This window comes from Saccharothrix algeriensis (assembly GCF_016907655.1).
GTDB classification, from domain to species: Bacteria; Actinomycetota; Actinomycetes; order Mycobacteriales; family Pseudonocardiaceae; genus Actinosynnema; species Actinosynnema algeriense.
On record NZ_JAFBCL010000001.1, the window covers coordinates 3,916,152 to 3,973,204 of the forward strand.

Genomic DNA, 57,053 nt, shown 5'->3' on the forward strand with positions numbered 1-57,053 from the left:
TGCCGGTCGTGGAGGTGCGGGGCGCGCGGGGCGGGGCCGGCGGAGCGGCGGGCACGACGCGCTGCCCTTGATGGTCGTGCGCGCCCGAAATGCTTTTGCGCCTTGTGCCGAGCCGGCTATTCGGCCGCGTACTGCGCTTCTCACGAAGCGGCGCCGCACCTCGTGCACACACCGGTCGCTTCGTGTTCTCCTCCCCGTACGGCCTGGGCGCAGCCCGATCAGATTCGCTCGGGGGTGTCAAGCACGCTTTACCGCTTGACACCCCCGAGCGAATCTGATTGCCTTCGGCAGGCCGTGCGGGGAGGGGAACACGACCGCTCTTTCTTTTCCTCCTCCTTGGGGGCCTCTCGGCCGCTCTTCTTACCTGTGTTGCGCACCGATCTGGGTGAGAATCGGTGCGGTACGGATCTGATTGGTGCGGTAGAGCATGAGGCTGAAGGGATTAAAAGAGTCCTCGCCGGACAGGCAGGCCGCCAAGGAGGAGGAAGAGCAAGAGCGGTCGTGTTCTCCCCGCATGGCCTGTCAAAGACGACCATGCTTTCTTGGGGGGTGCAAGCGAAAAGCGTGCTTGCACCCCCCAAGAAAGCATGGTAGCCCTCCGGGCAGGCCATACGGGGAGAACACGAGGGCATCGGGCTGCACGGGGCGTGCCGAAAACCCAAAAGCTGAGGGCGTGCGCCGGAGATGAGTGGTGAGGGTGGTGCATGTGGGCTATTGGTATGAGTGGGTGACAACGGGTAAAAGTTGACGGTGTGCGGTTGTGCCGGCGGTCCTATGGTGGGGGTGTGGCAGCGAAGCCGTTTGCGTCCAGTGCCGACCTCGCACCCAAGGACGAGGTGTTCGTCGAGTTGGCGGAGGGCGTCTACGCGTTCACCGCCGAAGGTGATCCGAACGTGGGCGCGGTGGAGGGGGAGGACTTCCTCGTCTGCTTCGAGGCCAGGGCCACCCCGGTCGCCGCCCGGCGCTGGTTGGGGGTGTTGCGCGAGCGCACCCGCAAACCCGTCCGGTACCTGGTGCTGAGCCACTACCACGCGGTGCGGACGTTGGGGGCCAGTGCGTTCGGCGCGGAGGAGGTCATCGCGCACGAGCAGACCAAGGTGCTCATCGCCGAGCGCGGCGAGCAGGACTGGGCCAGTGAGCACGCTCGGATGCCGCGCCTGTTCGAGGAGCCCTCCTCGATCCCCGGCCTGACGTGGCCGACGCTCACCTTCTCCGACCGGCTCACCATCCCGCTCGGCGGTGACCGGGGCGACCTCGAACTGCGCTACTGCGGGCGCGGGCACACCGCCGGTGACATCGTGGCGTGGCTGCCGCACCAGCGGATCCTGTTCGCGGGTGACCTGGTCGAGTCGCAGGCCGCGCTGTACACCGGTGACGCGTTCCACGACGAGTGGGCGACGTCCACCCTGGACGCGGTCGCCGCGCTGGGCGCGGAGGTGCTGGTGGGCGGGCGCGGGGCGGTGGCCCGGGACCGGGGCGAGGTCGACGCGGCGATCGCCCAGTCGCGGAACTTCCTGGACGAGCTGCGGCGCACCGTGGGGTCCGTGCACGTCGGCGGGGGCACGGTGGCCGAGGCGTTCGCCGCCGCGCACCGGGCGCTCGCCCCGCGCTACGGCCGGTGGCCGATCTTCGAGCACTGCCTGCCGTTCGACGTGCAGCGGTACTGGGACGAGTGCGAGGGCGTGGGGTGGCCGCGGATCTGGACCGCCGAGCGGGACCGCGAGGTGTGGGAGTCGCTGCGGTGATCCCCGTGCTCGTGGTCGGCGGCGGACCGGTCGGGATGACGGCCGCGCTGCTGCTGGCCCGCGCGGGCGTGCCGAGCGTGGTCCTGGAGGCGGCCGGGGAGCGGGTCGCCGCGGGCAGCCGGTCGATCTGCGTGCAGCACGACGTGCTGCAGGTCCTGGAGCGCGTCGGCGCGGGGCGGGCCGTGGTCGACGCGGGCGTGACCTGGTACCGGGCCCGCACGTTCGTCCGCGGCCGGGAGGTGCTGACGGTGGAGCTGCCGCGGCGGCGGGGGTTCCCGCCGTTCGTCAACACCCCGCAGACCGAGGTCGAGCGCGTCCTGGAGGCCCGCGTCCGCGCCGAACCGCTGGTCGACCTCCGCTACGGGGAGCGGGTCGTCGGCCTGCGGCAGGGCGCGACCGTCCGCGTCACGACGGAGGGCGGCGCGTACGAGGGCTCGCACTGCCTGGCGGCGGACGGCGTCAAGTCGACGGTCCGCGACCTGCTCGGCATCGGCTTCCCGGGTCACTCGTACGAGGACCTGTTCGTCATCGCGGACATCCGGGTCGACCTGGGCCACCGGGAGCCCGAGCGGCTGTTCCACTTCGACCCCGCCTGGAACCCCGGCCGCCAGGTCCTGCTGCACCCGCAGCCCGGCGGCGTGCACCGGATCGACTGGCAGGTCCCGGAGGGCTTCCGGCTGACCGACGAGCACATCCGGCGGATCACCGGCTCCCGCCCGTACGAGGTGCTCTGGCAGTCCACCTACCGCTTCCACCAGCGCCGCGCCACGCGGTTGCGGGACGGGCGCGTGCTGCTGGTCGGCGACTCCGCGCACGTGATGAGCCCGTTCGGCGCGCGCGGCCTGAACTCCGGCATCTGCGACGCCGACAACGCGGTGTGGAAGGTCGTGCTGGACCGGGCGGGCGAGGCCGGGCCGGCGCTGCTGCCGTCGTACGAGCTGGAGCGCGGCGCGGCGGCCGACGAGAACCTGCGGGTCACCGGCGAGACCATGCGCTTCCTCGTGCCCCGCACGGCCGCGGAGCGGGCGCACCGCCGCGCGGTGCTGGAGGGCGGGGACGCCGGGCTGATCGACTCGGGCCGGCTGTTCGAGCCGTTCGCCTACCGCGACTCCCCGCTGACCAGCCCCGGCTGCACGGGCGCGATGGCGCGCGACAGCGGGCGGTTCGGCCCCGGCTTCACGGTGGAGGACGGGGCCCTCGTCCGCCCGGACGGTCACCTCGCCGCCGTCGGCGCGGACCCGGGCGCGGCACTGCGCCGCGCCAAGGGCTTCACCGACGCCTGAACCGGGCCGCGGCCCGATCGGACCACAGCCCGACCGGGCCGCTTGGACCGGGCCGCGGCGCCGGTCTGCCCCCCACGCCGCCGAGCCCGTCGTCAGAGGGCGATGCCGGTCAGCACCATCGTCCGCTGCTCGGTGAAGTCCTCCATCGCCGACCGCACGCCCTCGCGCCCCGTCCCGGACCCCTTCACCCCGCCGTACGGCATCTGGTCGGCCCGGTAGGAGGGCACGTCGCCGATGATGACGCCGCCGACCTCCAGCTCGGCCGCCGCCCGGAACGCCACCGCCACGTCCCGCGTGAACACCCCGGCCTGCAGCCCGTACTCGGTGGCGTTGGCCTGCTCGAACGCCTCGTCCACCGAGTCCACCACGGACACCGCCAGCACCGGCCCGAACACCTCCTGGTGCCACAGCCGGGCCGACGCGGGCACGTCCTGCACGACGGTGGGCTCCACCGACGTCCCGGACCGCCCGCCGCCGACGTGCAGGGTCGCGCCGGCGGCCACGGCCTCGGCGACCCACTCCTCGACGCGCCGCGCGTTGTCCTCGTCGATCAGCGGCCCGACCTCCACCTCGGGGTCGTGCGGGTCGCCGGTCCGCAGCGCCCGCACCGCCGCCACCAGCCTGGGCACGAACTCGTCCGCCACGTCCCGGTGCACCAGGACCCGCTGCACCGCGATGCACGACTGCCCGGCCTGGTAGTTGCCGAACGTCGCGATCCGCGCCGCCGCCAGGTCCAGGTCGGGCCAGTCCGCGCAGACGATCGCCGCGCTGTTGGACCCCAGTTCCATCACCACGTGCTTGCGCGGCGCCGAGTCCGCCAGCGACCAGCCCACCGCCGTGGACCCGGTGAACGAGATCACCGGCAGCCGCTCGTCGGTGACCAGCGACCCCATGTCCGAGCCGCGCACCGGCAGCACGGAGAACGCGCCCTCCGGCAGGCCCGCCTCGGCCAGCAGCTCGCCCAGCAGCAGGGCGGACAGCGGCGTGGCCGACGCGGGCTTCACGACGACCGGCGCGCCGACCGCGAGCGCCGGGGCGACCTTGTGCGCCACCAGGTTGAGCGGGAAGTTGAACGGCGCGACGGCCAGCACCGGCCCGCGCGGCACCCGGCGCACCACCGCGAGCCGCCCCTCGCCGCCGGTGTCGGTGTCCAGCCGCTGCAGGTCGCCGGTGAACCGCCGGGCCTCCTCGCCCGCGAACCGGAAGGTGTTCACCGCCCGGGTGACCTCGACGTTCGCCCACTTGAGCGGTTTGCCGTTCTCGGCGGTGATGGTCTCGGCGATCTCCTCGGCGCGCTCCGCGAGCGCCCGCGACACCCGCAGCAGCGCCTCCGCCCGGACGTGCGCGGGCGTGCGGCGGAACTCGCCCGCCACCGCGGCGGCCGCGGCCACGGCGCGTTCCACCTGGTCGGGGCCCGGTACGGCGACCGAGGCCACCTCCGTGCCGTCGAACGGGTGGTAGACGGCGGTGGCCTGCGCGCCCTGCTCCGGGTGACCGGCGATCCAGCAGGGCCGCGGCTGCGGGGTAATCGCGTCCATGGGCCACAACCTAGGCCGTTCCTCGCACCCGGCGCAGGTCTGAGACCATGTCCACCGTGTCCGACAGCAGCAACCGCCCCGTCCTGGTCATCGACTTCGGCGCGCAGTACGCGCAGCTGATCGCCCGCCGCGTGCGGGAAGCGCAGGTGTACTCCGAGGTCGTGCCGCACACCGCGAGCGTGGCGGAGCTGCTGGAGAAGGACCCGGCGGCGATCGTGCTCTCCGGCGGCCCGGCCAGCGTCTACGAGCCGGGCGCGCCGCAGGTCGACCCGAAGCTGTTCGACGTCGGCGTGCCGGTGTTCGGCATCTGCTACGGCTTCCAGGCGATGGCGGGCGCCCTCGGCGGCACCGTCGAGCGCACCGGGACCCGCGAGTACGGGCGCACCGACCTGGGCGTGACCAGCAGCGGCGGCCTGCTGCACGAGGAGCTGCCCGGCACCCACCCGGTGTGGATGAGCCACGGCGACGCGGTCACCGCCGCGCCCGAGGGCTTCACGGTGACCGCGTCCAGCGACGGCGCGCCGGTGGCCGCGTTCGAGGACCCGGGGCGCCGGTTCGCGGGCGTCCAGTACCACCCGGAGGTGGGGCACTCGCCGCACGGCCAGGAGGTGCTGCGCCGCTTCCTGCACGAGATCGCCGGCATCCGCCCGCAGTGGACGACGTCGTCCATCGTGGACGAGCAGGTCGCCCGCGTCCGCGCGCAGGTCGGCGACGGCAAGGCCATCTGCGGCCTGTCCGGCGGCGTCGACTCGGCGGTGGCCGCCGCCCTGGTCCAGCGGGCCATCGGGGACCGGCTGACCTGCGTCTTCGTCGACCACGGCCTGCTGCGGGCCGGGGAGCGCGCGCAGGTGGAGCGCGACTTCGTGGCCGCGACCGGCGTCAAGCTCGTGACCGTCGACGCCCGCGACCGGTTCCTGGCGGCGCTGGCCGGCGTCACGGACCCGGAGGAGAAGCGCAAGATCATCGGCCGCGAGTTCATCCGCGTCTTCGAGCAGGCCGAGCGCGACCTGAAGGCCGAGGGCGACTACCGGTTCCTGGTGCAGGGCACCCTCTACCCGGACGTGGTCGAGTCCGGCGGCGGCGCGGGCACCGCGAACATCAAGAGCCACCACAACGTCGGCGGCCTGCCCGACGACCTCCAGTTCACCCTGGTGGAGCCGCTGCGCGCGCTGTTCAAGGACGAGGTCCGGCGGGTGGGCGCCGAGCTGGGCCTGCCGGAGACCATCGTGCAGCGCCAGCCGTTCCCCGGGCCCGGCCTGGGCATCCGGATCATCGGCGAGGTGACCGCGGAGCGCCTGGAGGTGCTGCGCAAGGCCGACGCGATCGCCCGCGAGGAGCTGACCAGCGCCGGCCTGGACCGCACGATCTGGCAGTGCCCGGTGGTGCTGCTGGCCGACGTCCGCAGCGTCGGCGTGCAGGGCGACGGCCGCACCTACGGCCACCCGGTGGTCCTGCGCCCGGTCTCCAGCGAGGACGCGATGACCGCCGACTGGACCCGCCTGCCCTACGAGGTGCTGGAGCGCATCTCCACCCGCATCACCAACGAGGTGGCGGAGGTCAACCGCGTGGTGCTGGACGTGACGAGCAAGCCGCCGGGCACCATCGAGTGGGAGTGAGCCGGCCGGGGGGACCCGGACGAGCGGAGAGGGGCCACCCCCGCGGCAGCGGGAGCGGCCCCTCTCTCGTTCCCCGGTCACGCCACCCGCGCCCGCTCCCCCGAGCGGCGCGGGCCCCCTTGCCCGCTAGTCGCGCCGGCGCGCCGACCCGACCAGGAGCCCCAGGCCGATCACCATCGCGCCCCCGGCCAGGGCCCACCGCACGTCCAGGAAGGCCGGCCACGACGCCCCGTCGGACAGCATGTAGGCGGCGGCGACCAGGGCGGCCGCCCCGAACACCAGCCCCACCACGTCGATCCCGCGCTTCTCGATCGAATCCCGGTCAGCCACGGACCAGCACCACCTTCCCGACTCCCGCGCGGATGTCCAGCCCGAGCTCCAGGCCGCCCGGTCCGTCCGCGCCCCTGTCCGTCACTTCCGCGGTCCGGTCCCGCCCGTCGAGCTCGGTGCCGAGGCACTCCAGCGAGCCGATCCCGGTGTGGCAGGTCGCCACCACGTCGGCGCCCGCGGGCACCCGCACCCGGATGGAGCCCACGCCGACCTCCACCTCCGTCCGCACCTCGCCCGCGGCGGGCAGGCCGGTCAGGTCCAGGTCCACCTCGCCCGCGTTGGTGTCGTAGCGGTCCAGCACCTGCTCGGCCGCGGTCGGCCGCGCCGTCACGTCGCCGACGTGGTCCGAGCCGTCGAACGAGCCGAAGTCCGCGGCGGTCATCGCCACCCCGACCACGCTCAGCGGCACCACCAGGGGGATCAGGCCCCGGCCCCCGCCCCGCACGGCCCCGACCAGCAGGCCGGCGGCCAGGGTGGCCACCACGAGGCCGATCACGTGCGGCGCGGTGAACCAGGCGCTGTAGGACGAGGCCACCAGCGACCCCGCCAGGACCACCAGCGCGAGCCCGAACGCCACCCCGCCGACCCGCGAGCGCCGCCGGGGCGGGCGCGGTGGCCCGACCGGCGCCGGGACCGGCGCGGGCGCGGGCAGGTCCCAGGCGAACGGCGCGGCGCCCAGCGGGTCCCACGCCGGCGGCGTCTCGCGGGTGGTCGGGGATCCGGTCGTGTGCACGGGGCTCACCTCGGGTGCGACGGGCGGACGGTTGAGCGAGCCCCGGCTGCGGTGCAGCAGGTAGACCGCGCCGACGGACAGCAGCACGCCACCCACCATGGTGAACCCGCCGTCGACGAAGAAGCCGGTCGCGGGCAGCACCGCGAGGCCCAGCACGACGGTCAGCGCCACCGGGGTCGAGCTGCGGCCCCGCCCGATCAGGGACTCGGCGGCGGAGACCTCGTCGCCCTCCTGCGCCAGCCACAGCCAGCCCAGCAGGTAGATCAGGACCCCCGCGCCGTTGCACAGCGCCATGGCCACGAACGCCACCCGGACGACCACGGGGTCGACCCGGTACCGCTCCGCGAGCCCCGCGGCGACACCGGCGATCTTGCGCCCCTGGTGCGGGCGCCGGGGCCGACTGGCCCAGAAGTCCTTCAGCGTCTCCTCGACGCCTGCTGCGCTCAGGTTCCCGCTCACGGTGTCGAGCATGGCCGCCGGGGCGCGCCCCGCGCATCGGGGACCCACCCTGAACCGGGTATCGGGTGGAACCCTGATGGAACGGCGCCCCGACCCGTGTGACGATCGGGGGGTGAGCGCGCAGGTGGACGCCGTCCCGGTCAAGCAGCCGGCCAAGCCCGTGGAACCGGTGCGCCGGCGCCGGTCCGGGCGCGTGGTCGCGGGCGTGGCGGGCGGTGTCGCCGACCACCTGGGCGTCGAGGTGTTCTGGGTGCGGGCGGTGTTCGCCGCGCTGACCGCGCTCAACGGCGTGGGCGTGGTCGCGTACGGCCTGCTGTGGCTGTTCGTGCCGCAGCGCCCCGCCGCCGAGCCGGAGCAGCCCTCCACCGACCCCCGCGAGCGCCAGCAGGCGCTGGGCCTGGTCGCCCTCGGCATCGGCGCGGCGGTGGTCAGCGGCCTGCTGTCCGGGCCGGTCAGCGGCTGGATCGTCGGGCCGCTCGCGGTGGCGCTGGTCGGCGCGGCCGTGGTGTGGCGGGAGGCGGACGAGGCGCAGCGCCGCCGCTGGCGGGACGGGGCGAGGTCGGGGTTCCTCGGCACCGGCCGGTCCGCGGTGGTCCGGGTGCTGGCGGGCGTGGCGCTGGTCGCCATCGGCATCGGCGTGCTGCTGGTCAGCAGCTACGGCATCGACCAGCTGCGGTTCGCGCTGCTCGCGGTGGTGGCCACGCTGGGCGGCGTGGCGGTGCTCACCGTGCCGCTGTGGATCAAGCTCATCACCGACCTGGGGGAGGAGCGCCGGGTCCGCATCCGGACCGAGGAGCGCGCCGAGATCGCCGCCCACCTGCACGACTCCGTGCTCCAGACGCTCGCCCTGATCCAGAAGCAGTCGGGGGACCCGCGCGAGGTCAAGCGCCTGGCGCGCAGCCAGGAGCGGCAGCTGCGGGACTGGCTGTACGGCCGCAGCGCGGAGGAGGGCGACCGGCCCGCCACCCTGTCCGCCGCGGTCGCCAAGGCGTCCGGCGAGGTGGAGGACCGGTTCGCGATCGGCGTCCAGCAGGTCGTGGTGGGCGACTGCGAGCTGGACCACAACCTGCTGGCCCTGGTGCAGGCGTCCCGCGAGGCGATGGTGAACGCGGCCAAGCACGCGGGCGTCGCCGAGATCAGCGTCTACGGCGAGGTCGAGCCCGATCGGGTGACGGTGTTCGTCCGGGACCGCGGTCGGGGCTTCGACCCGGAGCTGGTCCCGGAGGACCGGCATGGCCTGGCCGACTCCATCCGGGGGAGGATGGACCGGCACGGCGGGGAGGTCCGGCTGCGCACCGGCCCCGGCGAGGGGACCGAGGTGCAGCTGACGATGCCGCGGAAGACCTCCGGCACACCCGCGGACACAGGACGAGGGGCCACGACGTGACAGGCCAGAAGACTGCGGTGCGGGTGTTCCTGGTGGACGACCACGCGCTGTTCCGCGCCGGTGTGCGGGCGGAACTCGACTCGATCACCGACGAGGTGGACGTCGTCGGCGAGGCCGGCTCGGTCGGCGAGGCGGTCGTGGGCATCAACCACCTCAAGCCGGACGTGGTGCTGCTGGACGTGCACATGCCCGACGGCGGTGGCGCGGAGGTGCTGCGGCAGGTCCGCACGGCGCTGCCCGAGGTGGTGTTCCTGGCGCTGTCGGTGTCCGACGCCGCCGAGGACGTCATCGCGGTGATCCGGGCGGGCGCGCGCGGCTACGTCACCAAGACGATCTCCAGCCAGGAGCTGGTGCGGGCGGTGGTCCGGGTCTCCGAGGGCGACGCGGTGTTCAGCCCGCGGCTGGCCGGGTTCGTGCTCGACGCGTTCGCGGACCGCCCCGGCGCGGCCCCGATCAGCGACCCCGAGCTGGACCTGCTGACGCCGCGCGAGCGGGACGTGCTGCGGCTGCTGGCGCGCGGCTACGCGTACAAGGAGATCGCCTCGGAGCTGTTCATCTCGGTGAAGACGGTGGAGACGCACGTGTCGAGCGTGCTGCGCAAGACCCAGCTGTCCAACCGCTACGAGCTGTCCCGCTGGGCCTCGGACCGCCGCCTGGTCTGACCCCCGCCGCTCGGGCGGTTCGTCGCCGGGCGCGCGGCGGGCGGTGCGGGCGCGGGGTGTGCGCGCGCGGTCCGGCGCCGGGTCGCGCGCCCCCCGCGACGTCCACCGGCTCGACCGGCCGCTCGCCGCCACCTCGGCCGAGGTGGCGGCGGGCTCAGTTGGTGGAGACCAGCTTGGCCAGCTCGCGGTCGAAGTCGATCCACAGGTCCTCCTCGCCGGGCTGGACCACGTCGTAGGTCAGGTCCAGGAACTCGGCGACGGCCTCGGCCCGCGCGGACAGGATCGCGAACCCGGTCGGCGCGTTCAGCTCCAGCAGGACCCGCTCCGGGTCGTCGCCGGCCGGGCGGACCAGGATGTCCCCCTCGCCGGAGGGCGTCAGCAGGCCGTCGGCCAGCAGGTCGCGGGCGAAGATCCACTCGACCTTGCCCTGGCCGGTGTGGAACAGGACGGCGACCGCGTACGGGTCCTCCGGCTCGTAGTGCAGCTCGGCCTCCACGGGAGCCGGCGCGACGCCGGGGACGAGGAGGTGGAAAGTGGTCGTGGTGGTGATGCTCTCGGTGCTCATGTCCCCTTGGGTTCCCTTCCGGTGTCCGTCCCTCTCACGAGAGAAGACGCCCGAGGGGTCGATACGGGACGTCGTTCGCCTGAACACCACGCGATCGGGGGAGACCTGAGTCTCAGGTCCACCCGTTTGCCCACGCGGCTCGTCTCAACTGGACGTACCGGTGGGTAACACTGCGTTATCGCAGGTCACTTGAGCGTAGTCACCGGCTCGCGGTCGACCGGGACGATGGCCGTCGCGGGCTGCTTCCGGGTCAGCGCGACGCCCACGAGCACCACGACCATGCCCGCCACGACGCGCAGGTTCAACTCCTCGCCCAGGAACACCGCGCCGAGCAGGACCGACACCACGGGCAGCAGGTAGCCGACCGTCGTGGCGTTGGTGGGCCCCTCGTCCTCGATGAGGCGGTAGTTGATGACGAAGGCCACGCCGGTGCCGAACACCCCCAGGACGCCGACGGCGACCAGCGCCTGCCAGCTCGGGTGCACCGGCTGCAACCCGGCCACCGGCACCACCGCCGCGGTCAGGCCGGTCGCGGCGACGAGCTGGGTGGAGGACATCTGCAGCGGGGACAGGCCGCGGCCGGACACCGTCCGGCCGATGTAGGTGTAGCTGACCGCGTAGGAGGCGGCGGCGGCCAGGCAGGCCAGCGCGCCCCAGCCGGCCAGGCCGGACCTGCCCCACGGCGCGAAGATCAGCAGCGTGCCCGCGAAGCCGAGGACCAGGCCCGCGAACCGGGCGGTGTTGCGCTTGCGCTCGTGGCCCAGCACCAGGCCGATCGCCAGGGCCCACAGCGGGGTGGTGGCGTTGAGGACGCCCGCCACGCCCGAGTCCACGCTCTGCTCGCCCAGCGCGAACAGCGTGAACGGGATCAGGGTGCCGAACACCGCGGCGAACGCCAGCCGGCCCCAGGAGGCCCGGTCGCGCGGCAGCCGCTGACCGCCGGCCAGCAGCAGCACGACCAGCACGGCGGCGCCCAGGGCGGTGCGGGCCAGGGCGATCTGGACCGGGGAGAGACCGGTCAGCGCGATCTTGATCCAGAGGAAGCTGGAACCCCACAGCAGGGCGAGGACGCCCATCCTGATCAGCGTGCCCGGTCTGTTCACGAGCACATGCTGCTCTCCGCGAAGCAACAGGACAAGTGAATAGAAGTGCACGACCATTAAGTACAGCTATACGATGGCGTGATGCTGGACGTGCGTCGCATGCAGGTGCTCCGGGCCGTGGTCACCACCGGCTCCATCACCGCCGCCGCGGTGAACCTCGGCTACACCCCCTCAGCGATCAGCCAGCAGGTTGCCGCGCTGGAGAAGCAGGCCGGCCTGCCGCTGCTGGACCGCGTCGGCCGGGGCGTGCGGCCCACCGCCGCCGGCCGGCTGCTGACCGAGCACGCCGCCCGCATCACCGACCGGCTGGTCGAGGCCGAGGCGGCGCTCGCCGACCTGCGCGAGGGCCGCACCGGGCGGCTGCGGGTGCGGTACTTCGCCACCGCCGGCGCGGCCCTCGTGCCGCCCGCCGTGGCCGCGTTCAAGGCCCGGCACGCCGAGGTGCAGCTCGACCTCAAGCTGATCGAGCCGGACGACCCGATGGCGGAGCTGGCCGCGGGCCGCGCCGACGTGGCGCTGTCGGTGCTCCCGCACGGGGCCGGGGCGCCGCGCGGCGTGCGCGTCGTGCACCTGCTCGACGACCCGTACCTGGCCGTCCTGCCCCGCGGGCACGACCTGGCCCGCAAGCGCGTGCTGGACCTCGCCGACCTGGCCGACGAGCCGTGGGTCGACGCGGTGAACCCGCCGGGGCCGTGCCGGGACATCGTGCTCGACGCCTGCGCGTCGGCCGGGTTCGCGCCCAACTTCGTCCTGGAGTCCGACGACTACCCGACCGCGCAGGGCTTCGTCGCCGCCGGCCTGGGCTCGACCATCGTGCCGAAGCTGGGGCTGGGCGTCGTGCACCCCGGCGTGGTGGTGCGCAAGCTGCGGCGCCCGCAGCCGACGCGCGGGATCTGCGCGGCCATCCGCGAGGACAGCGCGGACTCGCCGCCCGTCCGGACCCTGCTGGACGCCCTCAAGGCCGCCGTCGCCTGAGCCGCGCCCGCGGCCCTAGGACTTGCTGAGCGGCTGGTCCTTGGAGATGAACAGGCCCTGGTTCTCCCACTTCAGCACGATCAGCTTGCGCTCGTGGGACTCCGAGTCGTCCTTCATGCGGTACGTGACGTCGACCTCGTACGCGTAGAGCTCGTTGATCCTCAGGTTGGTCAGCTCGACCGACTTCACCGAGCCCCACCAGCCCTTGTAGGACTCGAAGCCACCCATGCTGCTCTGCATCTCGGCGGTGAGCCTGCTGAAGCCGTCCTCCACGTTGGTGGGCATCAGCGCGAAGTAGTCCCGGATCGCCGCTTCCTGCTGCTGCTGCGTCGGCTCGGTGGTGAACTTGGCCGTCGGGGTCGTCGGCTTCTTCGTCTGCGTCACCGACGGCTCACCGCCCGCGGCCTGCTTGGCGGTCGTCGTGGTCCCGGTGCCGCCCGCCTGGTTCTGCTCGCCGCCGCCACCGCCGCCGCTGTTCGCCAGGCTGGCCAGCAGGATGCCGACGACGGCCGCGGCGACGATCGCCAGCGCCGTGAACACCGTGGACCGCTTGCTCTTGGCCGGTCCGCGCGCCGGTCTGCCCGGCGGGCGGGGCGCGGCGGCCGGGCGCGCCGGCGGGGGCTGCGCCGCGCCCGCCGGCGCGGCGGCCACGCGGGTGGCGGACGCGGCCGGCGCGGCGGCCCGGGGCGCGGGCTGCGCCGGGACGGGCGGGCCCTGCCACGACGGCGGGTGCGACGCGGGCAGCGCCACCGGGAACTCCGGGGCGCTGTGCCCGGCGGCCACGGCCGCGAGCGCCTCCCTGGCCTCCGCCATCGTCGGCCGGTCCTCCGGCTCGGCGCGCAGCAGGCGCATCAGCAGCGCGGTCAGCGGCCCCGCCTGCTTCGGCGGCGTCACCTTGCCCGACGCGACCTGGTGCAGCAGGGCGATGGTGTTCTCGTTCAGGCCGAACGGGGGCATCCCCTCGATCGCCGCGTACAGCGTGGAGCCCAGCGAGAACACGTCCGACGGCGGGCCGGGGTCGTAGCCCTTCGCGACCTCCGGCGCCAGGTAGGCGGGGGTGCCCGCGAGCATCCCCGTGGCGGTGACGGTGACGTCGCCGGTCGCGCGGGAGATGCCGAAGTCGGTGATCTTGACCGTGCCCTCGTCGCCGAGCAGCACGTTGCCCGGCTTGATGTCGCGGTGCACGATGCCGGCGTTGTGCGCGGCGGCCAGCGCCGAGGCGACCTGGGCGCCGATCGACGCCACCTCGCGGGGCGGCAGCGTGCCGCGCTCGGACAGCGCCGTGGACAGGCTCATCGACGGCAGGTACTCCATCACCAGCCACGGCTGGCCGTCGTCCTCGGCCACGTCGTAGACCGCGATCGCGTGCGGGTGCTGGAGCCGGGCCGCGATCCGGCCCTCGCGCATCGCGCGTCGCTTCGCCTCGTCGGTGTCGGCCTCGGCCAGGCCGGGCTGGAGCAGCAGCTGCTTCACCGCGACGGTGCGGTGCAGGCGCTCGTCGTGCGCCTGCCAGACGATGCCCATCGCTCCGCTGCCGATCCGCCGGCCCAGTCGGTAGCGACCGGCAACCAGGCGGCCATCGTCGGTCACAGGTGCTCCAAAGCTGCTCGGGCTACTTCAGTGGCGAACACCGTTGACATCGCCACCAGGACAGAAACGTTGCGCCACCCGATCGGGTTCGGGCTCCACCTTACGGAGTTCCCTAGCTGCCCTGTGGTGGAGGCTGCACGGGACTGACCGCCGTCGTGGTGGTCGTGGTGGCGGTGGTCTGCTTCGGCGGCGTGGTGGTGGTCGTGGTGGTCGTCGTCGTAGTCGTGGTCGTGGTGGTCGTGGTCGTCGTCGGCTGCGTCGTGACGACCGGCTCTTCGTACGTCATCTCGGGCAGTGTCGTGGTGGTGGTCACAGCGGTCGTGGTGGTGGTCGTCGTCGGGGTGGGGGACGAGCTCGAACTGCCCACCAGGGGGGCCTGGGGGTCCTTCTTGTCGAACGCGTCCAGCCACAGCCACAGCACGCCCAGCAGCACCGCGCAGCCCAGCGCGACGGCGGCGATCACCAGCGGGCGGGTGTTGTTCCCCTTCGGCGGCGCGGGCGGCGGCACCGGGGCGGTGCGGCCGGTCGTGCCCGGGTTCGGGCGCACCACGCGGGTGCGGTCGGAGTCCAGCACGGTCGTCGCGCCGGCGGGCGCCGCCGCGGCCAAGGCGGCCGGCGACCCGGCGAGGCCGGGGTCGCGCCCGCGGGCCACGGCGTTGAGCATGTCGCGGGCCTGCGCCATGGTCGGCCGGTCGGCCGGGTCGTAGTTGAGCAGCAGGAGCAGGACGTCGGTCAGCGGCCCGTCCAGCGTCGGCGGGTTGATCCGGCCCGCCGCGACGGCGTGCAGCACCCCGAGGGTGTTCTCGCTCAGCCCGAACGGCGGCTCGCCCTCGGCCGCCGCGTAGAGCGTCGACCCGAGCGAGAAGACGTCCGAGGCGGGCGTCGGGTCCTGGCCGCGCGCGATCTCCGGCGCGAGGTAGGCGGGGGTGCCCGCGATGAGGCCGGTCTTGGTGACCGTCACGTCGTCGCTGGCGCGGGAGATGCCGAAGTCGGTGATCTTGACCAGGCCGTTGTCGGCGAGCAGCACGTTGCCCGGCTTGACGTCCCGGTGCACGATGCCGGCGGTGTGGGCGGCGGCCAGCGCGGCGGCGGCCTGCGCGCCGATCCGCGCCACCTCCACCGGGTCGAGCGGGCCGTGCTCGGCCATCGTGTCGGCCAGGCTGCTGGACGGCAGGTACTCCATGACCAGGCACGGAGCGCCGTTCTCCTCCACCACGTCGTAGACGGCGATGGCGTTGGGGTGGTGCAGCTTGGCCGCGATCCGGCCCTCGCGCATGGCGCGCTGGATGGCCTCGTCCTGCTCGGTGGCGTCCAGGCTGGGCTGGAGCAGCAGCTGCTTGACGGCGACGATCCGCCCGAGGCGCTCGTCCTGGGCCCGCCAGACGACGCCCATGGCGCCGCTGCCGATCCGGTCGAGGAAGCGGTAGCGCTCGGCGATCAGCCGGCCGTCGGTGCTCACCGGACCACCTCGCTGGGGCGCTGCGTGACCGCGGCAAGGGCAGCAGGTCTCACGCTCGGGCTCCTCGTCGTGCGGATCGGTGCGCGGACAGCCTACCCCGGCGGTGACGACGGCTTTCCGACCGTCGCGGAGGTCACGCCTACTACGTTCGGACCGGGAAGGGATACCGGAAACGCGGCCGGCGGGCCACCTGTTCGGGTGAAGATCGCGGTTTTTGGCTCCGAACGGCTCAACGTACGAGCACTGCGCGGAGCGGTGTGCGGCCGAACGGGCGGAACCCGGGCGGACCCGGCCACGGAGGGGTGGCGGGGCCGGGTGGGTGCGACGGGCGGGGCCGGCGGGCGCGGGCGGCGGGACCGGCCCGGCGGGCGGGTCGGGAGCGGGACGCGCCGCGCAGGAGGCGGGGGCGGTCCGCGGGAGATCACCCGGACGGGTGGGCACGCCCGGCGGGACGGGGTGCGGGCGACCCGGCCGCGGGGCGGTGGCCCGCCGGACCGGCGCGGTCGGCGGCGCGGTCGGCGGCGCGGTGCGTGGTGAGGCCGCCGGGCGGGATCGGGCGGTCGCGGTCCGCGGTCCGGTCGGCGGACCCGTCGGCGGTCTTCCCGGTGGGCTCTTCAGCGGGCTCTCCCGGGGGCTCCTCCGGGCGCTGCTCCCGGTGTCCTCCGGGAGGCCCTTCCGGGGATCGGCCACCGGTCCTGGGGCACCGGCCTCGAAGCCGGTCCGGTCGCCGATTACGCCGGCGCGAAGAAGTCGAAGCCGCCCAGCGGCGCCAGGACGCCGCCCGGGTCGAGGAGGGGCGGCACGGACGGCAGCGCCGGGGTGCTGCTCGGCGGCGGGCTGTCCGAGGTCGGCGGCGCGACCGGCGTGCTGCTCGGCGGCGGGGCCTGGGTGGTGGGCGGCGTGGTCGTCGTGGGCGGCGCGGAGGGGGGCGCGGGCGGAGCAGGCGCGGGCGGTGCGGGCGGCGCGGTGGTGGTGCTCGGCGGCTGCTCGGTGGTCGGCGCCGGCTCGGCCGCGGGCGGCGGTGCGGGCTGCTGGGCAACCGGCGCGGGCCGCTGGGTGGCGCGCGGGCGCTGCTGCGCGGCGGTCGTCGGGCCCGCGGCGGCCGGCTCGGTCCGGTCGGCGGCCTGCTCCGGGGCCTGCTGCTGCGTCTGCTGCTGCATGGTCGTCGCCAGGTCGTAGCCGAGCGTGTTGGTGCTGCGCGCGGCCGGCCTGGTGTCGAAGCGGACCTCCGCCAGCGGGCGCTCGTCGGGCGAGGACAGCAGGTTCGTCGCGGTGAACGCGACGGTGCCGGCCAGGACCACGCCGCCGCTCGCCATGGCCACCAGCTTCGGCACCGACAGGCCGCCGCCGCGCTCCTCCTCACCCGCCCGGCCCTCGCGGCGCAGCAGCTCGGTGATGTGCAGCTCGCGGCCGGACAGGTTCGCGGCGGGGAACCGGACGGTCTCCTCGTCGGTGATCCGCGGGATCGGCTGCGTCTCGGCCTCGCGCCGGGCGATCAGGTCGGCGACGGACAGCTGGGCCGTCGAGCCATCCCGCCGACGGCGTTTGTCCTCGTTCGACACCGGTGGTCACCTTTCCCGGAGGAGTGCGTTGCGCTACTGGCCGGGAACATGGATACCGAATCGTGACCGAATCCGTAACCCCTTTGGGGGAACTTTCGCAATCAACAATCAACCTTGTGCGCGCTCGGTGAGCGCAATCGCCAAACTGGTGACTCTGTGTCAGCTGCGCTGGGCCGAAAGGACCTGCACGTCGGCGATCCGCGGCGGGCTCGCGCCGGTCAGCTCGAAGAGCTGCTCGACCCGCAGCCAGCGCCCCGACGCCTCCTGCAGCGACACCGCCGCGAACACCGCCCCGTCCGGCCGCAGGGCGGTCGACTCGATCGTGATGGCCCGCACGCCCGCCCACGCCGCGACGAACTCCCGCGCGCTCCCGCCGACCAGGTCGGGCGCCAGCAGCCGCACCGCGTCGGCGGGCTTGGCGGGCAGCAGCCGGTAGAAGTGGCGCACCACCTCCACCTGCGGCTTCGACCGGGGCGCGACCTCGCGCGGCGGCAGGGCGACCCCGGCCTCCAGCGGCGTGTCGACGGGCACGTCGGCGGCGAGCGGCCCGGGCGGCAGCGGCGCGCGCACCGGGACGCCCGCCCGGCCGCCCAGGCGGGCCGACAGCACGTCCGGCCGCAGCGCGGAGGGCCCGGTGATCCCGGCGGGCGGCTCGACGGTGCGCGGCGGCGGCCCGGCGGACCGCGTGACGGCCAGGACCGCGACCACCGCCGCGAACGCCAGCAGCGCCGCCGCGCCGGAGGCCAGGCCGACCGCCCGCGAGGACGGCTTCGCCGGCCGCGGCGCGCACTGGTGGGCCGGCTCGCGGAGCAGGTCGGCGACCGGGCCGCGCCCGGCGGGCTCGCGGCGCGGGACGCGCACCGGGGAGGGCTGCTTCCCGATCAGCTCGGCCACCGACACCGAGCCGGCCCGGCTGTGCCGCCGACCGCCCGTCGTAGACCGTTGCACTGGCGACTCCCTGCTCGTGTGTCGTCAGCGTGAACTCGTACCGCGCCCGAGCGGCGGGAAGCCAGCCCCTGCGGCGGGTTCACCCGTTCGTGGCGGTCAGCGGTCGGGCGCTGTCCGCCCACCGGGCGAGCACCCGGTGGCGAGGTCCGGGCTGTGCGTCCGCGAACGACCGCTAAGCGCCGCCGAACGGCCGCTCGGCGTTGATCAGCAGGTCACCGGTGGTGCTGAAGACCAGCTCGCGCCGCTCGGTGCTCGTCGTGCCGTCCCGCCTGGTCACGTGCAGCGTGGTGACCGCGACGCCGGTCGCCGGGTCGACGCTGACCTCGGTCACCCGGATCGCCGCCACGTCGCCGAACCGCCCGGCCAGCAGCGCCTCGGCGTCGGCCCGGAACCCGTCGGCCACCAGGGCCAGCGCGGTGCGCGTCGCGGTGACCGCCTGCTCGTAGAACCGCTCCGCGCGCGCCGCGACCAGCGCGCCGTCGACCTGCGGGGCCGCGCCGCGGGCGACCGTCGAGACGGCGGCGCCCACCGCCGGACCCGACGGCGCGTCGGCGCCCGGCGCGGCCGGTGCGGGCGGCGGCGCGGGCGGCGCGGACGGGCGGGCGCCCGCGAGGCGGGCCGCGTCGGACCGGGGCGGGCGCGCGCCGGCCGGCTCGTCGGCGCCGACCGCCGCGGCCGGGTCGGCGGGCGCCGTGGGGGCGAACCCGGTCACCACCTGCGTGGCGCCCGGGTAGCCCGGCACCCCGATCCGCTCCTCCGGGGTGTTCGCGCCGACCAGGGTGGCCGCCGCGAAGGCCAGCCCGACCAGGACGGCGGCGGAGGACAGCACGGCGAACCAGGCGGCCCGCTGCCACGTCCGCGGCGGTGTCACCGAGGCGGGCACCAGGCCGATGTCGAACTTGCGCAGCCCCATCGCGTCGGTGTCCAGCAGCGGGTCGCGGGTGCGCTGCGCCGGGATGCCACCCGGTCGCGCGCGCGGCGCCGGCGGGTGGTCGGGCGCGCCGCCCGGCGACGGCCGCACCGCCACGTCCCCGCCGTCCAGCCGGTGCCTGCCGGACCGTCCTCGTGCCCCGATGTCCATGCGCGCGCAGACCCCTCCCGCCCCTCGGCCCGGTGCGGGCCGGCCGCTGTCCACCTGTTCGGGGGCAGGGTCCCGGAGGTGGGACGACGGGGCCCTGCGCCCAGGTCAAGATAGGTGCAGGGCCCCTTGGTTGCAGCGCGGATCAGCCTTGTGACACTGCGTGACACTCGACCGTGTGGTTTCAGCCGCCGCTGTTCAACCGCTTGCGACTGCTCTGCAACGCGTTCGTGGCGGCCAGCCCGGCGCCGCCGGCGATCAGCGCGCCGATGATGTCCGGAGCGGTGTTCCCGCCCACCGTGATCAGCAGCCCGACCAGCGCGACGACCGTGGTCACGCCGGCGACCGCCCACCGGCTGCGCACGTACTGCGCGATCGGCGCGCCCGCCGCCCGCTTGGACTTGGCCGCCGAGCCGAGCATGGCGAGGTAGCCGTCGTGTGCCAGCGTGGCGAGCACGCCGAGGATTGCGATGAGGCCCGTGACGAGACCGATGACGCCCATGCGACCAGTGTGCCTGCGCGTATTCGACTTGGCCCATGGGTGATCGCCCTGATATGCCCCTGGTGTGGAGCTGTTCTGGCACGACGCCTGCCTGGGGCACGACACCGGCGCGGGGCTGTGGGAGTTGCCCGGCCGGTGGGAGTGGTTGGACGAGCCCGAGCCGCACCCGGAGAACGCCGCCCGGCTGCGCACGTTCCGGCACGCCCTGGCGCACGGCCCGGTCGCGCCGCACCTGAGCTGGTCGACCGGGCGGTTCGCCACGGACGACGAGCTGGCGCGCGTCCACTCGGCCGCATACCTTGCGCACATATACAAGGCGTGCACCGCGGGCGAGCGCGTCGCGCTGGAGGCCAACACCGTCGTCGGCCCCGGCTCGTGGGACGCGATCCGGGCCGCCGCCGGCACCGCCCTCGCCGCGTACGAGGCGGTCGCGGCCGGGCGGACCCGCCTGGCGTACGCGCTGGTCCGCCCGCCCGGCCACCACGCGCAGCGGTCCCTGGCGGACGGCTACTGCCTGGTCAACAACGCGGCCCTGGTCGCCGAGACGGCCCGCCGCGCCGGCCGCCGGGTGGCGGTCCTGGACTGGGACGTCCACCACGGCAACGGCACCCAGGACGTCTTCCGGAACGCCGAGGACGTCCTCACGGTCTCCGTGCACATGCGGCACGGCGCGTGGGGCGCGAACCACGCCCAGACCGGCGGCCCCGAGGAGAACGACCGCGCGAACCTCAACGTCGAGCTGTCCCTCGGCGCGGGCGACACCGCCTACCGCCGGGCGCTGGACGAGGTGGCCCTCCCGGCGATCCGCGCCCACGGCGCGGACTTCCTGGTCTGCGCCTCGGGCTTCGACGGCTCGGCGTTCGACCCGAACGGGCGGCACAACCTGACCGCCGCGGGCTACCGGGACATCGGGCGCCGGGTGGCGGCGCTGGACCTCCCGACCGTGCTGACCCAGGAGGGCGGCTACCTGCGCGGCTACTCGGCGCTGTGCCTGCACGCCCTGGTGGAGGGGCTGGTGGGGACCGCCGAGCTGCTCGACGACCCCCTCGCCTACCTGCCCGACGACGCGCAGCTGGTCGACCGGGACCTGGCCAGGGCCGTCACCGGCCGAGCGGCCCCCGGCCCAGCTTGAGCAGGATCATCGCCAGGTCGCGGCCCTCGGGGCCGAGCTCCCGGTAGCGGTTGAGGACGTCGATCTCCCGGTTGTGCACGATCCTGGTGCCACCGGCGGCCATCCTGGCCGCGCCGATGGTCCTGGACACCTCCACGCGGCGCTTGACCAGCCGCAGCAGCTCGGCGTCGATCAGGTCGATCTCCTGCCGCAGCGCGTCGATGTCCTCGGGGGCGGGTGCGGTGTCGGTGCTGTTCATCGAGGTGACCTCTCGGCTCTTGCGGAAGTCCCGGCCCGGAAGCGACGAAGCCCCGGAATCCGAGGACTCCGGGGCTTCGTGGGTGGCTTGCTGCGCTAGCGGTCCACGGGAGCCGGAGTCCGGATCCCGTAGAAAAACTCGAAGTCGACCGAGCGCACACCGACATCATGCCACAGCCGCGCGCCGTCGGTGGCAACCGGTAACGTGGACGGACGATGAGCGCCTTGTTCGACTTGCCGCCAAGTCCCCCCGCCCCCGGGTCCTCCCGACTGCTGGAAGACCTCAACCCGGCCCAGCGCCGCGCCGTCGAGCACGCCGGTTCGCCGCTGCTGGTCGTCGCGGGCGCGGGCTCGGGCAAGACCCGCGTGCTCACCCGCCGCATCGCCCACCTGCTGGCCGAGCGCGGGGTGCACCCGGGCGAGGTCATGGCGATCACCTTCACCAACAAGGCCGCCGCCGAGATGAAGGAGCGCGTCGCCGACCTGGTGGGCGCGCGCGCCCGCGCGATGTGGGTCTCGACGTTCCACTCGATGTGCGTCCGGGTCATGCGCCGCGAGGCGAAGACGCTGGGCCTGTCGACCAGCTTCTCCATCTACGACTCCGACGACACCCGCCGGCTGATCACCCTGGTGGCGCGCGACCTCGACCTGGACCCGAAGCGCTACCCGGCCCGCACGCTCGCGGTCCAGATCTCGAACCTGAAGAACGAGCTGGTGGACGCCGGGACCGCCAGGGACCGGGCGACCAACGACCTGGAGCGCCGGGTCGCCGAGGTCTACGAGTCCTACCAGCGCCGGCTGGTGGAGTCGAACTCGCTGGACTTCGACGACCTGATCATGCGCACGGTGGAGCTGCTCCAGGGCCACCCGGACGTGGCCGAGCACTACCGCCGCCGCTTCCGCCACGTGCTGGTGGACGAGTACCAGGACACCAACCACGCCCAGTACACGCTGGTGCGCGAGCTGGTCGGCACCGGCGCGGGCGGCGTGCCGCCGGCCGAGCTGTGCGTCGTCGGCGACGCCGACCAGTCGATCTACGCCTTCCGCGGCGCGACGATCCGCAACATCGTGGAGTTCGAGCGCGACTACCCGCAGGCCACCACGATCCTGCTGGAGCAGAACTACCGGTCCACGCAGACCATCCTGACCGCCGCGAACGCGGTCATCTCGCGCAACCCCGACCGCCGGGACAAGCGGCTGTGGAGCGACCTGGGCGACGGCGAGAAGATCGTCGGCTACGTCGCGGACAACGAGCACGACGAGGCGGCGTTCGTCGCGGCCGAGATCGACCGGCTGGTCGACGGCGGCGAGGCGAACAACGGCGAGATCGCCGTGTTCTACCGGACGAACAACCAGTCCCGCGTGTTCGAGGAGATCTTCATCCGGCTCGGCCTGCCGTACCGGGTCGTCGGCGGCGTGCGGTTCTACGAGCGGCGCGAGGTGCGCGACGCGCTGGCCTACCTGCGGGCGCTGGCCAACCCCGAGGACACGGTGTCGCTGCGGCGCATCCTCAACGTGCCCAAGCGCGGCATCGGCGAGCGCGCCGAGGCGTGCGTGTCCACCCACGCCGAGCGGGAGCGGATCAGCTTCGCGGCGGCGCTGCGGGAGGCCGTGCGCGGCCGGGTCCCGATGCTCAACCCGCGCTCGCAGAAGGCCGTCGCGGGCTTCGTCGAGCTGATGGACGAGCTGGGCGGGCTGGTGGCCGACGGCGCCGACGTGGCCGACGTCCTGGAGGCCGTGCTGGACCGCACCGCCTACCGCGCGGAGCTGGAGGCCAGCGACGACCCGCAGGACCACACCCGCGTGGAGAACCTCAACGAGCTGGTCACGGTGGCCCGCGAGTTCACCGACCTGGGCTCGGCCACGCAGGTCCCCGCCGAGGACGAGGGGCTGCCCGCGGAGGGCTCGCTCGCGGCGTTCCTGGAGCGGGTGTCGCTGGTGGCCGACGCCGACCAGGTGCCGGACGCGGAGTCCGACGGCGTGGTCACGCTGATGACCCTGCACACCGCCAAGGGCCTGGAGTACCCGGTGGTGTTCTGCACCGGCTGGGAGGACGGCGTCTTCCCGCACCTGCGCGCCCTGGGCGACCCGGCGGAGCTGGCCGAGGAGCGCCGCCTGGCCTACGTGGGCATCACGCGGGCGCGGCAGCGGCTGTACCTGTCGCGGGCGCTGGTGCGCTCGGCGTGGGGCCAGCCGGCGGCGAACCCGGCGTCCCGCTTCCTCGACGAGATCCCGGCGGACCTGGTCGAGTGGCGGCGGGTGGAGCCCAAGCAGCGCTCCGGGCCGGCCACCGCGACGACGTGGGGCCGCCGCCCGGACTCCCCGTCGCGGCCCGCCCCGGCGGGCGCGGCGTGGAAGGACACCCCGGCCCTGAAGCTGGACGTGGGCGACCGGGTGAGCCACGACAAGTACGGGCTGGGCAGCGTCATCGCGGTGGACGGCTCCGGGCCCCGCGCCACCGCCACGATCGACTTCGGCAGCGCGGGGAAGGTCCGGCTCATGCTGATCGGCGGCGTGCCCCTCGTGAAGCTGTGACGGCGGCCAGCAGCGCCGCCGCGACGGGCACGAGCAGCGCCGACCGGTAGCCCTCCAGCGGCGTGTCGCCGAAGGCGACCACCGCCGTCACGCCGGCGACGCCGAGCGCCGCGCCGAACTGGAACGACGTGTTGAGCAGGCCGCCCGCGAGGCCCTGCTCGGCGTCCGCGACGCCGTCGGTGGCGACGATCGTCAGCGGTCCGTAGGCCAGCGCGAACGCGATGCCGAGCAGCGCGACGGTCGGGAAGACCTGCCAGTAGCCCCAGCCGGCGTCGATGCGCAGGAACAGCGCGTAGGCGGCGGCCGCGGCGAGCAGCCCGGCGGTGATCACCTTGATCAGCCCGAACCGCGCCACCAGGCGCGGCGTGAGGGTCGGCGCGAGCACCGCGTCGACGCCGGCGACGAGCAGCGCCAGCCCGGTCTCCAGCGCGGACCAGCCGAGCACCTGCTGGAAGTAGAGCACGGCGACCAGCTGGAACCCGAAGAACGAGGCGGCGAACAGCAGGGCCGCGAGGTTGACGCGGACCAGGTTCGGCACCCGCAGCAGGCCCGGCCGCACCAGCGGCTGCGCGGCCCGCCGCTCGACCGCCGCGAACGCCGCCAGCAGCACGAGGCCGCCGACCAGGGCCTGCCACACGCCCTCGGCGACGGCCAGCACCAGCAGCAGCATCGCGCCGGTGGCGGTGGCGGCGCCCGCGAGGTCGAACCGGCCCCGGACCCGGTCGGCGTCGCGCGGCAGGACCTTCACCGCGGCGGCGAGGACGACCAGCGCGACGGCGACGGGCGCGAAGAACACCCACCGCCAGCCCAGCGCGGTGAGCAGCCCGCCGACCACCAGGCCGAGGGAGAAGCCGGCCGCGCCGACCCCGCCGTACACCAGGAGGGCCTGGTCGCGCCGCGGGCCGTCGAACGCGGTGGTGATGATGGACAGCCCGGCCGGGGTGAGGAACGCGGCGCTCAGGCCCGTCACGAAGCGCGCCAGGACCAGCACCCAGCCGTCCTGGGCGAGCCCGCCGAGGCCGGAGAACAGCACGAAGACCGCGAGCCAGAACAGGAACACCCGCCGCCGGCCGAGCAGGTCCGCCGCGCGCCCGCCCAGCAGCATGAACCCGCCGTAGCCCAGCACGTAGGCGCTGACCACCCACTGGAGGGCGCCGGGGGTCATGCCCAGGTCGGCCTGGATCGAGGGCAGCGCGACGCCCATCATCGAGACGTCGACGCCCTCCAGGAAGATCGCGCCGCACAGCACCAGCAGGACGCCCCACTCGCGCCCGACCGGCCGCGCGGTGGTTTCCGTTGTCGCCACAACCCCTCCTCATTCCTTGCATGTGCATACAAGCCTGAGGCAGGATGGGGAACCGTGGAAGAGGGCACTCGGAAGTCACCGGGGCACTGCGACGGAACCGACGACGACCCGCGGCAGTGGGACACCCGTTCGGACTGCCTGGTCCGCGACATGCTGGACCGGGTGGCCGACAAGTGGACGCTGCTGGTCATGGGCTACCTGGCGGAGCGGCGGCACCGCTTCTCCGAGCTGCACCGCCGGATCGACGGGGTGAGCCGGCGGATGCTCACCGTCACGCTGCGCCAGCTGGAGCGCGACGGGCTGGTGCTGCGCACCGCGCACCCGACGGTGCCGCCGCGGGTCGACTACGAGCTGACGCCGCTCGGCGGGTCCCTGCACGCCACCCTGTGCCCCCTCGTGGCGTGGGCGGAGGAGAACGAGGCCGGGGTCGCGGCCGCGCGCCGGGCGTTCGACAGCGGGGCCGGGGCGGCGTGAACCGCGCGGGGCGGGCCGGTCCGGGGCGGGTCGGCCCCGGAGCGGCAAAAGATCGGGAGGGGCGCGCAACCCGCGCGGACCCCGGGCGTCTTTAGGGGTGTCACGAGCGGGGTGACCGGGGCGTTCGGGGTGAACCGGTCAGGGGGCCGCTCGCGGCCGGCACGAGGCGCGCCGGAGCCGCATCGGGGGCGGCGAGGGCGCGTGAGGGGATCACCGGGGATCGCAAGGGGTGGGCGAAAGGCCGGGTCGCGTTGCGGCCCGGCCTTTCGCGTACGTCGAGCGGACGTGTGCGGTGCAACCCCGCGGTTCCTGCGCGCGGTTCCCGCGCCGCGGGGAGGTCGCGGCGCGGGGGCGCTCAGACGCTGATGCCCTTGGCGTTCAGCCAGGACAGCGGGTTGATCTTCTTGCCGTCCGGGTTCCACACCTCGAAGTGGAGGTGTGGGCCGGTGGAGAAGCCGCGGTTGCCCATCCGGGCGATCTGCTCGCCGGCCCGGACCACCTGGCCCTTGCGGACCGAGTAGCTGTCCACGTGCCCGTAGACGGTGATCGTGCCGTCGGTGTGCTCGACCCGGACCCACAGCCCGAATCCGCTTGCGGAACCGGCCTCGATCACGACACCATCCGCGGCGGACAGGATCGGCGTGCCGATGGGGCCCGCGATGTCGATGCCGTAGTGCATCTCGCCCCAGCGACCACCCCAGCCGGAGGTGAAGTCGCCGGCGGCGGGGCGGGCGTACTTGGGCCGCTTAGCCTCGGCCTCGGCCGCCTCGCGGTCCTCGCTGATGCGGGCGCTCTTGGTGAGCTTCTGCGCCTCGGCGGCGGGGTCGACGGTCTTGGCGACCGGCAGGACCTGCGGCGAGGCGGGGCCGGTGCCGCCGACGCCGAACGCGGCGGCGCCGTCGGCGGCGGCCGCGTTGGCCAGCGGGGTGACCTCGTCCGAGGGGGAGTCGGAGCCGGAGCCCAGCGCGTGCAGCGTCTGCCCTGCTCCGGCGGCGGCGAACGCGCCGACGGCGACGGCGGCGACGACGATCCGGCCGCGCAGCGCCGAGGGCGGCGGGGGCAACCGGTGCGACCCGGCGGGTCGCGCGGGGCCGCGGTCGGTCGCGGCTTCTTCGAGCACAGCGGGACTGCTATGGCCGCCGGGGGAGCGGTGTCGGGACAAAACCTGGCCTTCCGTCTTCGGGGAGTCCGGTCGACACCGGGCGGGGGATCCCGGTTGAGCCGGTCGGGGTACCGACTCGTTGTCCTGCTTGTGACCAGACCGTGACAACGGACCGGGGGACAGTAACGGGGCGGAAGCCTCGTAGGCAATCCCCGGCCGGGATGTCTACCGATTAGGCGGCAGAGGGAAGGTTTGGGCGTGAAACCGTGACCGTGGGTCGTTCAAGCGCTACTAAACCCGGCACTTACAGGCACGATGGGGTGGACCGCGTCGTCGTTCGTTCGAGTGACGGCGGTCACGATCACGTGCAGAGTGCGACTATCAATGGGTAGCGAAAGGTGACCTGAATCACGTATCCGGTGCTCCTCCACGACCAGCGAGGGGTGCTCCAACCGGGCGTGCCGCTGCGGGAGGACCACCTGGTCCAGCTCGCTCCACACCACGACGAACCTCGTCCGGCACGGCCGGCAGGGCCGCGCCAGCTCGGCCAGCAGCTCCGAACCGGGGCGCAGCCGGCGGGTCAGCGCCGTGGGGAGCAGGTAGGCGGCCAGCGTCCCGCTGTGCGGGGTGCCGAGCGTGACCAGCGTCCGCACGCGGTCGTCGCCGCCGAGCAGCTGGACGTAGTAGCGGGCGATCAGGCCGCCCAGCGAGTGCCCGACGACGTGCACCCGGTCGGACCCGGTCTCCGCGCAGATCCGCTCGACGTGCTCGCCCAGCAGCTCCGCCGCGCGCCGGACGTCACCGGTCAGCGCCGTCAGCACGCTGTAGTTGACGGCGTGCACCACCCCGAAGCCGCGCCTGCGCAGCGCCCCCGAAAGCACCGCGAAGGCCGACCTGTTGTCCCCGATGCCGTGCACCAGCACGATGGGGGTGCCCGCCGCCTCCATGGCCGAAACCAGCAGCCCCCGCCGCCGGGGCGGCAGGTGGTCGGTCCGGTAGTGCCGCAGGTGCCCGTCCGGCCGGAACCGCCCCTCCAGCACGCCCCACGGGTACAGGGCGGTCCGGGCGGCCAGCCACGCCGCCTCGACCACGGCCCCGCGCGCGCCGCCCGGCGCGGCGACCCCGCGCGCCACCTCGGCCAACCCGGTCAGGACGCCGCCGGTCACCTCGACGGCGCCGTCCACCGCCCCACCCACCGCGCCGGCCGCCGCCCGGACCGCGCCGACGCCGGACCGCAGCCCCGCGGCGAGCCGGCCGGCGACCGACGGCGAGCCCCCGGGATCACCCGGCCGGTTGAACGCTGGTGACGATTCCACGGCACCGGACTACCCGGAGCCGCTCCCGGGCACTCCCGGCGGCCGGGCGGTCGGCCCGGCGGGCGGTCGGCCCTTTGCTAGCGTCGAGCCGATGATCCGCACCGCCGACCCGGCGCCCCCGGTGTCCACCAAGCTCCGCCTCGCGCTCGGGCTCGCGGTCGCGGGCGCGCTGTGCGGCGCGGTCGGCCCCGCGGTCGGGGTGGTCGACGGCAGCGCCCCTCCCGCGTTCACCGCGTGGCCGCTGCTCGCGGTCCTGGCGCTGCTCCCGGCCGGCGTCGCGGCCCTCTTCCTGGCCCGCCGCGAGGAGGCCACGGCCGCCGCCGCGCTGGTGCCGGCCGGCGTCGTCGCGGTGGGCCGGTTCGCCCTCGACCTCCAGGTCCTCGCCGACCCGCTGCTCGCGGCCCGCCCCGAGCTGTTCCGCCCGGCGAGCCTCGTGCCGCCGAGCCCGGCGCCCGGCCTGTGGCTGCTCCTGGCGGGGCACGTCCTGGCGCTGGCCGCGGGCGCGCTGGCCGCCGCCCGGACCGACCCCGACGGCGGCGGGCGGGCCGAGGGCTTCGGCCTGCCCGCGGCGGCGGGCGTGCTCGCCGCCGTCGGCCTGGTGATGGCCCCGGTCAGCTCGGCGGACGCCTTCATCCCGGCCGGCGGGCCGCTCGACGCCCCGCCGCTGCCCCTGGTGGGCGGGCTGCTGGTCGCGCTCGCGGTCCCGGTCCTGGCGGTGCTGGCGGCCAGCTCCGGCGACCCGGGCACCCGCCGGGGCGGCCTGCTCGGCACCGCGGCCGTCCTGGTCGCGCTCGCCGTGCCCGGCCTGGCGACCTCCGCCGCGGTGGACCGGGTCGGCGTGGCGCCGGGGCCGTTCCTGGTCCTGGGCGCGGCGGCGGCCCTGGTGTGGTCGACGACCGCCCGGAAGGAGCACGACCTCGCCCTGCCCGGCCGCCGCCGGCTGCACGTGATCGCCGCGTCGCTGGGCCTCGCGACCGCCGCGTCCGCCGCGGCCGGCGCGCTGGCCGACCACCTGGTCCTGCCGGCGGGCCTGCCCGCGCCGACCGACTACGGGGCCCGCCTGCTCTGGCCCGCCGCCCTCGCCGTCGCGCTGACCGCGCCGGCGCCGAGGACCCGGCCGGCGCTCGTCGCCGCCCTGGCGGCCGTCCCGCTCGCCGCCGGCCTGGCGCTGGACGCCGCGTTCAACGCCACCAGGGTCCCGGCGGTCGAACCGGGCGCCGGCGTGTGGTTCACCGCGCTGGCCGTGCTGCTCGCCTCGGCCACCGCCGTCGCCGCCGCGCTGGCGGGCGCGGTGGAGCGGGACGAGGAGGGCGTCGCCCGCACCCCGCCGCCGCTGCCGCTGGTCGGGGCCGGCCTGGTCGCGGCGCTGACGGCCCTGGGCGCGTTCGCGCTGCCGGTGCTGACCGCGCCCGGCTACGCGCCGATCACGGCGTTCGGCCTGCGGGTCGGCTCGTGGGGGCTGCTGATCGGCCTGCTGGCCGTCCTGGCGGCGATCGGGGTGGCGCTGCTGTCGCGGCCCGCCCGGGGCGCGGCCCTGCTGCTCGGCGCGGCCTGCGTCACCGCGACCCGCGCGCTGGAGTACCCGCTGTCCGAGTCCCGCGCGGCCGGGACCGCGCCCGGCCCCGGCCTGTGGCTGGCGCTCGCCACCACCGCGGCGCTGCTGGTGGCGGCGGGCGTGCGCGCCACCCGCTGACGGGTCCGGTCCCGCGGCCCGCGCGGCGGGACCCGGTGCGGTCGTCCGCAGTCGCGCGCGGGTGCGGCGGCGCCGCCGTTCCGCGCGGCGGGTTCGCGCTGGTCGCGCCGTCGGCCGGGCCGGGCGGCGCCGGCGCGGCCGGACCGGCGTGGTGATCGACCTCACCACCTTTATGACCGACCTCACGGGTATGGGGTGCGGCGCGGTCCGCGCAGGTCGATAGTGTTCTGCGCAGCCGCGTCGAGCCGGTCCCCCACGGCTGTGCCGGCGTTCCAGGTGATGCCTGGTACGTGTGGGCGCCAGGCCCCGGCCTGGAGCGCCGGACCTATCGAGGACCGCACCAGGACGCGGTGTCCGACACCGACGTCGCAGGAGACCCGAGTGGACCTGTACGAGTACCAGGCGAAGGACCTCTTCGCCGCCCACGATGTCCCGGTGCTGCCGGGCGACGTGGCGAGCACCCCCGCCGAAGCCAAGGCCATCGCCGAGCGCTTCGGCCAGACCGTCGTCGTCAAGGCCCAGGTCAAGACGGGCGGTCGCGGCAAGGCGGGTGGCGTCAAGCTCGCCGAGAACCCCGCCGAGACCGAGGCCAAGGCCGAGGCGATCCTCGGCCTGGACATCAAGGGGCACGTCGTCCACCGCGTGCTGGTGACCCCGGCGTCCGACATCGCCGAGGAGTACTACTTCTCCTTCCTCCTGGACCGCGCCAACCGCACGTTCCTGGCGATGGCGTCCGTCGAGGGCGGCATGGACATCGAAGAGGTCGCCGCGACCAAGCCCGAGGCGCTGGCGAAGGTGCCGGTGGACGCCGTCAAGGGCGTCGACCGCGCCAAGGCCGACGAGATCGTGGCCGCCGCGAAGTTCCCGGCGGAGGTGGCCGACCAGGTCGCCGACGTGATCGTGAAGCTGTGGGAGACCTTCGTCGCCGAGGACGCGACCCTGGTCGAGGTCAACCCGCTCGTCCGCGACCCCGAGGGCCGGATCGTCGCCCTGGACGGCAAGGTCACGCTGGACGAGAACGCCTCCTTCCGCCACCCCGCCCACGAGGCCCTGGTGGACAAGCAGGCCGAGGACCCGCTGGAGGCCAAGGCCAAGGCCAAGGGCCTCAACTACGTCAAGCTCGACGGCCAGGTCGGCATCATCGGCAACGGCGCCGGGCTCGTCATGTCCACGCTGGACGTCGTCGCCTACGCGGGCGAGCGGCACCAGGGCGTCAAGCCGGCGAACTTCCTGGACATCGGCGGCGGCGCGTCCGCCGAGGTGATGGCCAACGGGCTCGACATCATCCTGCACGACCCGGACGTGCGCAGCGTCTTCGTGAACGTGTTCGGCGGCATCACCGCCTGCGACGCGGTGGCCAACGGCATCGTCGCGGCGCTGGGCATCCTGGGCGACGAGGCCACCAAGCCGCTGGTCGTCCGCCTCGACGGCAACAACGTGGAGGAGGGCCGCCGCATCCTCGCGGAGGCGAACCACCCGCTGGTGACCGTGGTTGACACGATGGACAACGCGGCCGACAAGGCCGCCGAGCTCGCGGCTGCGGGGGTCTGACGATGGCTATCTTCATCACCAAGGACAGCAAGGTCATCGTCCAGGGCATGACCGGCGCCGAGGGCACCAAGCACACCAAGCGGATGCTGGCCTCCGGCACGACCATCGTCGGTGGCGTGAACCCGCGCAAGGCCGGCGAGAAGGTCGACTTCGACGGCAACGTGCTGCCGGTGTTCGGCACCGTGGCCGAGGCCATGGAGGCGACCGGCGCGGACGTCACCGTGATCTTCGTCCCGCCCGCCTTCGCGAAGGCGGCCGTGATCGAGGCGATCGACGCGGGCATCGGCCTGGCCGTCGTGATCACCGAGGGCATCCCGGTGCACGACACCGCCGCGTTCTGGGCGCACGCCGTGGCGACCGGCAACAAGACCCGGGTCATCGGCCCGAACTGCCCCGGCCTGATCAGCCCCGGGCAGTCCAACGCGGGCATCATCCCGGCCAACATCTCCGGCCCCGGCCGGATCGGCCTGGTGTCCAAGTCGGGCACGCTGACCTACCAGATGATGTACGAGCTGCGCGACTTCGGGTTCTCCACCGCCATCGGCATCGGCGGCGACCCGATCATCGGCACCACGCACATCGACGCGCTGGCGGCGTTCGAGGCCGACCCGGAGACCGCGGCGATCGTGATGATCGGCGAGATCGGCGGCGACGCCGAGGAGCGGGCCGCGGCCTACATCAAGGACAACGTCACCAAGCCGGTCGTCGGCTACGTGGCGGGCTTCACCGCCCCCGAGGGCAAGACGATGGGCCACGCGGGCGCCATCGTGTCCGGCTCGGCGGGCACCGCCCAGGCGAAGAAGGAAGCGCTGGAGGCGGCGGGCGTGAAGGTCGGCAAGACGCCGTCCGAGACCGCCGCGCTGATGCGCGAGATCATGGGCTCGATCGGCTGACCGATCACCCGTCCGTGAAGGCCACCTCCGTGCGGAGGTGGCCTTCACGCCGTTCGGCGGTAATGCTGTGCGAGTCGATGCGCACGTCCGGGGGAACCAGACAGGTCCGGTCGTCGTCGGAGAGTGTGCATCGGCTAGCGTTCCGTTGTCGCAAGTGAAGTCCGTCGGTGGAGGAGGAGACCTCGCCATGTCCGTGCCGTACGGCGCCCCTCAGCAGCAGCCGGGTCCGGCGCAGCAGCCGGCGGTGGGCGTCAACCTGACCCTCATCCTCCCGCTGGTCGCGGCCGGCCTGGGGCTCATCGCCTACCTGCTGGCCTTCGCCGACGACGTCTCGTCGTTCGGCACCGTCGAGTACCTGCTGGCCGCCGCCGCCCTCGCGGGCCTGTCGGTGCTGCCGAAGGCGCTCAAGCTGCTGCCCGCGGCGGTGGTCCTGTCGGCCGTGCCGACGCTGCTGTTCCTCCAGGGCATGATCAAGAGCGAAGCCGACGTCAAGGGCATGCAGATCGTCGTGCTGATCATCGCGCTGCTGGAGACGGCGGCGATCGTGGTCAGCCTGCTGCTCGACGCCGGCATCGTGAAGTTCGAGCCGAAGCCCCCCGCGCCCTACGGCGGCCAGCCCGGCGGTTGGAACCCGCAGTCCGGCGGCTTCCCGCAGCAGGGGCAGCCCGGCCAGTTCGGCCCGCCGTCCGGCCAGTTCGGCGCCCTCGGCCAGCAGCCGCAGCAGCAGCCGCAACAGCCGCAGCAGCAACAGCAGCAGCCCGGCGCGCCGCAGCCCACGTCGTACATGCCGCAGCCCGGCCAGTTCAACCAGCCCGGCCAGGGCACCCCGCCCGGCGGGTTCGGCGGCCAGCAGCAGGGCTGATCGCAGTCGGCAGAGGGGTGGTACCGCGGCGTCGGTGCCACCCCTCTTCGCGTGCGCGGCGTGCCTCACCCGAACGGCCGATCCCTCCTGACACAGTGGAAAGATGCCGGTGCTGCAAACGTCCTCGCACGGTGGCGTGACGGACTCCGTGCGCCCGCCGGAGTTCTCCCGAGCCGAGCGCGCCCGCGTGCTCGCCATGACCGCCGCCGGCTCCGTGGTGGTCAGCTACGCCGCCGTGGCCGCCCTGCTGGCCCTGGTGTCGTCCACGGCCGCGCACGCCCGGTTCTCCACCACCGGCGTGCTGACGGCGTCCGCGCCGGCCTGGCTGGTCGCCCACCACGTGCCGCTGCGGTTCGACGGCGGGCAGCTCGGCGTGCTGCCGCTGCTGCCGACGCTGCTGCTGATGCTGCTGGTGTCGCGCGCGGCGGCGGGCGCGGCGGACCGGCTCGGGCTGTTCGAGCCGCTGCAGGCGCGGGGCGTGGTGTTCAGCATCGCCGGCGCGCACGCCGTGGTCGGCGGCGTGGTCGCGTTCCTGATGGGTGACGAGGGCGTGGTGCGGGCGACGCCCGCCGTGGCGTTCTTCGGCTGCGCGGCGGTGTCCGGGGTCGCGGCGGTGGCCGGCGTGGCGCAGCGCTGCGGCCTGGTGGAGGTCGTGTTCGAGCGGATCGACCCGGTGGCCCGGCGCGGGCTGCGGGCGGGCGCCGCGGCGCTGGCCGCGCTGACCGCCGCCGGCGCGCTGCTGCTGGCGTTCGGGCTGGCGGTGTCGTGGCCGGTGACCAGCGGGCTGTTCGACCAGGCGGGCGGGACCCTCGGCACCGGGCTGGGCATCTGGCTGATGTGCCTGGGCTACCTGCCCAACGCCGTGATCGGCGCGACCTCGTACGTGGTGGGCGCGGGGTTCTCCATCGGGGCGGTGACCGCCGGCCCGACGGTGCTCGTCGGCGGACCGGTGCCCGCGGTGCCGCTGCTGGCCGCGCTGCCCGAGCAGCAGACCCCGCTGCTGCCGCTGGTGCTGATCCTGCCGGGCGTGGTCGGCGTGCTGGTGGGGCTGTTCCTGCGGGACGCCGCCGAGACGCCCCGGGCGCGGGTGCGCGCCGTGCTGGTGGCGGCGGTGACCGGGGGCGTCGGCACGCTGGTGCTGGCCGCGGTCGCGGGCGGCGCCCTGGGCAGCGGCGCGTTCGACCCGGTGACCATCCCGGCCGGGCTGCTGGCGGTGCTGACGTTCGGCTGGGTCGCCGTGCCGGGCGGGTTCGTGGCGTGGTTCGCGGGCACGCGGCCGGCCCCGGTGGCGGAACCCGAGCCGCAGGTCGCGGCGGCGGCCGGCGGCGCCGCCGGCGACGAGCCGGCGGGGGACGGCGTCGTGGACGACCTCGACCCGGGCGGTCCCGACGGCGAGGACCCCGGTGAGGACCCCGGCGAGGACGGCGAGGACTTCGACGAGTACGAGTACGAGGAGTACGAGGAGGACTTCGAGGAACTCGCCGAGGAAGCCGAGGACGAGGAGGACTTCGAGGACGCGGCGGACTTCGAGGACGACCCCCGGGACGAGCCGGGGGACGACCCCGAGGACGAGGACGAGCCCGCCGCGGACGCCTCCGCGGACGGCCCGGCGGACGACGACCCCGAGGCGGACGACCCCGACGAGGGGGAAGCCGGGGAAGACCCCGAAGACCCCGAAGGCGAACCGGGCGGGGAAGAACCCGCCGAGCGCGACGAGGGCGACGAGCCCGGCCCCGACCCTCACCCCGACCTGGCCGACAAGCGCCGCTAGCCAACGCCTAGGCTGCTCTTGAGCTGCTGTGACAGTCCCCAGCAAGGAGAGCACGCTGAGCGCCGCGACCACACTCCGGCTTCCCAACCCCGCGCGGGTCGTCGTCCTCGTCTCCGGTTCCGGCACCCTGCTGCAGGCGTTGCTGGACGCGGCGGCCGACCCCGGTTACCCCGTCGAGGTGGTGGCCGTCGGCGCGGACCGGGCCGGCATCGAGGGGCTCGCCCGCGCCGAGCGCGCCGGCGTGCCCGGCTTCGCGGTGCGCCTGCGCGACCACGCCGACCGGGACGAGTGGGACGCCGCCCTCGCCGACGAGGTGGCCTCGCACCGGCCCGACCTGGTGGTCTCCGCCGGGTTCATGAAGATCCTCGGACCGGCCTTCCTGACCCGCTTCGGCGGCCGGATGGTCAACACCCACCCCGCGCTGCTGCCCGCCTTCCCCGGCGCGCACGGCGTCCGCGACGCCGTCGACTACGGCGTCAAGGTCACCGGCGCGACCGTGCACCTGGTGGACGGCGGCGTGGACACCGGGCCGATCCTGGCCCAGGAAGCCGTCGTCGTCGGTGACGGTGACGACGTCGACAGCCTGCACGAGCGCATCAAGGTGGTGGAGCGGCGGCTGCTCGTCGACGTCGTCGCCCGCCTGGCCCGCGAGGGCTGCACCGTGAACGGACGAAAGGTGAGCATCCCGTGACCACTCCTGCCGAGAGGCGACCGGTTCGTCGGGCCCTGATCGGGGTGTCCGACAAGTCGGGGCTGCTGGAACTGGCCACCGGCCTGCACGCGGCCGGAGTCGAGATCGTCTCCACCGGCGGCACGGCGAAGGCGCTGGCCGACGCCGGCGTGCCGGTGACCCCGGTGGAGGCCGTGACCGGGTTCCCGGAGGTGCTCGACGGCCGGGTCAAGACGCTGCACCCGCGCGTGCACGCGGGCCTGCTCGCCGACACCCGCCGGCCCGAGCACGTGGCGAAGCTGCGGGAGCTGGACATCGCCCCGTTCGACCTGCTGGTGGTGAACCTGTACCCGTTCGCCCGGACCGTGGCGTCGGGCGCGTCGGCGGAGGAGTGCGTCGAGCAGATCGACATCGGCGGTCCCGCGATGGTGCGCGCGGCGGCGAAGAACCACGCCGTCGTGGCCGTCGTCGTGGACCCGGCGCGGTACCCGTGGGTGCTGGAGCAGGTCGGCGAGGGCGGGTTCAGCCTGGCGGACCGGCGGTCGCTGGCGGCGGCGGCGTTCCGGCACACCGCGTCCTACGACGTGGCCGTCGCGTCGTGGATGGGCGGCGTGCTCAGCCCCGACGACGAGGGCTCCGGCTTCCCGGGCTGGGTCGGCGCGACGTGGGACCGCAAGCAGGTGCTGCGCTACGGCGAGAACCCGCACCAGAAGGCCGCGCTGTACACGCAGGGTGACGGGCGGACCGGCCTGGCGACGGCGGAGCAGCTGCACGGCAAGGAGATGTCCTACAACAACTTCGTCGACGCGGACGCCGCGTGGCGCGCGGCGTGGGACCACTCGCTGCCGTGCGTCGCGATCATCAAGCACGCCAACCCGTGCGGTATCGCCGTGTCCTCCGTGGACGGTCCGGGCGCCATCGCGGACGCGCACCGCAGGGCGCACGCGTGCGACCCGGTCTCGGCGTTCGGCGGGGTGATCGCGGCCAACCGCGAGGTGACCGTCGAGCTGGCCGAGCAGGTCGCCGACATCTTCACCGAGGTCATCATCGCCCCTTCGTACGCCGATGGGGCCGTGGACGTGTTGGCGCGCAAGAAGAACGTGCGCATCCTGGTCGCGGCCGAGCCGTCGCGCGGGGGGCTGGAGGCGCGCCCGGTGTCCGGTGGGCTGCTGGTGCAGACGGTGGACACCATCGAGGCCGAGGGCGACGACCCGGCCAAGTGGACGCTGGCCTGCGGGACGGCGTTGGACGCGGAGGGCCTCGCCGACCTGGCCTTCGCGTGGCGGGCGTGCCGCGCGGTGAAGTCGAACGCGATCCTGCTGGCATCCGACGGCGCGACCGTCGGCGCCGGCATGGGGCAGGTCAACCGGGTGGACGCGGCGCGGCTCGCGGTCGCGCGCGCCGGCGAGCGGGCCAAGGGGGCGGTGGCGGCGTCCGACGCGTTCTTCCCGTTCCCCGACGGCTTGCAGGTGCTGCTGGAGGCGGGCGTGCGGGCCGTCGTCCAGCCCGGTGGGTCGGTGCGGGACGCGGAGGTGATCGCGGCAGCCGAGGCGGCGGGCGCGACCGTGTACTTGACCGGCACCCGGCACTTCGCGCACTAGGGCGCACCGCCCGGGTCGGCCCGCGCCCGAGCGCAGGCCGACCCGGCCCGCCCCACTGCACCGACACGCGCTTTACCGCAGCCAATAGCTTTTGGTTTTCGGCACGCCCCGTGCAGACCGGTGCTCTCGTGTTCTCCCCGTATGGCCTGCCCGGAGGGCTACCATGCTTTCTTGGGGGGTGCAAGCACGCTTTTCGCTTGCACCCCCCAAGAAAGCATGGTCGTCTTTGACAGGTCATGCGGGGAGAACACGACCGCTGTTTCTTTTCATTCTCCTTGGCGGCCTGCCTGTCCGGCGAGGACTCTTTTGGTTTTTGATCTTGGATCGGTGCGGCACCTGATATTTCCTGGATCGGTGCGCGATCTTGGTATGAAGAGCGGCTGGGAGGCCCCCAAGGAGGAGGGAAGTGCGTCGTGTTCTCCCCGTACGGCCTGCCGGAGGCAATCATCTTTGTCGGGAGGTGTCAAGCGAAGAACGTGCTTGACACCTCCCGACAAAGATGATTGGGCTGCGCCCAGGCCGTACGGGGAGAACACGAGGCACACGGCTGCGCTGAACAGCGCCGCCGCGCGGAGCGCGGCTGAGGCGAGAGCTGCACCGCAGGCCGCGCGGGGCGCAGCTGCGGTGCAAGCTGTAGCTCCGCCGCGTGGAGTGCGGCTCTGAGTGCGTCGGAGTTGCGCGAGCGCGGCTCGGCTCAGCTCGGCTTGCGGAGCGGTCACGGTTCGGTCGGAGTGGCCGCGAGGGCGTTAGGCCCGAGTTTGGCTTCAGCGCTTGGTCAGTTCCTCCGCGGTCTTGCGGACCACGGCTTCGGCATCGCCGATCGGGAATTCCGAATCGCTGAAGAAGCCCTTGTCCCGTCCCGAGTAGCGGATGTTCCACACCACCGCGCCCTTGCGCACCAGCAGGTTCGCCTCGGTGAGGTCCGCCGGTGCCGAAGGGGCGACGATGATCGCCTCGTCGCCCAGGCCCTGGATCGGCTTGGCCTGCTGGCCCCGCGCGTAGACGTTGAACCCCGAGTAGTTGTTCTTCGCCTGTTCCAGGTTCCGGTCCTGCTTGTCGGAGAACGTGCTGAAGTCGTAGACGTGGAAGCTCAGGACGCGCGGGTTCCGGCCGTCCTTGCCCTTGGTCTGCTCCCACGCGCACTGGGTCATCTTCAGGCCCTTCTCGCTGTCGTGCGGGGCCTGGACGAGTCGGAAGCTGCTGACGTGGGCCTGGGCGCGCAGCTCCTGGCTCAGCTCGCACTGGGCGACGGGCTGCTCGCCGGGGCCGCCGCCGGGCTCGTCGCTGTAGTCGAGGTAGAGCTTGCCGAACACGCCGCCGACGACCAGGACGACGGCCCCCACCGCCAGCCCGACGATCAGCCCGGTCCGCTTCTTCCCGGGCGGCTGCGGCCCGTGCGCGCCGGGCTGGGGGTACGGCCCGTAGCCCGGCGGGCCGGGTGGCGGACCGTACCCCGGCTGACCTGGCTGCCCCGGGCCGTGGCCCGGGTGGGGCCCGGGTCCGGGCGGGCCGTAGCCGGGTGGCGGGGGCTGGCCGAAGGCCGGTCGGCCCGGCTGCCCCGGTTGTCCGGGTCCGTTGTGAGGTGCGTTCACGGTTTCCCCCCGTGCGTCGCGGAAAGCTGCGCGGTGCAGTGTGCCGGCCACCCGTTCGTGGCCATTGACACCGGGTGGTCGGGTGGGGATAAGATCAGCTCGTCGTTCGAACGTTTGTTCGACAGACAGGTCGCCGACTTCCCACGGCGGTCCGCGCACAGGGGTGCGTGCGGATTCGCGGGAGGAGGGTCGGGTGTCCAGGTCGGCAACGGCGACGTCGGTCGCGCTCGGGGTAGGCGCGGCGGGCGAGTCGACCACGACATCGGCTCGGGTGCTGCCGGTTCGCGGGGAATCGGCGGACGTCCTCCGGTGGGGCGGCCTGCGGCGGGGCAGCGCGGTGTCGGTGAGCGGGTCGGCATCGTCGCTGCTCGCGCTGGTGGCCGAGGAGTCGGCGCAAGGGTGCTGGGCGGCCGTTGCCGGCCTGTCGGGGCGTGGGGCGCCCACGGCGGCCGAGTCGGGGGTGGCCGTCCACCACCTCGCTCCGGTCCCTCGTCCTGGGAGGGGCCGGAGCGAGGCCGAACGCAGTGCGACGGGGTCCCGGACGAGCCCTGGGCCGTCCTGCCCGGTGGCGGGGTGATCGGCGTGCGCGGGTTGCTCCGAGCCCTGGCCGCCGCGTGCGGCGGGCACCGCCCCGAACCATCGGCCCGCGGTGAGCGCGAGGCAGGGGCGCGGAGTCCCGACAGGTCCGGGCCGGAGTCGCCCCGGTGCGGTGCGCGAGAGTGGCCGTCGGTCGACGGCGGGCCCGGGTTGGCCCCGTGGCGTCCCGGCGGCCTGGCCCGGGGGACGAGGTGATCGACGTGCACGCGCCCGCTCGTGCGAGGCGACGAAACCGGTGGGCGGTGGGCGAGCGGTGGCGGTACGACCGGCACGCCGTGCGGGCGACCCGCCTCCGGGTGTTCCGCGCCGCCCCGGACGGGGAAGAACAGGCGTCCCAGCTGATCCGCGCGGGCGGGCGGTGGGCGGTGGAAGGGGTGTGCGACTGATGTCCGGTGATCTTCCCGACGACCACCGGGGCTCGGCGGGCGGGCCGGGTGGCGCGCTCCACCGGCCGGGGGGCGGGTCCGGCTGGTCCGGTGGCGCGGTCGGCGAACCCGGCCGCCCGGAGGTCTCCGACTGGCTGCCACTGCTCATCCCGCTGCCCCGCCGCGCACCGGACGAGCTGTCCTGACGCGGGGCCCGCTCACCCGCCGAGCCGCGCTGTCCTGACGCGGGGTCCGCCCACTCGCCGAACCGAGCTGTCCTGACGCGGGGTCCGCTCACCCGCCGAGCCGCGCTGCCCGGCGACCACCGCGCGCCGACGGCGGCGACAACCCGGCCTGGCGCGCGAGCGCCGCGCGGCACCGCAGGGCTCCCGCCCGAGGCCGCGGGGTGGCGGGCGCCGGGCCGGGCTTCCGCGCGGCGGCGCGTTCCGCCGACCCCGTCCCCTGGTCGCCGCCCCGCCGCCTTCGCCCGGGGGAGCGCGGCCCTCGGCGGCCGGGCCCGCGGTCAGGACTTCGCGTAGGTCGCGAAGACCACCCCCGACGTGAACGTCCGGCTCTCCACCGCGGTGAACCGCCCCGGCGCGAACTCGCCGTCGAACAGCGGGACGCCCCGGCCCAGCACGATCGGGTGGACCTTGAGGATCAGCCGGTCGATCTCCGGCAGCAGCGAGCCGGCGAGCCTGCCCCCGCCGCACAGCCAGATGTCCTGGCCGTCCTCGGCCTTGAGCGCGCGCACCAGCGCGAGCGGGTCGTCGGCCACGACCCGCACGTCCGCCGGGACGTCGTCGAGGGTGCGGGACACGACGTACTGCCGCAGGTGCGGGTACGGGCTGGGCAGGCCGCCGGGCGCCTGGTAGGTCGCCCGGCCCATCAGGACGGTGTCGAAGGTCGGGTTGGGGCCGGTGATGCCGAGGGGCTCCCGCGCCTGGGCGGGCAGCGCGTCCGGGAACTGCTCGACCAGGGCGGCCATGTGGTCGCCCTCGAACAGGAAGTCGGCGTAGCCGCCGTCGGGGGCGGCGATGAACCCGTCCAGGGACGTCGCCACCAGGTAGGTCAGGTTTCGCACGTGCTCTCCTTCAACCACTCTGCCTGTAGTACTATATATGAAGTACTACGACCGGAGTGGTTGTCAAGGAGGGGCTCGTGACCAGGAACCCGGCCAGGCGGACCGCCCTGGTGGACGCGGCGGTCGAGGTGCTGGCCCGCGAGGGCGCGCGCGGCCTGACGTTCCGCGCCGTCGACGCCGAGGCGGGCGTGCCGGCGGGCACCGCGTCGAACTACTTCGCCAACCGCGACGACCTGCTGCGGCAGGTGGGGGAGCACGTCCACGTCCGGGTCCGGCCCGCGCCCGAGGTGTTCGCCCGGATCGAGCGGGCGCGCAAGGACAAGGCGCTGGTGGTCCGGCTGATGCACGAGCTGGTGGACCGCCTCGCGCAGGACCGCGCCGGCTACCTCGCGCTGCTCGAACTGCGCCTGGAGGCCACCCGGCGGCCCGCGCTGCGGGCGGCGCTGACCAGGACCATCGGCGAGAACCTGGCGGAGAACGTCCGGTTCCACCTGGACACCGGCCTGCCGGGGGACCGGACCACCGTCGTGGCGCTGTACCTGGCGATGAGCGGCCTGGTCGTGGAGCACCTGACCCTGCCCGACGTGATCCCGGGGCCGGAGCTGGACGAGCTGATCACGGCCCTGGTCGACCGCCTCTGACCGGGGCCCGGCGGTCCTCGCGTCAGCGGCTGAGCGGGCCGCCGACGATGGTCATCGCCACGACGATCACGGCGAACCCCAGCCCCGAGTACAGCAGGGCGTCGACGCCCCGGCTCCGGATCGCGATCAGCCCCGCCTGCTCGTCGGTCACCAGCACCCGCAGCAGCGCCGCGACCAGCAGCGCGACGCCGATCAGCACCGCGCCCTGCCGCCAGTGGTACTGCACGACGCGCACGAGCCCCAGCACCACCACGCCCAGCACCAGCCCGAACGGCAGGTGCTGACCCGCCGCCGACCGCCAGCGCTGCTCCGGCATCAGGTCCACCGCCCCGCCCTCAGGCCGTCAGGTCGCGCTCGGCCGCCTCGACCGTGTTGGTCAGCAGCATGGCGACGGTCATCGGACCCGCGCCACCGGGGATCGGGGCCAGGAACCCGGCGACCGACGCGACGTCCGGGTGCACGTCGCCGACCAGGCCGGCGTCGGTGCGGGTGATGCCGACGTCCACCACGGCCGCGCCGGGCTTCACCATGTCGGCCGTGATCAGGCCGGGGCTGCCCGCGCCGGCGACCACGACGTCCGCCCGCCGCACCTCGGCGGCGAGGTCCTTGGTGCCGGTGTGGCACAGCGTCACGGTGGCGTTCTCGCTGCGCCTGGTCAGCAGCAGGCCGATCGGGCGGCCGACCGTCACACCGCGGCCGACGACCGTCACGTTCGCCCCCGCGATCGGCACCTCGTACCGGCGCAGCAGCTCGACCACGCCGCGCGGCGTCGCGGGCAGCGGGGCCTCGACGCCGAGGACGAGCTTGCCCAGGTTGACCGGGTGCAGGCCGTCGCCGTCCTTGCGCGGGTCGATGCGCTCCAGGACCGCGTTGGCGTCGAGGTGCTTCGGCAGCGGCAGCTGCACGATGTAGGCGGTGCAGGCCGGGTCGGCGTTCAGCTCGTCGATGACGGCCTCGAGCTGCTCCTGCGTGGTGTCGGCGGGCAGGTCGCGGCGGATCGACGTGATGCCGACCTTGGCGCACGCGGCGTGCTTGCCCTTCACGTACGAGTGCGAACCGGGGTCGTCGCCGACCAGCACGGTGGCGAGGCCCGGCGTCACCCCCCGCTCGGCCAGCGCCGCGACCCGCGTGCGCAGGTCTTCGAAGATCGCGTCCCGGGTGGTCCTGCCATTGAGGATCGTCGCCGTCACGCGCCCCATCTTCGCATCACCGCCGCGCGGGGATCGCGCCACCCGGCCGCGCCACGCCGGACTGCGCCCCCCGATTGCGCCACCCGGCCGCCCCTCGGACCCGCGAGCCGGTTTACCGCCCGCCCGCGGGCGCGCCGGGTTCGCGGGCGGCGGACCGGCGGCGGTCGGGCAGCGCCGCGACGCCCACCGCCAGCAGGGTCAGCACCGTGCCCACCACGGTCGCCGCCGTGAGCCGCCCACCGCCCGCCGGCGCGACCACGTCCACCGCCAGCGCGCCCACCAGCTGCCCCGCCACCTGCCCCATCCCGACCAGCAGCACACCGCTCCAGCGCACCGCCACCACGGCCGTCGCGATCGCCACGACCCCCAGCGCGCCGCCGGCGTAGGACCACGGCGACGACGGCGCCGCGGTCGGCAGCCCCCGCACCGCCACGTCCACCGCCGCCACCGCCACCAGCACCGCCGTCCCGGTCGCGAAGTTGACCAGGGTCGTCACCCGCGTGCTCCGCGCGGCCTCCCGGACCAGGCCGTTCGCCGCCTGCTGCCAGCCCAGCCCGGCGCCCGCCGCCGCCGGCAGCAGCGCCGGCCACAGCGAGGCGGGCTGCCCGAACTCGGCCGACACCGCCACCCCGACCGCGACCACGGCCGCCACCGCGCCCGTGACCCGGGGCCACGTGAAGGGCTGCGCCCGCGCCGGCCCCAGGCCCGCCCGGTCGACCAGCAGGCTGCTGATGACCTGCGCCCCGACCACCGACACGGTGAACGCCGCCACCCCCAGCGAAGCGATCGTCAACCCCTGCGCGGACACCAGGAACGCCCCGCACGCCCCGCCCGTGCAGTGCCACCAGCGGATCTCGCCGCGCCGCAGCGCCGACCGCAGCCGCGCCAGCCCTGCCCGCCCGGCGGCCGCGGTCGGCACCAGCGCCAGCAGCAGCGCCAGGCCGCCGCCGAACGACACGAGCGCCGCCAGGAACCCGTCCCGCAGCACGTGCCCCAACCCGCCGTTGATCCGCGCCTGCACGGCCAGGAACAGCCCGCCCGCGAACGAGACGCCCGCCCCGACCACTCGCAGCCGCACCGCGGGAACCCCCTCAAGCAAGGTCGCCCTCCGGCACCAGCCGCTCCGGCGCGCGGACCCGACCGGCCGCCAGCGCGCCCAGCCCCGCCGCCGCGGCGCTCGCCCCGGCCGCCGCCGCGGGGCCGACGTGGTCCAGCAGCCACCCCGCGACCGGCAGCACCACCGCCGACCCGGCCGTGGCGAACGCGCTCACCCACCCGAACGCCTCGGCCGCCCGCCCTTCCGGCGCGAGGTCGCCGACGCGGGTGTTGTTGGCCGCCATCGCGGGCGCTATGGCCATCCCGCCGACGCCCAGCACCAGGGCGATCAGCCACACCGACGACGGCGACGCCACCGGCGGCAGCACGGGCACCAGCGCCGCGAGGCCCAGCGCCAGCAGCACCATCCGCCGGGTGAACCGCACCTCGCCGCCCAGCCCGCCCACGACCAGCCCGCCCACCGTCGACCCCGCGGCCCACACCGCCGTCAGCACCCCCGCCATCACCGGTCGCCCCACCTCCCGCGCCCAGGCGATCAACACCATGTCGACCGTCACCAGCGCCGCCACCACGCACAGACCCGTGATCAGTGCGTACACCATCGACCGGTCGGCCAGCAGGGTGCGCCCACCGCGGCGCGGCCCGCGCGCGACGGGCTCGTCCAGCCCGGCCCGCCGCACCGCCGCCCGGAACCCGAACGCGCCCAGCACCGCCAGCGCGCCGCACAGCCACAGCGCGACCCCCGGGCCCGCCGCCGCCACGACCACCGCGACCAGCGTCGGCCCGACGACGTACATGACCTCCTGCATGGACGCCTCGACGGTGTACGCGGCCCGCCGCGCCGCCCCGTCGGCCAGCCGGGGGAAGCCCGCGCGGGCCACCTGCGTCACCGGCGGCATCGACATGCCCGCCAGCGCCGCCACCACCACCGACAGCGGCCACCAGGACGGCGGCAGCAGCGCGGGCAGCAGCCCCGCCACCGCGATGGCCACCGCGTAGCCCAGTGCCGTGACCAGCAGCAGCCGGCCGGCCGGGCTCCGGTCGGCGGTGCGCCCGCGGATCGGGCTCGCCACGCCCAGGCCCACCGCGAACGCGCCGCCGACCAGCCCGGCCACCGCGTACGACCCGGTCCACCCGGCGATCAGGAACGACGTGGCCAGCGGCGTGCCGGGGATGTGCACGCGGCCGAGCAGCGACCACAGCAGCAGCGCGGGCAGTCCCGGGACGGCGGCCAGTTCGCGGTAGGGGCGCAGCACGGGTCCACTCTGCACCGGGGAGCCGGTCGACCCCGTCCCGACATCCGCGGGAACCCGACGGGTCCCGTCAGCGTCTGCCCCCTGGAGGGTCGAGCGAGGGGACAGCGGTGACCGATCCCACCGGGCGCAGGGCCGGGCCGGAGGCCGGGCACGCGGCCGTGCGCGACCGGGTCGCCCCCCTCCTCGCGGAGCCGCGGGCCGGGACCGCGCGACCGCGGGATACCCGGGAGCGGCGCGAACCGCCGGGACGGCGGCGAACCGGTCGAGCCGGCGGCGTGACCGGGGCCGGGGCGACGGCCGCCCGGCGCCCACCCCGCGGGAGAGCCGGCGCCGGGTGGGACGGACCGGTCGAGCTCCCCCCGGGCCGGCGGTACGGTCGGGATCATCGAGACCTTCGCCCCGCGCGAACCGCTCCAGCGCCACCCGCACGCGTACCGGACCCGCCGGCGCGTGACGCTCACCGACGGCACGACCGAGATCCACGTCAGGAGCCACCCGAATGAGCACGACGCCGCCCTCCGGGCCGCTCCCCGGGCCGCCCGCCGACCCGCCGACCCCCGAGCAGCGGCACGACGAGCTGCTCCAGCGCATCGGCGGCCTGCTGCTCGACGCCGCCCCCGAGGACTTCCGGCGCATCGACCTGCTGGTGCGGATGACGGTCGCGGTGCAGGACCTGGCGCTCACGGTGTACCGACCCGACGGCTCGACGCCGGAGGTGCTGCCGCCGGAGGAGCTGACGGCGGCGTTCCAGGAGATGCGCCGGGTGCTCCACCAGCCCGGCCGGGGCACGTGGTTCTCGTGCCGGTGCGTGGTGAACGCGCCGGTCCGCATCGACATCACCTACAACTTCGACCACGACCCGCTGTTCTCGCCCCCGGTCCCGGCCGCGGACTTCGCGCGCGACTTGGAGGTCTTCCCCCGCGACGAGGTCTTCCTCCCGGACTGGCTCCGGGCGAAGCTGGCCGAGGCCGCCACCGAGGAGCGCAACGCATGACCGCCCCGCAGTTGGACGTCGAGGACCAGAACGCGATCCTCGGCTCGGTCACCACGCTGCTGGTGCAGCGGCTGCCCGGCGACTGGGAGCAGCTGTTCGTGGACTTCCGGATGGCGGGCTCCCACCTGGAGACCGCGGCGTCCGGCCTGACGATCTTCGGCGGGTCGTTCCAGTGGCAGCTGCCCGACGAGGCGCTGCCGTTCCTCGTGCGGCTGCGGGAGGGCATGGCGCGGCCGGGCCGGGGCACCTGGCTCGCCGTGAAGCTGCACCTGGTGCACCCGGACACCTACTCGGCCGAGTTCGACCGGGACCACGAGCCGGACTGGGCGTCGCCGCCCGCGGCCGAGCAGTACCGCGCGGAGCTGGAGCTGCACCCGCGCGACGACGCGCCCGCGTGGCTGCTGGAGCGGGCCGGGCTGCGCCCGCCCACCCTCCCGGTGCTGGCCGCCCCGGTGTTCGACGGGGTCGACGCGCGCGGCCTGCCCACCCACGACCGGCCCCGCGTGCACCCGCAGGAGCTGGACGACGTCCTGGCCTACCTGGAGGGCGCGCCCGTCGTGCTGGCCGCCCGGTCCTACGGCGTGGACGCGTTCAAGCCGGACGCGACGCCCTCCGTGCCGATCGCCTTCCACACCGACGGGACGTGGGTGTGGCCCGCCGGCGTCGCCTACCACCTGCGCCACCACCACGTGCCGCCGGCGCCGCAGCTGGTGCAGCACATCAGGGACAGCGGCTACGCCGTGCCGCCGGTCGACCAGGAGGCGAGGAGCGCCGCCGCCGCCGTCGCGACCGGGCAGGCCGAGGGCGCGCCGCTGCCCGAGCACCGGCCGCGGCGGATCGGCGAGGCCGACCAGCGCGCGCTGGAGCACCTCAAGGAGCGCCTGGACCACTACGGCGTGGGCGAGCACGAGTACGGGATCGTCGAGCCGAAGCCGGACGCCCTGGTGCTGGAGCCCGCGCCGGGGCCGACCGGCTGGCAGGTGCAGTTCTGGGACGCCGGCCGCGGCCCGCACGGCCGTCCGCGGGTGTACGAGCACGCGGTGGACGCGGCGAAGGCGCTGCTGGCCGAGCTGCTGTGGCGGTCGGACCTGGACGCGGCGCGGTCCGGCGGCGCTGTCGGGACCGGTGTTGTCGGTGCCGGTGCGGGCGGTGCCGGTGTCGGCGGGACCGGCGCTGTCGGGGCTGGCACTGCCGGTGCCGGTGCTGCCGGTGCCGGTGCTGTCGGGACCGGCCCGGGTGCCGGTGCCGGTGTCGGCCCCGGGATCGGTGGCGGGGCGCCGGCCGCGCGGCCGGTGGCGGAGATCCAGCCGCTGCCCGACGAGCCGCCGCTGTCGCTGTTCCGCGACCGCGAGGCCGTGGTGCTGGCGCCGGGGACCGAGCTGGACCGGCTCGGGCCGGAGACCGGCAACCTCGTCTACGCGGCGGGCACCCAGTTCGGCAACCGGTCGTTGCCACCGGATTGGCTGAACCGCCGCTACCACGTGTATCGGGTGCGGCAGCCGGTGCCGGCGCTGAAGGGCATCGCGGTGCCCTGGTTCGGGCAGGCGGGCGGCGGCACGGGGTACTTCCTCGCGCAGGCCGTGCGGGACCTCCTGGCTGACGGGAGCCTCGTGGAGGTGCCCGGGACGGGCGCCGAACCGCCGGTCGCCGGGGTGTAGTCCCCGGTAGCACCGGTCGGTTAGTCCGTTCGGCGCAGCGGGGGTCCGTGCGCGCACGGGGAGTCGCGGGGGAAGATGGTGCACGTGTCCGAGCCGAAGCCGTTGAACCCGACCGAGCAGGATGCGCTGGTCAAGCAGATCGGCCTGACGCTGATGCGGGCCGCCCCCGACGACTGGCGCCACGTGGCGGCGGAGTACCGGGCGACCGGTCGGTACTTCGAGCTGGCCGCGGAGGTGAGGTCCGCCGACGGCACCATGCGCGCCTGGTCCCCGCCGCAGGAGGTGGCGGGGTTGTTCTCGCGCCTGCGCGCCGGCATGTACCGGGAGGGCCGGGGCAGCTGGTCCAACGCCCGCTACCAGCTGGACCACCCGTCCAGCTACAACCTCGACTTCGACCGCGCGGAACCCGCGTGGCAGACCCCGCCGCCGCCGCAGGCTTACGTGGACGAGATGCGGTTCTTCCCGCGCGCCGAGGAGAACGTGCCGGACTGGCTGCGCCGCCGGCTCGCCCAGCAGCCCGCGCCGCCGGCGCCGCAGCGCGGTTTCCGCACGGCCCGGGTGTTCGACGGCGCCGGTCCCGGCGGTCGCCCGTCGGTGAACCGGCCGCCGGTGCCGGAGGACGAGCGCGAGCTGCTGCTGGACTACCTGCACCGCGCGCCGGTCGCGGTGATCGGGCGCGGCTTCGACGCCGACGTGCTGAACCCGGAGTCGCCGGCCGTGGTGCCGGTGGCGTTCCAGACCGACGGCACCTGGATCTGGCCCGCCGCCGTGGGCTACTACCTGCGCGAGTACGGCGTGCCGCCGGAGCCCGAGCTGGTCGACTGGGTCAGGGCGGGCGACTTCGCGCTCCCCGAGGTCGGGGAGGACGCGCGGATCGCCGCCGCCGCGAACCTGGGCGCGCCCGCCGCGCCCCGCGACACGGCGCTGCCGGTGGCCGAGCCGTTCGGGACGTTCGCCGGGCCCGAGGTCCCGGCGGAGGTGGGCGCGACGGTCGCCGCGCCGCTGCCGGAGCTGCTCGACGCCGACGAGCCCGAGCACCCGGCCGAGCCCGAGGACGCGCGCGTGGCCGGGCACGAGCCCGAGCTCGCGCGCGACGCCGCGCACCTGCGCGACGGCGAGCACGCCCCGGACGCCGAGCACGCGGGCGCGGCGGCGCACGGGGGCGAGACCGTGCACCTGCGGGAACCCCTCCACGTGCGGGACCCCGAGCACGGGCCCGAACCGGCCGGGTCCGCCGACGTCGAGGAGACCGCGAACCTCACCGAGCTGAAGCCGGACGTCGTGGAGTACGCGCAGAGCGGCCCGCCGTACCGGGTGCGGTTCGAGGAGGACGGCCCGGTCATCGACGACCGGTACCGGCGGGACACCTACGTGGACGGCATGGACCTGTTCGCGCCCGCCCAGTACGACCGCGACCAGCCCGCCGAGTACGAGCCGGAGCCGGGCGACACCAGGCCGTGGAGCCCGTTCGCCGAGCAGGACGGGCCCGCCGGGGCCGAGGCCGGCCGGGCGGGGGCCGACGGCGGCGCGCCGGAGGAGGCCGCGGCGGAGGACCCGGACCGCGCCGACGTGCCGGTCGCCGACGCCGGGCACGAGCCGCCGCACGAGCGCGCGGAGGGCCCGTCGGGGGCGGACGAGCGGACCGCCGGGTTCGAGGCCGACGAGGACGAGCGCTACCACGACCAGCCCGCCTTCGAGCAGCAGCGGTACGCCGAGGAGCCGGACCGGTTCGCCGAGCAGCAGTTCGCCGAGCAGCCCGAGCAGTCGGACCGGTTCGCCGAGCAGCGGTTCGCCGAGCAACCCGAGCAGCCCGAGCGGTTCACCGAGCAGCAGCAGTTCACCGAGCAGCAGCGGTTCGCCGAGCAGCCGGGCCGGTTCGGCGAGCAGCCGGACCGGTTCGCCGACCGGGCGGAGTTCGCCGAGCAGCCCCCGCGGTTCGGCGAGCAGCAGCAGTTCGCGGACCGGTCCGAGCAGCCCGACCGGTTCGCCGACCGGGACGACTACGCGGACGAGCCCTTCGAGGAGCCCGCCGCCGAGCCCAGGCAGGTCACGCCCGAGGAGGAGCGCGAGCTGTCCGGCGTCCGGCGCGCGCTGGACGACCTGGACGTCCCGCCCGCCGCCTACCGCTTCGGCGAACCCGCCGACCGCACGTGGGTGCTGCGCACCGAGGGCCGGTCCTGGGAGGTGTCGTGGTTCGACCGCGGCCCGACCAACCCGGTGCACTTCGACCGCGTGGAGGACGCCGCCGCCTACCTGATCGGCAAGCTCGTCCTCACCGGCCGCCGCGCACCGCGCCCGCTGCCCCCGCCCCCGCCGCGCACCCAGCCGCCGCGCCCGCCGGTGGCCGAGGGCTTCCGCGAGGAGCACCCGCGCCCGCCCGCCGGCGACGCCTTCCGGGAGGAGCCGTCCCGCCCGCCCGTGGCCGAGGGATTCCGCGAGGAGCCGCCGCGCCCGCCGGTGGCCGAGGGCTTCCGCGACGAACCCCAGCGCCCGCCGGCCGGCGAGGGCTTCCGCGACGAGCAGCACCGGGCGCACGGCGAGGGCTTCCGCGAGGACCCGCCGCGCCCGCCGGCGAACAACGGCTTCCGCGACGACCGCCGCCCGGTCCCGCCGCCGCGCCCGGACGCCCAGCCCGAGCAGCCCAAGGCCCGGCCCTGGCCGATCACCCCGATGAACGGCGAGCCGCCGCTCACCCTCTTCCGCCACAAGCAGATGGTCGAGCTGCCCGCCGGCGTGGAGGTCGACCGCTTCGGCGACGGCAGCGGCAACCTGGTCTACGCGGCCGGCACGCCGTTCGCCGAGCGCTCCCTGGTCCCGTCGTGGGTCAACCGCCCGTACCGCGTGTACCGGCTGCGCCGCCAGGTCGAGGTGCTGACCGGTGTCGCGGTGCCGTGGTTCGAGCAGCCCGGCGGCGGCACGGCCTACCTGCTGCCGAAGTCGGTGGAGGACATGCTGGCCGACGGCGTCCTGGTGGAGGTCGCGAACCAGGAGGCCCCGAGCCACTAGCCCGCTCGGGGCGGCCCCGCCGGCCACCGGACCGGCGGGGCCGCCCCGACCGGGTCAGTCCACGCGCAGCCCGTGCGCGGCGGCGTAGGCCACGGCCGTCCCCGGGTCGACCCGCGCCCCGCGCAGGTCGCCCGCGACCAGGCCGTCCGCGCCCAGCCGCGCCCCGCGCAGGTCCGCGCCCCCGAACCGGCACTCCCGCAGCCGCGCCCCGGTCAGGTCGGCGTCCCGCAGGTCCGCGTCGCGCAGGTCGGCGCCCTCCAGGTTGGCCTCCCGCAGCCGCAGCCCGCGCAGCGACGCCTTGCGCAGCAGCGCCCGCGACAGCCCGACCAGCGTGAGATCGGTCTCCTCCAGCGAGATCGGGCGCAGCCCGCAGTCCACGAACGTCGAACCCAGCAGCGTGCACGACCGGAACGAGGCGGACGCCAGCACGGCCCGGTCGAACCGGCACGACCGGAACGCCGTGGCGGTGTGCGCGGATCCGCCCAGGTCCGCCCGGTCGAACCGGCACTCGGTGAACGAGCACCCCGACGTCACCAGCCCCCGCAGGTCGGCCTCGGTGAAGTCGCACCGCACGAACGAGCGGCCCTCCCACCGCTGCCCGGCCAGCACGGCGTCGCTGTAGTCCTCGTCGGCCTCGATGATGTCCACTGTCACACCTTGTCATCGTTCAGCGGTTGGTAACCTCACCGCGTCGGGCAAACCGCCCGATGCGCCGGTCCCGGAGTAGAGACCGCCGCTGACAGGTGCTACCTGCCTAGTGGTCGTGCCCGAGGACTGAAGCCCGTCGGATCGTCATTCGGGAAGGCTCATGACCCGCACGCCCGTGAACGTCACCGTCACCGGTGCGGCCGGCCAGATCGGCTACGCACTGCTGTTCCGCATCGCCTCCGGTCACCTGCTGGGCCCGGATGTGCCGGTCCGCCTGCGCCTGCTGGAGATCCCGCAGGCCGTGAAGGCCGCCGAGGGCACCGCCATGGAGTTGGACGACTGCGCGTTCCCGCTGCTGTCCGGCATCGACATCACCGACGACGCCAAGACGGCGTTCGACGGCGTGAACGTGGCGCTGCTGGTGGGCGCCCGCCCGCGGTCCAAGGGCATGGAGCGGGGCGACCTGCTGGAGGCCAACGGCGGCATCTTCAAGCCGCAGGGCGAGGCGATCAACGCGGGCGCGGCGGACGACGTGCGCGTGCTGGTGGTCGGCAACCCGGCCAACACCAACGCCCTGATCGCGCAGCAGCACGCGCCGGACGTCCCGGCCGAGCGGTTCACCGCGATGACCCGCCTGGACCACAACCGCGCGCTGTCGCAGCTGGCCAAGAAGCTCGGCGTGTCGGTGACCGACATCCGCAAGCTCACCATCTGGGGCAACCACTCGGCGACCCAGTACCCGGACCTGTTCCACGCCGAGGTCGGCGGCCGGAACGCGGCCGAGGCCGTGAACGACCAGTCCTGGCTGGAGGGCGAGTTCATCCCGACCGTGGCCAAGCGCGGCGCGGCGATCATCGAGGCGCGCGGCGCGTCCTCGGCGGCGTCGGCGGCGAACGCGGCCATCGACCACGTCTTCAGCTGGGTCAACGGCACCCCCGAGGGCGACTGGACGTCGGCGGCGGTCGTGTCGGACGGCTCCTACGGCGTGCCGGAGGGCCTGATCTCGTCGTTCCCGGTGACGTCCCGGGGCGGCCGGTACGAGATCGTGCAGGGCCTGGAGATCGACGACTTCTCCCGCGCCCGCATCGACGCCTCCGTGGCCGAGCTGGTCGAGGAGCGCGACGCGGTGAAGGGCCTCGGCCTGATCAAGTAAGGGCGGTCCGACCACGGGGGAGCCTCGGCCGGGGCTCCCCCGTGGCATGTTCTGGGGTGTGACGAAGAACCCGTGGCCCGTTCCGGAACCGCACCTGACCGCAGACGTCCACCCGGCGCTCGCCGCCGCGGCCCGCGCCGCCGCCCGCGCGTACCAGGAGGCGCGCCACCTGCACACCCGCGCCGAGCTGCGGGAGGAGGTCGCGGACGGCGCGGACGGCACCCCGACCATGCGGGTGGACGCGATCGTGGAGCTGGCGATCGTGGAAGCCGCTGCCGCCGCCGGCGTGAACCTGCTGTCCGAGGAGGCCGGGTTCGTCGACAACGGCTCCGCGGCCACCCTGGTGGTCGACCCGGTGGACGGCTCGGCGAACGCGGCCCTCGGCGTGCCGCTGTCCTGCTTCGCCGGCGCGCTGGTGGTCGACACCGAACCGGTGGAGGCGCTGACCGTCTGGTTCGACACCGGCCGCGCCTGGTCGGCCAAGGCCGGCCGGCCGACGCCGTTCCGCACGTCCGGCCGCACGCGGCTGCGGGGCGCGTCGCTCTGCCTGATGCGCCCCAAGCGCGGCACCGAGGAAGCCTGGGCGCGCCTGGCCGACGCCGCCGACCGCGTCCGGGTGCTGTGCACGACCTGCCTGGAGACCGCGCTGGTGGCGGAGGGCTCGGTGGACGGCTTCGCCGACCCCGGCTCGGACACCCACCGGCTGATGGACCTGGTCGCCGCCCTGGTGACGGTGCCCGCCGCCGGGGGAGCGCTGCTCGACCTGCACGGCCGGCCGCTGGTGTTCGACCTGGACCTGTCCCGCCGCTGGTCCGGCATCGCCGCCGCGACCCCGGCCCTGGCGGACGAGCTGATCGCGACGGTCCTGGGATAGGCCCGACTCCACCGGATCGGGTGAACGTCGCGGGGTCGGTGACCGGCCCCGCGACCGGCCGGCGGTACCCGCGCGACAGCGGACCGCACGGGCGCACCGGGTGGTGTCGCCGCGGGTGGCCCGCTGGGCGGGTGACGACAGGAGGGTGATACCGGCCGGGTGACAACGGACGGGTGATGCCGGCCGGGTGACAACAGGCGGGTCGCGCACCCGGTGCGGGTTCCGCGCCGGGAGGACCCGTCGCCCGACCGCCGGCCGCTTGGTTGCCCAGCCGCTAGGTCGCCCGGCCGCTTGGTCGCCCGGTCGCCTGGTAGCCCGGTCGCCTAGTCGCCGGTGCGGGGTTCGACCAGGCAGTCCGGGCCGGGGTAGACCAGACCCTCGTGGCCGTCGGAGAAGCGGACCAGGTACGGCGGCGCGCCCTCCTGCCCGCGGACCTCCAGGATCTCGCCGACCCGTTCGTCGAGGCCCACCGCGCGGCTGTGGACGTGCAACCGGTCGCCTACTGTCGCGTGCATCTGCAACACCTCCGGTGCGTCACAGCGTAGGACGGTTCCGAAGGTACCGACAGCCTGGCATTTCCGCTCAGCCGCCGCAGGCGTTGGCCAGCTTCTCGACCTGGTCCAGCTTCTTCTGCGTCCAGTCCGCGAGCCGCGTCGGGTCCAGGTCGTTCAGGGTGACGTTGGACATCGTGTCGGACACGCCGTTGATGGCGTCCTTGAGCGTGGTGTCGCCCGCCTGGTCCGCGAGCTTGCCCAGCTCGTCGGCCTTGGCCTGGGTCTCCTCCAGCGCCTTCTGCGGGTCGCTCGCGCTCGGCGTGAAGTTCGCCAGCACGAGCGCGTCGGCGCACACCTTGCCCTTGTCGATGGCGGAGTTGACGTCGTTGGCGGTGTCGGACGCCTGCTGCACCGCCTCGCACCCGGAGACGGCGCCGACGAGCCCCAGCGCCAGCAGGATGGTGGCGACCGGACGACCTGCACGCATGGCGACTCCCGTGGTGCTCGTGCTTCGATGACCGTTTCGCCCGACTCTACCGACGCGCGTAGAGCCGCCGCACCACATCGTCGATTTCGGGCTCCTCCACCACCAGGTCGTGCACCTCGGCGCGGGCCGCCACCGCGGCGATCAGCGCCGCCGCGGTCGTGCCGGACCGGCGGAACGTCAGGCGCTGCCGCAGGCCGCCCAGCTCGCTGCGCACGGCGACGACGCCGGGCAGGTCGTCCAGCGGCGCGGCCGGCCCCGCCAGGTCCACCACCAGCACGCGGTCCGGCGCGACCTGCGCCCGCAGCTCCTCCAGCGGGCCGTCGGCCAGCACCGTGCCCCGGTCGATCACCACCAGCCGCGGGCACAGCCGCTCGATGTCGTCCAGGTCGTGCGTGGTGAGCAGCAGCGTCGTGCCGCGGGTGGCGTTGAGGTCGGTCAGGAACTCGCGCAGCCGCTCCTTGGACTCCAGGTCGAGCCCGATGGTGGGCTCGTCCAGCACCAGCAGGTCCGGCCCGTGCAGCAGGGCGGCGGTGACCTCCCCGCGCATCCGCTGGCCCAGCGACAGCTGCCGCACCGGCCGGTCGAGGAACTCCGACAGCCCGAGCAGCTCGACGCACCGCGCCAGCCGCCGCGCGTGGTCGGCCGCGCCCACCCGGTAGATCGACCGCAGCAGGTCGAAGCTGTCCCGCAGCGGCAGGTCCCACCACAGCTGGCTGCGCTGCCCGAACACCACGCCGATGCGCCGCGCCAGCTCCCGCCGCGACCGGGACGGGTCGACGCCGCAGACCCGCACGTGCCCCGAGGTCGCCGCCAGGACGCCGGTGAGCACCTTGATGGTGGTCGACTTCCCGGCCCCGTTCGGCCCGACGTACCCGACGGCCTCGCCGGCGGCGACGTCGAAGCTGACCGAGTCGACCGCGAGGACGGTCCGCCTGGTCCGCCGGAACCGGCCGGCCCGGCTCGTCACGGTGAACTCGCGGCGCAGCTCCCGAACTTCGATCACGACCCGGTCCCTCGGTAGTGGCGGACGGCGAACCGCCACACCAGCCCCGCCACGCAGGCGGCGGCCAGTGCGACGAGCGGTGAGATCCAGCCCAGCACCGCGGGGCCGCCCAGCGGGTCGGGGCGGCCCAGCAGGGCGAGGGCGGGGTAGTAGGCGACGAACGCGCCGGGCACGACGAACGCCATGAGCCGCCGCAGCCACCCGGAGTAGACCGTGACGGGGTAGGAGGTGAAGGAGTTGCTGCCGTAGGTGACGGTGTTGGCCAGCTCCTGGGCCTCGACCAGCCAGAAGCACACGGCGCAGGCCACCACCCACACCGCCGAGAAGATCACCGCGCCGGCCAGCGGCGCGACGACGGCCAGCAGCGCGGTCCACGGCGACCACGCGATGTCATTGTGCGCCAAGGCGTACACCAGCACGGCGGTACCCGCGAGGATCCGGCCGACCCGGCGCAGCCGGACGTCCGACACCACGATCTGCGGCAGGGTCCCCAGGGGGCGCAGCAGCAGCACGTCGAACTTGCCGGTGCGGATGTAGTCCGGCAGCTCGTTGAGCTGCCCCGCCACCAGGTCGGCGATCCCGAACGCCGTGCTCGCGATCGCGTACACCAGCAGGACCTCGGTCGCGGAGAACCCGCCCACCGCGTCGACCCGGTGGAACAGCACGAGGATCACGACCAGCTCGCCCATCTGGGCGAACGCCTGCCCGACGCACTCCAGCGCGAACGAGGTCCGGTACGACGCCTGACCGCGCAACCGGGCCGCGACCAGCCTGGGGTAGACCCGGTCACCCACCCTGCACCACCACCCTCCGCACGGCGCGCCGGAGCACGAAGTGCCCGGCGACCGACAGCGCGACGGCCCAGGAGAGCTGGTGCGCCAACGTGGTCCACAGTGGACCGTGGACCAGGAAGACGTCGATCGGGGCCTGCAGGAGGGCGGGGAACGGCGTGGCCCACAACAGGGTCCGCGCCCAGTCGGGGAAGAAGGCCAGCGGCACGGACAGCCCGCACAGCGCGCCGGCGGTCACCTCGTGGAGCGTGATCACACCGCGGTTGTCCAGCAGCCAGAAGGTGGTGGCGTTGAGCAGGAACCGCAGCCCGAAGCTCACCACCAGCGCGAGCAGCACGCTGACCAGGAACCACGGCCAGACCGCCGGGGCGGGCCAGCGGAACGGGAACAGCAGCGCCCCGAGCGCGACCGGCGGCAGGAACCGCACGAGCACGGTGAACCCGGCCCGGCCCACGTCCTCGGCGAACAGCGCGGCCTGCAGGTGCCAGGGCCGGTAGAGGTCGATCACGACGTCCCCGGTGCGGACGCGGTCCGCCAGCCGGGCGTCGCCCCAGAGCTGGACGAACGCCATCAGGCCCTGCCCCAGCCACACGTAGGCGACGACGGCGGGCACGTCGTACCCGGCGACCGGGCCGGCGGCCACGACCGCGAGCAGCACGGCGGTCCGGAGCAGGCCGAACACGACGTTCGCGGCCAGGCCGGCGAACATCGCTTGTCGATAGGTGGAGTAACGGCGGAATCCGGCGAGCGCGAGTTGCGCGTAGGCGCGCACGTCTTCCAACCCTAGGAATCACCGCAAGCGCTTTACCCGCCCCGGGGTTCCTTCAGGGGCCCGCCGTCCCGAACGCGCTGGTCGTCGTCTCGCCCGACTCGGGGTCCTTGGCGAAGCAGTGGAAGTAGTTCCGGCCGCCCTCGCCGAACGCGACGGCGGTGATCTCCCAGGTCGAGGTGTCCACGGTGGGGCGCGTGTTGGCCTTCATCGCCTCGGCCGTGCACACACCCCTGACCTCGGGCGCCGCGACGAGTTCGTCGTTGTCCACCAGCGGGATCGCGCCGGACAGCCAGCCGCCGGCGAACGCCTCCCAGTAGTGGGGGATCGAGCAGTCGCCGGCGCGGCGGGCGGTGGCGGCCTGCCCGCCGATCGAGTTGATGCCGTGGTAGCAGGTGGGTTCGGCGACGCAGTAGCCCGTGCCGCAGACCTCGAGCCTGGGCGGGGCGGTGTCGCCGGTGGTCGGGGTGGTCGGGGTGGTCGGGGGAGCGGCGGCGTTGCCGGTGGCGGAGCCGCGGGTCGTCCACCACCACGCGCCCAGCGCGACCACGACGGCCAGCCCGGCCGCCGCCACCAGCGACCACGGCTTGCGCTTCGTCGCCGGGGCCGGGCCGGGCCGCGGGTGCCGGGCGGGTTCGGGCCCGGACGGCGGGTAGGGGTGCGCGTGGACCAGCGGACCCGTCCTGGGATCGGAACCCGGTCCGGGGTTCGGGCTCG

54 protein-coding genes (2 of these 54 cut by a window edge) are annotated in these 57,053 nt (G+C 74.8%); 26 read left to right on the plus strand and 28 right to left on the minus strand.

The features are described from left to right. The 3 genes from JOE68_RS18040 to JOE68_RS18050 all read left to right on the plus strand — a co-directional run. Positions 1–71 carry the final stretch of a GMC family oxidoreductase gene (locus tag JOE68_RS18040; RefSeq protein ID WP_204843488.1) on the plus strand. The gene continues 1,690 nt to the left of window position 1, outside the view, so 71 of the gene's 1,761 nt are visible here — the last part of the coding sequence; its start codon lies beyond the left edge, outside the window; its stop codon occupies positions 69–71. Positions 72–785: 714 nt separating this feature from the next. Next, the gene (locus tag JOE68_RS18045; RefSeq protein ID WP_204843489.1) at positions 786–1,745 is read left to right on the plus strand and encodes an MBL fold metallo-hydrolase; all 960 of its coding nucleotides are present in this window, start codon (positions 786–788) and stop codon (positions 1,743–1,745) included. Next, complete coding sequence (locus tag JOE68_RS18050; RefSeq protein ID WP_307819727.1) at positions 1,742–3,028, plus strand: FAD-dependent monooxygenase; 1,287 nt, start codon at positions 1,742–1,744, stop codon at positions 3,026–3,028. The genes JOE68_RS18045 and JOE68_RS18050 overlap by 4 nt, the downstream gene beginning before the upstream one ends. Before the next feature lie 92 nt (positions 3,029–3,120). On the opposite strand, the gene JOE68_RS18055 is transcribed toward JOE68_RS18050, so the two are convergent. Further along, on the minus strand, positions 3,121–4,566 hold the full coding sequence (locus JOE68_RS18055; RefSeq protein WP_204843490.1) for an aldehyde dehydrogenase family protein: 1,446 nt from the start codon (positions 4,564–4,566) through the stop codon (positions 3,121–3,123). A 47-nt stretch (positions 4,567–4,613) separates the two neighbouring features. On the opposite strand from JOE68_RS18055, the gene guaA reads away from it, so the two are divergent. Next, positions 4,614–6,182 (plus strand): glutamine-hydrolyzing GMP synthase, encoded by a 1,569-nt coding sequence (gene guaA, locus JOE68_RS18060; protein ID WP_204843491.1) that lies wholly within the window; start codon positions 4,614–4,616, stop codon positions 6,180–6,182. A gap of 126 nt (positions 6,183–6,308) precedes the next feature. Here guaA and JOE68_RS18065 read toward each other — a convergent pair whose 3' ends face one another. Then, the gene (locus tag JOE68_RS18065) at positions 6,309–6,512 is read right to left on the minus strand and encodes a hypothetical protein (RefSeq protein WP_204843492.1); all 204 of its coding nucleotides are present in this window, start codon (positions 6,510–6,512) and stop codon (positions 6,309–6,311) included. Then, positions 6,505–7,704 (minus strand): PspC domain-containing protein, encoded by a 1,200-nt coding sequence (locus tag JOE68_RS18070; protein ID WP_307819728.1) that lies wholly within the window; start codon positions 7,702–7,704, stop codon positions 6,505–6,507. Before JOE68_RS18070 ends, JOE68_RS18065 begins: the two co-directional genes overlap by 8 nt. A 76-nt stretch (positions 7,705–7,780) precedes the next feature. On the opposite strand from JOE68_RS18070, the gene JOE68_RS18075 reads away from it, so the two are divergent. Continuing rightward, the gene (locus JOE68_RS18075; RefSeq protein WP_204843494.1) at positions 7,781–9,091 is read left to right on the plus strand and encodes an ATP-binding protein; all 1,311 of its coding nucleotides are present in this window, start codon (positions 7,781–7,783) and stop codon (positions 9,089–9,091) included. Next, the gene (locus tag JOE68_RS18080) at positions 9,088–9,753 is read left to right on the plus strand and encodes a response regulator (protein WP_184689503.1); all 666 of its coding nucleotides are present in this window, start codon (positions 9,088–9,090) and stop codon (positions 9,751–9,753) included. Before JOE68_RS18075 ends, JOE68_RS18080 begins: the two co-directional genes overlap by 4 nt. A gap of 154 nt (positions 9,754–9,907) precedes the next feature. Here the strand turns inward: JOE68_RS18080 and JOE68_RS18085 are convergent, their stop codons facing one another. Continuing rightward, complete coding sequence (locus JOE68_RS18085; RefSeq protein ID WP_204843495.1) at positions 9,908–10,318, minus strand: SsgA family sporulation/cell division regulator; 411 nt, start codon at positions 10,316–10,318, stop codon at positions 9,908–9,910. A gap of 185 nt (positions 10,319–10,503) precedes the next feature. Continuing rightward, positions 10,504–11,427, minus strand: a complete 924-nt coding sequence (locus tag JOE68_RS18090) for a DMT family transporter (RefSeq protein WP_307819729.1) — start codon at positions 11,425–11,427, stop codon at positions 10,504–10,506. 75 nt (positions 11,428–11,502) lie between these two features. Here JOE68_RS18090 and JOE68_RS18095 point away from each other — a divergent pair, with 75 nt between their 5' ends. Continuing rightward, on the plus strand, positions 11,503–12,396 hold the full coding sequence (locus JOE68_RS18095) for a LysR family transcriptional regulator (protein WP_204843496.1): 894 nt from the start codon (positions 11,503–11,505) through the stop codon (positions 12,394–12,396). Positions 12,397–12,411: 15 nt separating this feature from the next. On the opposite strand, the gene JOE68_RS18100 is transcribed toward JOE68_RS18095, so the two are convergent. The 6 genes from JOE68_RS18100 to JOE68_RS18125 form a co-directional block, all read right to left on the minus strand. After that, complete coding sequence (locus tag JOE68_RS18100; protein ID WP_204843497.1) at positions 12,412–13,986, minus strand: serine/threonine-protein kinase; 1,575 nt, start codon at positions 13,984–13,986, stop codon at positions 12,412–12,414. 112 nt (positions 13,987–14,098) lie between these two features. Continuing rightward, a complete protein-coding gene (locus tag JOE68_RS18105) occupies positions 14,099–15,445 on the minus strand; it encodes a serine/threonine-protein kinase (RefSeq protein WP_204843498.1) in 1,347 nt (448 codons plus the stop codon). Positions 15,446–16,176: 731 nt separating this feature from the next. Continuing rightward, on the minus strand, positions 16,177–17,007 hold the full coding sequence (locus JOE68_RS18110) for a hypothetical protein (protein WP_204843499.1): 831 nt from the start codon (positions 17,005–17,007) through the stop codon (positions 16,177–16,179). 159 nt (positions 17,008–17,166) lie between these two features. Next, positions 17,167–17,955 carry a hypothetical protein gene (locus tag JOE68_RS18115; protein WP_204843500.1) on the minus strand — a complete coding sequence of 263 codons (789 nt, stop codon included), beginning with the start codon at positions 17,953–17,955 and terminating at the stop codon, positions 17,167–17,169. 172 nt (positions 17,956–18,127) lie between these two features. Next, the gene (locus tag JOE68_RS18120) at positions 18,128–19,036 is read right to left on the minus strand and encodes a hypothetical protein (RefSeq protein WP_204843501.1); all 909 of its coding nucleotides are present in this window, start codon (positions 19,034–19,036) and stop codon (positions 18,128–18,130) included. 181 nt (positions 19,037–19,217) lie between these two features. Further along, on the minus strand, positions 19,218–19,535 hold the full coding sequence (locus JOE68_RS18125) for a hypothetical protein (RefSeq protein WP_204843502.1): 318 nt from the start codon (positions 19,533–19,535) through the stop codon (positions 19,218–19,220). Between the two features lie 64 nt (positions 19,536–19,599). Here JOE68_RS18125 and JOE68_RS18130 point away from each other — a divergent pair, with 64 nt between their 5' ends. Then, complete coding sequence (locus JOE68_RS18130; RefSeq protein WP_204843503.1) at positions 19,600–20,667, plus strand: arginase family protein; 1,068 nt, start codon at positions 19,600–19,602, stop codon at positions 20,665–20,667. Here the strand turns inward: JOE68_RS18130 and JOE68_RS18135 are convergent. Then, positions 20,636–20,905, minus strand: coding sequence for a chorismate mutase (locus JOE68_RS18135; protein WP_204843504.1), 270 nt, complete (start codon positions 20,903–20,905; stop codon positions 20,636–20,638). The genes JOE68_RS18130 and JOE68_RS18135 overlap by 32 nt on opposite strands. 215 nt (positions 20,906–21,120) lie before the next feature. Between JOE68_RS18135 and pcrA the strand changes: the two genes are divergently transcribed. Next, positions 21,121–23,439, plus strand: coding sequence for a DNA helicase PcrA (pcrA, locus tag JOE68_RS18140; protein ID WP_204843505.1), 2,319 nt, complete (start codon positions 21,121–21,123; stop codon positions 23,437–23,439). Here pcrA and JOE68_RS18145 read toward each other — a convergent pair. Next, on the minus strand, positions 23,402–24,745 hold the full coding sequence (locus JOE68_RS18145) for an MFS transporter (protein WP_204843506.1): 1,344 nt from the start codon (positions 24,743–24,745) through the stop codon (positions 23,402–23,404). The two genes, pcrA and JOE68_RS18145, sit on opposite strands and share 38 nt — an antisense overlap. A 54-nt stretch (positions 24,746–24,799) precedes the next feature. Between JOE68_RS18145 and JOE68_RS18150 the strand changes: the two genes are divergently transcribed. Further along, positions 24,800–25,219, plus strand: a complete 420-nt coding sequence (locus JOE68_RS18150; protein WP_204843507.1) for a winged helix-turn-helix transcriptional regulator — start codon at positions 24,800–24,802, stop codon at positions 25,217–25,219. Positions 25,220–25,574: 355 nt separating this feature from the next. Here the strand turns inward: JOE68_RS18150 and JOE68_RS18155 are convergent, their stop codons facing one another. Beyond that, on the minus strand, positions 25,575–26,339 hold the full coding sequence (locus tag JOE68_RS18155) for a M23 family metallopeptidase (RefSeq protein ID WP_307819730.1): 765 nt from the start codon (positions 26,337–26,339) through the stop codon (positions 25,575–25,577). Positions 26,340–26,602: 263 nt separating this feature from the next. Next, on the minus strand, positions 26,603–27,637 hold the full coding sequence (locus JOE68_RS18160; RefSeq protein WP_307819731.1) for an esterase/lipase family protein: 1,035 nt from the start codon (positions 27,635–27,637) through the stop codon (positions 26,603–26,605). 91 nt (positions 27,638–27,728) lie between these two features. On the opposite strand from JOE68_RS18160, the gene JOE68_RS18165 reads away from it, so the two are divergent. The 7 genes from JOE68_RS18165 to purH all read left to right on the plus strand — a co-directional run bounded on the left by JOE68_RS18165 (position 27,729) and on the right by purH (position 36,678). Then, positions 27,729–29,330 carry a hypothetical protein gene (locus JOE68_RS18165; protein WP_204843509.1) on the plus strand — a complete coding sequence of 534 codons (1,602 nt, stop codon included), beginning with the start codon at positions 27,729–27,731 and terminating at the stop codon, positions 29,328–29,330. Between the two features lie 381 nt (positions 29,331–29,711). After that, positions 29,712–30,881 carry an ADP-forming succinate--CoA ligase subunit beta gene (gene sucC / locus JOE68_RS18170; protein WP_204843510.1) on the plus strand — a complete coding sequence of 390 codons (1,170 nt, stop codon included), beginning with the start codon at positions 29,712–29,714 and terminating at the stop codon, positions 30,879–30,881. Between the two features lie 2 nt (positions 30,882–30,883). After that, positions 30,884–31,774 (plus strand): succinate--CoA ligase subunit alpha, encoded by an 891-nt coding sequence (gene sucD / locus JOE68_RS18175; protein WP_204843511.1) that lies wholly within the window; start codon positions 30,884–30,886, stop codon positions 31,772–31,774. A gap of 187 nt (positions 31,775–31,961) precedes the next feature. Next, complete coding sequence (locus tag JOE68_RS18180) at positions 31,962–32,636, plus strand: DUF5336 domain-containing protein (RefSeq protein WP_204843512.1); 675 nt, start codon at positions 31,962–31,964, stop codon at positions 32,634–32,636. 103 nt (positions 32,637–32,739) lie between these two features. Beyond that, on the plus strand, positions 32,740–34,407 hold the full coding sequence (locus JOE68_RS18185) for a cell division protein PerM (protein WP_204843513.1): 1,668 nt from the start codon (positions 32,740–32,742) through the stop codon (positions 34,405–34,407). Between the two features lie 28 nt (positions 34,408–34,435). Next, positions 34,436–35,098: a phosphoribosylglycinamide formyltransferase gene (purN, locus tag JOE68_RS18190; protein WP_307819732.1), complete on the plus strand. Its 663-nt coding sequence runs from the start codon at positions 34,436–34,438 to the stop codon at positions 35,096–35,098. Next, on the plus strand, positions 35,095–36,678 hold the full coding sequence (gene purH / locus JOE68_RS18195) for a bifunctional phosphoribosylaminoimidazolecarboxamide formyltransferase/IMP cyclohydrolase (protein WP_204843514.1): 1,584 nt from the start codon (positions 35,095–35,097) through the stop codon (positions 36,676–36,678). Before purN ends, purH begins: the two co-directional genes overlap by 4 nt. A gap of 764 nt (positions 36,679–37,442) precedes the next feature. On the opposite strand, the gene JOE68_RS18200 is transcribed toward purH, so the two are convergent. Beyond that, positions 37,443–38,021 carry a hypothetical protein gene (locus tag JOE68_RS18200; protein ID WP_204843515.1) on the minus strand — a complete coding sequence of 193 codons (579 nt, stop codon included), beginning with the start codon at positions 38,019–38,021 and terminating at the stop codon, positions 37,443–37,445. A gap of 520 nt (positions 38,022–38,541) precedes the next feature. Between JOE68_RS18200 and JOE68_RS32525 the strand changes: the two genes are divergently transcribed. The 3 genes from JOE68_RS32525 to JOE68_RS18210 all read left to right on the plus strand — a co-directional run bounded on the left by JOE68_RS32525 (position 38,542) and on the right by JOE68_RS18210 (position 39,438). Continuing rightward, positions 38,542–38,847 (plus strand): ImuA'/RecA-like NTPase, encoded by a 306-nt coding sequence (locus tag JOE68_RS32525; protein WP_504739697.1) that lies wholly within the window; start codon positions 38,542–38,544, stop codon positions 38,845–38,847. 211 nt (positions 38,848–39,058) lie between these two features. Further along, on the plus strand, positions 39,059–39,253 hold the full coding sequence (locus JOE68_RS18205; protein WP_204843516.1) for a hypothetical protein: 195 nt from the start codon (positions 39,059–39,061) through the stop codon (positions 39,251–39,253). Further along, positions 39,253–39,438 carry a hypothetical protein gene (locus JOE68_RS18210; RefSeq protein ID WP_204843517.1) on the plus strand — a complete coding sequence of 62 codons (186 nt, stop codon included), beginning with the start codon at positions 39,253–39,255 and terminating at the stop codon, positions 39,436–39,438. Before JOE68_RS18205 ends, JOE68_RS18210 begins: the two co-directional genes overlap by 1 nt. A gap of 317 nt (positions 39,439–39,755) precedes the next feature. Here JOE68_RS18210 and JOE68_RS18215 read toward each other — a convergent pair whose 3' ends face one another. Next, entirely contained in the window at positions 39,756–40,316 is a 561-nt protein-coding gene (locus JOE68_RS18215; RefSeq protein WP_204843518.1) for a dihydrofolate reductase family protein, read from the minus strand. A 77-nt stretch (positions 40,317–40,393) separates the two neighbouring features. On the opposite strand from JOE68_RS18215, the gene JOE68_RS18220 reads away from it, so the two are divergent. After that, the gene (locus tag JOE68_RS18220; protein WP_204843519.1) at positions 40,394–40,957 is read left to right on the plus strand and encodes a TetR/AcrR family transcriptional regulator; all 564 of its coding nucleotides are present in this window, start codon (positions 40,394–40,396) and stop codon (positions 40,955–40,957) included. Positions 40,958–40,979: 22 nt separating this feature from the next. Here the strand turns inward: JOE68_RS18220 and JOE68_RS18225 are convergent, their stop codons facing one another. The 4 genes from JOE68_RS18225 to JOE68_RS18240 all read right to left on the minus strand — a co-directional run bounded on the left by JOE68_RS18225 (position 40,980) and on the right by JOE68_RS18240 (position 44,459). Beyond that, on the minus strand, positions 40,980–41,273 hold the full coding sequence (locus JOE68_RS18225) for a DUF3017 domain-containing protein (RefSeq protein WP_204846161.1): 294 nt from the start codon (positions 41,271–41,273) through the stop codon (positions 40,980–40,982). A gap of 19 nt (positions 41,274–41,292) precedes the next feature. After that, the gene (locus JOE68_RS18230; protein WP_204843520.1) at positions 41,293–42,147 is read right to left on the minus strand and encodes a bifunctional methylenetetrahydrofolate dehydrogenase/methenyltetrahydrofolate cyclohydrolase; all 855 of its coding nucleotides are present in this window, start codon (positions 42,145–42,147) and stop codon (positions 41,293–41,295) included. Between the two features lie 112 nt (positions 42,148–42,259). Next, the gene (locus JOE68_RS18235; protein WP_307819733.1) at positions 42,260–43,225 is read right to left on the minus strand and encodes a DMT family transporter; all 966 of its coding nucleotides are present in this window, start codon (positions 43,223–43,225) and stop codon (positions 42,260–42,262) included. Between the two features lie 13 nt (positions 43,226–43,238). After that, a complete protein-coding gene (locus JOE68_RS18240) occupies positions 43,239–44,459 on the minus strand; it encodes an MFS transporter (protein WP_204843521.1) in 1,221 nt (406 codons plus the stop codon). A 499-nt stretch (positions 44,460–44,958) separates the two neighbouring features. On the opposite strand from JOE68_RS18240, the gene JOE68_RS18245 reads away from it, so the two are divergent. The 3 genes from JOE68_RS18245 to JOE68_RS18255 all read left to right on the plus strand — a co-directional run bounded on the left by JOE68_RS18245 (position 44,959) and on the right by JOE68_RS18255 (position 50,117). After that, on the plus strand, positions 44,959–45,453 hold the full coding sequence (locus JOE68_RS18245; RefSeq protein ID WP_204843522.1) for a hypothetical protein: 495 nt from the start codon (positions 44,959–44,961) through the stop codon (positions 45,451–45,453). Next, the gene (locus tag JOE68_RS31875; protein WP_275584725.1) at positions 45,450–47,111 is read left to right on the plus strand and encodes a glycohydrolase toxin TNT-related protein; all 1,662 of its coding nucleotides are present in this window, start codon (positions 45,450–45,452) and stop codon (positions 47,109–47,111) included. The genes JOE68_RS18245 and JOE68_RS31875 overlap by 4 nt, the downstream gene beginning before the upstream one ends. A 75-nt stretch (positions 47,112–47,186) precedes the next feature. Beyond that, positions 47,187–50,117, plus strand: coding sequence for a glycohydrolase toxin TNT-related protein (locus JOE68_RS18255; RefSeq protein ID WP_239562281.1), 2,931 nt, complete (start codon positions 47,187–47,189; stop codon positions 50,115–50,117). A 54-nt stretch (positions 50,118–50,171) separates the two neighbouring features. Here the strand turns inward: JOE68_RS18255 and JOE68_RS18260 are convergent, their stop codons facing one another. Then, complete coding sequence (locus JOE68_RS18260; RefSeq protein ID WP_204846163.1) at positions 50,172–50,759, minus strand: pentapeptide repeat-containing protein; 588 nt, start codon at positions 50,757–50,759, stop codon at positions 50,172–50,174. A gap of 166 nt (positions 50,760–50,925) precedes the next feature. Here JOE68_RS18260 and JOE68_RS18265 point away from each other — a divergent pair, with 166 nt between their 5' ends. Together JOE68_RS18265 and JOE68_RS18270 are read left to right on the plus strand one after the other, a co-directional pair. After that, complete coding sequence (locus JOE68_RS18265) at positions 50,926–51,918, plus strand: malate dehydrogenase (RefSeq protein ID WP_204843524.1); 993 nt, start codon at positions 50,926–50,928, stop codon at positions 51,916–51,918. Between the two features lie 58 nt (positions 51,919–51,976). Then, positions 51,977–52,792 carry an inositol monophosphatase family protein gene (locus tag JOE68_RS18270; RefSeq protein WP_307819734.1) on the plus strand — a complete coding sequence of 272 codons (816 nt, stop codon included), beginning with the start codon at positions 51,977–51,979 and terminating at the stop codon, positions 52,790–52,792. Between the two features lie 323 nt (positions 52,793–53,115). Here the strand turns inward: JOE68_RS18270 and JOE68_RS18275 are convergent, their stop codons facing one another. The 6 genes from JOE68_RS18275 to JOE68_RS18300 all read right to left on the minus strand — a co-directional run. Then, entirely contained in the window at positions 53,116–53,307 is a 192-nt protein-coding gene (locus JOE68_RS18275; protein ID WP_204843526.1) for a DUF1918 domain-containing protein, read from the minus strand. 67 nt (positions 53,308–53,374) lie between these two features. Continuing rightward, positions 53,375–53,773, minus strand: a complete 399-nt coding sequence (locus JOE68_RS18280; RefSeq protein WP_204843527.1) for a bacteriophage spanin2 family protein — start codon at positions 53,771–53,773, stop codon at positions 53,375–53,377. 46 nt (positions 53,774–53,819) lie between these two features. Continuing rightward, positions 53,820–54,776, minus strand: a complete 957-nt coding sequence (locus JOE68_RS18285; protein WP_204843528.1) for an ABC transporter ATP-binding protein — start codon at positions 54,774–54,776, stop codon at positions 53,820–53,822. Beyond that, positions 54,773–55,570, minus strand: coding sequence for an ABC transporter permease (locus JOE68_RS18290; RefSeq protein ID WP_204843529.1), 798 nt, complete (start codon positions 55,568–55,570; stop codon positions 54,773–54,775). The genes JOE68_RS18285 and JOE68_RS18290 overlap by 4 nt, the downstream gene beginning before the upstream one ends. After that, positions 55,563–56,339, minus strand: a complete 777-nt coding sequence (locus tag JOE68_RS18295; protein WP_204843530.1) for an ABC transporter permease — start codon at positions 56,337–56,339, stop codon at positions 55,563–55,565. Before JOE68_RS18295 ends, JOE68_RS18290 begins: the two co-directional genes overlap by 8 nt. Before the next feature lie 52 nt (positions 56,340–56,391). Further along, a protein-coding gene (locus JOE68_RS18300; protein WP_204843531.1) for a serine/threonine-protein kinase crosses the window boundary here: on the minus strand, positions 56,392–57,053 show its 3' portion. Its footprint extends 865 nt past the window's final position; the window shows 662 of its 1,527 coding nt (coding positions 866–1,527); its start codon lies off the right edge, out of view — the gene reads right to left on this strand; it ends in the stop codon at positions 56,392–56,394.

Coding starts and splice junctions, on each gene's coding strand:
- JOE68_RS18055 (WP_204843490.1), bottom strand. CDS start 4,566: ATGGACGCGATTACCCCGCAGCCGCGGCCCTGCTGGATCGCCGGTCAC.
- guaA (WP_204843491.1), top strand. CDS start 4,614: ATGTCCACCGTGTCCGACAGCAGCAACCGCCCCGTCCTGGTCATCGAC.
- JOE68_RS18075 (WP_204843494.1), top strand. CDS start 7,781: ATGGAACGGCGCCCCGACCCGTGTGACGATCGGGGGGTGAGCGCGCAG.
- JOE68_RS18085 (WP_204843495.1), bottom strand. CDS start 10,318: ATGAGCACCGAGAGCATCACCACCACGACCACTTTCCACCTCCTCGTC.
- JOE68_RS18095 (WP_204843496.1), top strand. CDS start 11,503: ATGCTGGACGTGCGTCGCATGCAGGTGCTCCGGGCCGTGGTCACCACC.
- JOE68_RS18120 (WP_204843501.1), bottom strand. CDS start 19,036: ATGGACATCGGGGCACGAGGACGGTCCGGCAGGCACCGGCTGGACGGC.
- JOE68_RS18125 (WP_204843502.1), bottom strand. CDS start 19,535: ATGGGCGTCATCGGTCTCGTCACGGGCCTCATCGCAATCCTCGGCGTG.
- JOE68_RS18135 (WP_204843504.1), bottom strand. CDS start 20,905: ATGAACAGCACCGACACCGCACCCGCCCCCGAGGACATCGACGCGCTG.
- pcrA (WP_204843505.1), top strand. CDS start 21,121: ATGAGCGCCTTGTTCGACTTGCCGCCAAGTCCCCCCGCCCCCGGGTCC.
- JOE68_RS18165 (WP_204843509.1), top strand. CDS start 27,729: ATGATCCGCACCGCCGACCCGGCGCCCCCGGTGTCCACCAAGCTCCGC.
- sucD (WP_204843511.1), top strand. CDS start 30,884: ATGGCTATCTTCATCACCAAGGACAGCAAGGTCATCGTCCAGGGCATG.
- JOE68_RS18180 (WP_204843512.1), top strand. CDS start 31,962: ATGTCCGTGCCGTACGGCGCCCCTCAGCAGCAGCCGGGTCCGGCGCAG.
- JOE68_RS18185 (WP_204843513.1), top strand. CDS start 32,740: ATGCCGGTGCTGCAAACGTCCTCGCACGGTGGCGTGACGGACTCCGTG.
- JOE68_RS18210 (WP_204843517.1), top strand. CDS start 39,253: ATGTCCGGTGATCTTCCCGACGACCACCGGGGCTCGGCGGGCGGGCCG.
- JOE68_RS18225 (WP_204846161.1), bottom strand. CDS start 41,273: ATGCCGGAGCAGCGCTGGCGGTCGGCGGCGGGTCAGCACCTGCCGTTC.
- JOE68_RS18245 (WP_204843522.1), top strand. CDS start 44,959: ATGAGCACGACGCCGCCCTCCGGGCCGCTCCCCGGGCCGCCCGCCGAC.
- JOE68_RS31875 (WP_275584725.1), top strand. CDS start 45,450: ATGACCGCCCCGCAGTTGGACGTCGAGGACCAGAACGCGATCCTCGGC.
- JOE68_RS18255 (WP_239562281.1), top strand. CDS start 47,187: ATGGTGCACGTGTCCGAGCCGAAGCCGTTGAACCCGACCGAGCAGGAT.
- JOE68_RS18265 (WP_204843524.1), top strand. CDS start 50,926: ATGACCCGCACGCCCGTGAACGTCACCGTCACCGGTGCGGCCGGCCAG.
- JOE68_RS18275 (WP_204843526.1), bottom strand. CDS start 53,307: ATGCACGCGACAGTAGGCGACCGGTTGCACGTCCACAGCCGCGCGGTG.
- JOE68_RS18280 (WP_204843527.1), bottom strand. CDS start 53,773: ATGCGTGCAGGTCGTCCGGTCGCCACCATCCTGCTGGCGCTGGGGCTC.